Source organism: Ciceribacter ferrooxidans (assembly GCF_004137355.1).
Taxonomy (GTDB): domain Bacteria; phylum Pseudomonadota; class Alphaproteobacteria; order Rhizobiales; family Rhizobiaceae; genus Allorhizobium; species Allorhizobium ferrooxidans.
The window spans coordinates 57100-97605 of sequence record NZ_SDVB01000420.1 but is presented as its reverse complement, the minus strand read 5'-3'; the positions used below and the strand labels follow the sequence as shown (position 1 = coordinate 97605).

The 40506-nt window shown below is 62.7% G+C and carries 25 protein-coding genes and 2 pseudogenes (1 of these 27 only partly in view); 23 read left to right on the top strand and 4 right to left on the bottom strand.

Annotated elements, in window-relative coordinates; all coding sequences use genetic code 11:
* Positions 1-525: 525 nt before the first annotated feature.
* Both EUU22_RS24815 and EUU22_RS24810 read right to left on the bottom strand, forming a co-directional pair.
* The gene (locus tag EUU22_RS24815) at positions 526-2259 is read right to left on the bottom strand and encodes a UvrD-helicase domain-containing protein (protein ID WP_129334632.1); all 1734 of its coding nucleotides are present in this window, start codon (positions 2257-2259) and stop codon (positions 526-528) included.
* Positions 2256-4373: an ATP-dependent nuclease gene (locus EUU22_RS24810; RefSeq protein ID WP_129334631.1), complete on the bottom strand. Its 2118-nt coding sequence runs from the start codon at positions 4371-4373 to the stop codon at positions 2256-2258. The genes EUU22_RS24815 and EUU22_RS24810 overlap by 4 nt, the downstream gene beginning before the upstream one ends.
* 470 nt (positions 4374-4843) lie before the next feature.
* Between EUU22_RS24810 and EUU22_RS24805 the strand changes: the two genes are divergently transcribed.
* The 3 genes and pseudogenes from EUU22_RS24805 to EUU22_RS25935 all read left to right on the top strand — a co-directional run.
* Positions 4844-5677 carry a hypothetical protein gene (locus tag EUU22_RS24805; protein ID WP_129334630.1) on the top strand — a complete coding sequence of 278 codons (834 nt, stop codon included), beginning with the start codon at positions 4844-4846 and terminating at the stop codon, positions 5675-5677.
* Between the two features lie 881 nt (positions 5678-6558).
* Positions 6559-8829 carry an alpha/beta fold hydrolase gene (locus tag EUU22_RS24800; RefSeq protein ID WP_165351301.1) on the top strand — a complete coding sequence of 757 codons (2271 nt, stop codon included), beginning with the start codon at positions 6559-6561 and terminating at the stop codon, positions 8827-8829.
* A 314-nt stretch (positions 8830-9143) separates the two neighbouring features.
* A pseudogene (locus EUU22_RS25935) lies at positions 9144-9278 on the top strand (integrase); the annotation flags it as partial.
* A gap of 284 nt (positions 9279-9562) precedes the next feature.
* Here EUU22_RS25935 and EUU22_RS24790 read toward each other — a convergent pair.
* Positions 9563-11110, bottom strand: a complete 1548-nt coding sequence (locus tag EUU22_RS24790; protein ID WP_129334628.1) for a Fic family protein — start codon at positions 11108-11110, stop codon at positions 9563-9565.
* A gap of 198 nt (positions 11111-11308) precedes the next feature.
* On the opposite strand from EUU22_RS24790, the pseudogene EUU22_RS24785 reads away from it, so the two are divergent.
* From EUU22_RS24785 to EUU22_RS24750, 9 genes and pseudogenes are all read left to right on the top strand, one after another.
* Positions 11309-12097, top strand: a pseudogene (locus EUU22_RS24785) (helix-hairpin-helix domain-containing protein); the annotation flags it as partial.
* A 570-nt stretch (positions 12098-12667) separates the two neighbouring features.
* Complete coding sequence (locus tag EUU22_RS24780) at positions 12668-13042, top strand: hypothetical protein (RefSeq protein WP_129334627.1); 375 nt, start codon at positions 12668-12670, stop codon at positions 13040-13042.
* Positions 13043-13282: 240 nt separating this feature from the next.
* The gene (locus EUU22_RS24775) at positions 13283-14707 is read left to right on the top strand and encodes a phage tail sheath family protein (RefSeq protein WP_245485300.1); all 1425 of its coding nucleotides are present in this window, start codon (positions 13283-13285) and stop codon (positions 14705-14707) included.
* A gap of 16 nt (positions 14708-14723) precedes the next feature.
* Positions 14724-15251 carry a phage tail protein gene (locus EUU22_RS24770; protein WP_129334625.1) on the top strand — a complete coding sequence of 176 codons (528 nt, stop codon included), beginning with the start codon at positions 14724-14726 and terminating at the stop codon, positions 15249-15251.
* Positions 15252-15253: 2 nt separating this feature from the next.
* A complete protein-coding gene (locus EUU22_RS24765) occupies positions 15254-15973 on the top strand; it encodes a hypothetical protein (protein WP_129334624.1) in 720 nt (239 codons plus the stop codon).
* A gap of 862 nt (positions 15974-16835) precedes the next feature.
* On the top strand, positions 16836-18101 hold the full coding sequence (locus EUU22_RS24760; RefSeq protein ID WP_129334623.1) for a Pvc16 family protein: 1266 nt from the start codon (positions 16836-16838) through the stop codon (positions 18099-18101).
* Complete coding sequence (locus tag EUU22_RS24755; protein ID WP_165351300.1) at positions 18098-19978, top strand: ATP-binding protein; 1881 nt, start codon at positions 18098-18100, stop codon at positions 19976-19978. The genes EUU22_RS24760 and EUU22_RS24755 overlap by 4 nt, the downstream gene beginning before the upstream one ends.
* Positions 19975-20244 carry a hypothetical protein gene (locus EUU22_RS25440; RefSeq protein WP_165351299.1) on the top strand — a complete coding sequence of 90 codons (270 nt, stop codon included), beginning with the start codon at positions 19975-19977 and terminating at the stop codon, positions 20242-20244. Before EUU22_RS24755 ends, EUU22_RS25440 begins: the two co-directional genes overlap by 4 nt.
* Complete coding sequence (locus EUU22_RS24750) at positions 20244-21896, top strand: eCIS core domain-containing protein (RefSeq protein ID WP_165351298.1); 1653 nt, start codon at positions 20244-20246, stop codon at positions 21894-21896. Before EUU22_RS25440 ends, EUU22_RS24750 begins: the two co-directional genes overlap by 1 nt.
* Here the strand turns inward: EUU22_RS24750 and EUU22_RS25435 are convergent.
* Complete coding sequence (locus EUU22_RS25435) at positions 21871-22509, bottom strand: hypothetical protein (RefSeq protein ID WP_165351297.1); 639 nt, start codon at positions 22507-22509, stop codon at positions 21871-21873. The two genes, EUU22_RS24750 and EUU22_RS25435, sit on opposite strands and share 26 nt — an antisense overlap.
* Before the next feature lie 45 nt (positions 22510-22554).
* On the opposite strand from EUU22_RS25435, the gene EUU22_RS24745 reads away from it, so the two are divergent.
* The 11 genes from EUU22_RS24745 to EUU22_RS24695 form a co-directional block, all read left to right on the top strand.
* Positions 22555-25836, top strand: a complete 3282-nt coding sequence (locus tag EUU22_RS24745) for an eCIS core domain-containing protein (protein WP_165351296.1) — start codon at positions 22555-22557, stop codon at positions 25834-25836.
* A 61-nt stretch (positions 25837-25897) separates the two neighbouring features.
* Positions 25898-26545 (top strand): hypothetical protein, encoded by a 648-nt coding sequence (locus EUU22_RS24740; protein WP_129334619.1) that lies wholly within the window; start codon positions 25898-25900, stop codon positions 26543-26545.
* A 9-nt stretch (positions 26546-26554) separates the two neighbouring features.
* The gene (locus EUU22_RS24735; RefSeq protein ID WP_129334618.1) at positions 26555-26863 is read left to right on the top strand and encodes a hypothetical protein; all 309 of its coding nucleotides are present in this window, start codon (positions 26555-26557) and stop codon (positions 26861-26863) included.
* The gene (locus EUU22_RS24730; RefSeq protein ID WP_129334617.1) at positions 26860-28032 is read left to right on the top strand and encodes a hypothetical protein; all 1173 of its coding nucleotides are present in this window, start codon (positions 26860-26862) and stop codon (positions 28030-28032) included. The genes EUU22_RS24735 and EUU22_RS24730 overlap by 4 nt, the downstream gene beginning before the upstream one ends.
* On the top strand, positions 28029-28541 hold the full coding sequence (locus EUU22_RS24725) for a phage baseplate assembly protein V (RefSeq protein ID WP_129334616.1): 513 nt from the start codon (positions 28029-28031) through the stop codon (positions 28539-28541). The genes EUU22_RS24730 and EUU22_RS24725 overlap by 4 nt, the downstream gene beginning before the upstream one ends.
* A complete protein-coding gene (locus tag EUU22_RS24720) occupies positions 28538-28870 on the top strand; it encodes a hypothetical protein (RefSeq protein ID WP_129334615.1) in 333 nt (110 codons plus the stop codon). Before EUU22_RS24725 ends, EUU22_RS24720 begins: the two co-directional genes overlap by 4 nt.
* A complete protein-coding gene (locus tag EUU22_RS24715) occupies positions 28867-29226 on the top strand; it encodes a GPW/gp25 family protein (protein ID WP_129334614.1) in 360 nt (119 codons plus the stop codon). The genes EUU22_RS24720 and EUU22_RS24715 overlap by 4 nt, the downstream gene beginning before the upstream one ends.
* Positions 29223-31727 (top strand): baseplate J/gp47 family protein, encoded by a 2505-nt coding sequence (locus EUU22_RS24710; RefSeq protein WP_129334613.1) that lies wholly within the window; start codon positions 29223-29225, stop codon positions 31725-31727. The genes EUU22_RS24715 and EUU22_RS24710 overlap by 4 nt, the downstream gene beginning before the upstream one ends.
* Positions 31728-31729: 2 nt before the next feature.
* Positions 31730-34816, top strand: a complete 3087-nt coding sequence (locus EUU22_RS24705; protein ID WP_129334612.1) for a putative baseplate assembly protein — start codon at positions 31730-31732, stop codon at positions 34814-34816.
* Positions 34809-37022 carry a hypothetical protein gene (locus tag EUU22_RS24700; protein ID WP_129334611.1) on the top strand — a complete coding sequence of 738 codons (2214 nt, stop codon included), beginning with the start codon at positions 34809-34811 and terminating at the stop codon, positions 37020-37022. The genes EUU22_RS24705 and EUU22_RS24700 overlap by 8 nt, the downstream gene beginning before the upstream one ends.
* Positions 37023-37032: 10 nt before the next feature.
* Positions 37033-40506: the 5' portion of a DUF6519 domain-containing protein gene (locus EUU22_RS24695; RefSeq protein WP_129334610.1), read on the top strand. Its footprint extends 261 nt past the window's final position; only the first 3474 of its 3735 coding nucleotides appear in the window; the start codon lies at positions 37033-37035; its stop codon lies off the right edge, out of view.

Sequence of the window (40506 nt, the reverse complement as noted above, 5' to 3'; positions counted from 1 at the left end):
TCGCGCTGTTTGACGGGCGGCAGGTGGTCGATGCTCGTCTTCATCAGCGATCAACACCCTTTCCCTCTCTGATTCGAATGGCTTTTCCGGCATGCGCGGAAAGCCACAGTGCCAAAAGCCTCTGCCGCTTTCAACGAAGGGTTTGCAAAATAACCTTCACATTCGTTTTGCACTGCGCAGGCTCGAGGCAACCAATGCCCGCTCGTCAGAGCGACGGCAGGTTTGCTCCCCCATCTCGGTCTTTCGGAGCATCGAGGTGGCTCCCTGAAAGAAGACATTCTTGTGCGGTCTCAAGGATAAGAATCACGGCCGACTGGCTGAGAAGCCATCCGGTTTGATGCAGCCACATGAATCTCGTCGCAACCCCACTGCCAGCCCCTTTAGGGTAGCAAGTTCAGCAAGTACACCGCCGCGCTACGCCGGTTGCCGCCGTGGACACATCGGCGGGATCACGCACTTCACGACGCGCGCCGCGCATCGGCAAATCAATATCTACTTCACGCTCCTGCACAGCCCAGCAAGCCACTACTCGGGCATCACGAGCGCCTCGACGTTCGCTTCGCCGAACAGCTTCGTTGCCGTCGTCAATGCCGTGGCGGACAAAGTTTGCGTCGCCAGCACCGCGAGCCGCCTCATAGGCCTTGAGATCGACACGTAAAAGAGATTACGGGCGCGGTAGAAACCCTTGGTATTCGCTGCGTTGAGTGCCTTGGTCTCGATCAGTTCCAGCAGCAGCGGCCAGTTATAGTGGTTCCACCCGCCACCGAGCACGACCAGCACGTTCTCGAATTCCGCTCCCTTCACGCTGTGCTGGGTAGCAAAAGGTGTCTGCTTGTCGATGAACCGGACCAGCGCCGCCACTTCGGTGTAGGTAACGTCGCGTAGCTCCCGGTGGCGCTGCAAGCCAGTCGCCTCCACCGGTACCGGCTCGCCATCCAAATGCCTGAATTCCTCCTCGCGGCGGAGCACGCGATCGGGAAGCGCAGGTCGCTTCGTCGCCTGCAGGTGATCGAGGACCTCGCCTATAGTGCCCTCGTTCCTCAGCTTCATTAGTACGTCCATGTCGTTACGCCAGGACTGCTTATCCGCCTGCGTATGGATGGCAGGGTGCGCACCGTACAAACGGAAGAGTTCACCATAGTTGGACGCCTGATAGGCTTCCGCCATCGGCTCGAGGATCTCAGCGAAGAACTTGATCGAGGGATCTTCCTTGCGCGCGAAGGCATCGTTGCGTCCAGAGAAAACCTTCGCGATAGAGGGGTAGCCCTGCTCTGCCGCCAGTACGTTGTGGGTCAGCATCAGGACCTTGGTCTTGCCCAGATCCCAGCCTTCACCCTGTAGACGCTGCATTAGGGACTCTCGCACCGTGCGGGCGAGCTCTGGAAAGAGATCGGCCTTCGAATGCGGCGTGTTCGTCCTCGCGCCAGTGAACAGATTGGTGTGGAAGAACCTTGCCTCGCCGGCTGCTTCCGGGTCGGCTACCGCCTGCGGCAATTCTGGCCGGAGGCGGTTGAGCACGTCGACGATGGCGGGCGCCGAACGGAAGTTCGATCCCTTGTCGATCGCCTCGATAGGATAGGCGGCGAGCTCGTACTCGCTGTTGTAGATCGTCTGCCAATGATCTCCGAACAGCCCGATGAGCGGCCCCTTCTTGGGCGTGAAATAGTGATCGGTGATCGCCGTCATGAAGTCGCGGTCGGTGTCTTGATATTCGTCAATGAAGACAATGGGAAACTGCTGCTGGAACAGGAGCTGGAACTTGGGCTTCGCGAGAAGCTGCGACATGTACAAGGGGATGTCGTCATGGGCGAGGGTGATGCGCTTGTCGTCCACGCCGAAGAAGCCGAGTTCGTATTCCACCAGTTTCGACCCGACGCCGCCCGCCGCCTCAAGCTTGCCCTTCCGGCTCTCCGACGCTGCGACCAGTTCGCGAAGAGCCTTCTGGTATTGGCGTAGAAAGGCCCATGAGAATGCGTGTATGGTCTCGACAAGGATGGAGGGGTGGCGTTCGACCTCACGCGCGATCTCGTCGCGCGCGATCTCCGTGTAGGTGATGCAGGCGATCTTGCGTCCGCTTTGCATCAGTTCGGTGCCCCGCTCGGCGAGCATCCGCTTCAAGGCGGTGACGAGCGAATAGGTCTTGCCGGCCCCGGCACCCGCTTCCAACCGGAAGCTGCGGCTTTCTTCCAGACATATCTCGATCTTCGCCTGTGCCTGTTTGGCAGCGGCGAGAGCCGGGTTGTCCCGCACCCCGTTCATGCGGCGGCCTCCCCGCCAGCGTGAACGGGCGGCACAACCGGAGGATATTCCTCTGCGGGCGGCGGTGGTTCGGAGAGCCATTTCAGGCCGTCAATGATGTAGCGCGGCACGTTCCAGTTCGTTTCCCGGATCGCGAAGCGCAGCGCCGTTTCTGACTTGGGCAGTTCCTGCGCGATCTCCCAGGCGTCCTCGGCTTGATTATCACCGTCAGCGAGCTCGAACTTGTCGGGATTCGCGAGCACCAGCGCGTCCTCGAAGCTGCGCGCACAGACGTTCGATCCAGGCGTTTCCGGCACCTGATAGGCGATGCGACGATTGCCGGAAAGCTTTTCGACGTCCGTTTTGGCCAGCAGTGTTTTCACATCGATGTCAGGAGCAGGTTTGGCCTCGACTTCGCCATCGGCCTTCTCGCCTGCCGGTCTGAACCACTCACGAATCGCTGCGTTTGATGTCCTTTCGCCCATCGCGACCGGGCATTTCTTCCAAACGTTTCGGTCGTTTCCTTTCCTGTCCTTCGTGGTATCCAACCGCACGGCATCGAGGTCGGTGATGACCAGCGTCTTCAGCTCGAGAAAGTTCAACAGCGGATAGAAGATATGGGCATATGCGCCACCCACCTCGACCGTGGTGATGTACTGCCTGACAAGCTTATGTTCCTCATCCACGTCGCGATCGACGAACTCGCAAAGCCTCGGCATCAGCACCCGCTCGGTCGTGCCTTCCACGAGGATCGCCTTATCCGCGAAGTATAGATCGCATTTGGTGAGGGTCATATATTGGTGCAGGAATTGCTGGTCGGGCTCCGGGATCGTCGTCATGCCCTTCTTGAAATCCTTTACCTTGGTCCGGCGCCCCAACGCCGGCACTGGTTGCTGATTCAGGAAATAGCGGATTGCTTCGAACGGCGCGGCATTCGCTACGTGTGAAGAATGCGTCGTGATGACGAACTGTACCTGCCATGTCGGTTCGTCCGGATACTTCGCCGACAGCTTCCCCACTGCGGCGTTCAGCTGCTGGATGAATACCTCCTGCATTTGGGGGTGCAGATGCGCTTCCGGCTCCTCAATGAAAATGAGATGTGTGGCTGCCCGCGTCGGTCTCGCGCGATAGAGTTTATGGTAACTCTCCAGCTGCAGGAGCATATAGATCAGGTTACGTGTGCCAAGCCCGTTATATCCTTCCGGCAGATGTACCCCGTCGGCGCCGGTATAGACCACTTTGGTATGGTCCGACAGCAACGCATCGACATTGAGCGACGTCTCAGGTTGTAACTCCGTGTCGTTCATGCTCGGAAAGCCCAGCACATTTATCGCCGGAAGCAATGCTTTCAGCATCGTATCGAAATCTGACTGCACCTCCCGTTCGATAGCCTCGACCGAGGATTTCAGCTGGGCGGCGAGCTGCTGGTCTGCTACGGCCGCTGTCGGCGTGGATGCGGTCTTGAACAAGGTGCTCAGCAACTTGCCGATGACATCGGTGTCGCCGTGCTTGACGTGATCAAGCGTGCGCTGGGCGCGCACCAGGTTGCATTGGAGCAATGCGTTCAAGTGTGTCGTCCCTTCGAATGGCCGCACATTCGCGGGGTCCGTTGGATCGATCGCACTGACCTGAACGGTGTAGGCCTTGAGTATCGCCTCCTTCAGATGCCTCATGAAATGGACCCTTGCGTCGATGCCGACAGGAGCCTCTGCAACGTCAAGCAGCTGCTGCAGCGAAGGAAGGGTCGGCGCGTACTCTAGTTTCACGATGGCGGTCGTTGAGTTCATATCGAGGTCGATGACGAATGCGGACAGCGGCCCCAGGGAGGGGGCGTCACTCTCATACGCGAACGTCAGGGTGATCGTGATCCTTGGGAGGGCGGAGAGGACCTTTCCCGGGTCTTCTCCTTTTTCCCTGAGCTCCTTCGCTTCGAAGAATTTGCTGCGAATGCCGGCGGAAAAATCCTGGAGCCTGAACTTCGCGCCGCCGTCGCCAGCGAAACGCTCGAACGCGTCGGTGAGCGATGTCTTGCCGCTGTTGTTGCGGCCCACGATTACCGTCGATCCCGGCTCCAGCATGATCTCGACATCCTGGAGCAAGCGGAAGCCCTCTACTCTGACCTTCTGTATGCGCATGTTCTCCCCCAAGGAATTGCCTGTGCATTATTCTTGGATAGTCGGTGCAAGCAGCATAAACAACAACGAAGCGCGATATTACGTCTCGGTCTCGCCAAAAGGTAAGTGACGTTATATTGGTATCTGCACACATCGATTGGGCATTCATCCGGAGCTATGGCAACGTTCAACCCGTAGCTTGGTGAGAATGATCAGGGTTCGTGGGACGCTAGAGCCAGGGATCACCGGTGCTTGTTTATACCATCAGACCTGCGTTTGCGTGCTGCCGAGCGGCTTGGTTATCCGACAGTGAAGGTATTGCTGCTTCGACGCGAACACGGATACTACGACGATTTTTCCCATTAACACGACGCCGACTTCAGTTAGATTCCTGGAGCCAAAGCACGACCCGATCGTGTCGATTCAGTTGATGCAGAAGAACGGCATCGACATCATAGCCGACGGCTTTGAAGGTAGAGGAGGAGCTTGGAATGAACCTCGAGGAAGCATTTTGGTCGCAAATTGATCCGCTCTACCATCTGAAGCAGGCAAGTTGCATTCGTTATACGAGGGACATCGATCAGCACTATCGCTTGGACGAGCAGCCGAGCAAAGATACCGGCTTCGGCGCTGAATTGCTCGACGGGATGGATGAAATGAAAGCATCAGCGCTGATGTTCATCCGTTTTCATGCTATCGAAACTCTGCTCACCGTTCTCTTGGGCAGTCATCCACACGGGCCGATTCCTCGATTTGCTAAGACATTCTTCGGCTCGAAATTCAATGAGGCGGTGCAATCCGTAGCTCGTAGGGAGATACCCGCCACCCTCGGAATTCGCAGTGTTACTGATTATGACAAATGGATCGCCACTAAATTCTGGGGCCGCCTGGGAACGGAGAGTGTCCTAGATGATGAGGTTATTAAGTTCATTTCAGTGCAAGCAGCGCTGTTCGGTCAGAAGACCGTTTACAACGCCTTCAAGCACGGATGCCGCATCGGCCGGTCATGGCCGAAACTCAGCGTCCAGGACGAAAAGACCGGCGAGTGGTTTCCCTTACTAGAGATAAACTCTGGTGTCGGTTGGCTAAATTGGGAGGAAGACAAGAAGTCTAAATCGGCGAGCGTCACCTTCGGCGCGATGGCATGTGACCCTGATGATGATCACGGAGCCGTTGTAATCATGGCTCTATTGGTCCGCGCGATGAAGACCATTCGGCAGGCAACGTCGGGGGACAAAATCAACGTTCAACTGCCGAACGAGATCAGGGCTGGTATGCACGTTCCGGCAAATCTAAATTTCAGAATGTCCTCGTTCGCCACCTAGAGGGTGCTCTGTCGCGTCGGTCGATGTGTGCTGTAGGGACTCGCCGTCATTTCACAGCCATCGATGGCGTCAGGCATCTGAGTCTTCCAGAAGAGCGTAGGAGCGTGGCCAGCAGGATAGGCTGAGCCCCGCTGGTTTACGAGCCGGGGCTGCAGAACCACAGTTTCGTCTCGACGGTCGCTCAGTTGAACGGCAAGTTTGGTCGGTTCAGCAGGCAAGACATGCCATTCCGGATACGGCCCCAAGTCAGCCATCTGTCGCAGCGGAGCCACCGCCTCCTAGCGGACGCACAGAGGTCGTGAGTGGGAGCCTCCGGGCGCATTGAGCAGTTTTCGATCAGGTATTCGCGCGCTCACCAAGGTACACACTTGAGGACGCGGTCACGCGACCTCAAGTGTGCTCTCTGATCAGTGGGCGTAGGGTTGTGATATTCCACAGTTGGAACTTGCTAAAATTCATAGAGTGTATTTTGTTAAGGCGTCAACCATTGATCGAGGGGCTTTCATTCTCAAGATGTTGTTCGCTATGCTTGCGCTGGTCGTCATTTCCTCGGAGATTGTCGCCGAACGCTGCCAGGCTATGGCACGGCGCTTTCCACGCTTTCTGAGATTCGTGACCTCGACACAGAAGAGAGCGAGTTGCTCGCATCCCATAACTACCTTGTTTGCCGAAATCCCATTGGCCTCGATCACAACCTCATTGGTCCTGGCGTAGACGCGATCGTCCCGCCAGACCAGGTGAGCTTCCTTCGTTTGGGCTCCACCCGGCAAAAAAAGCGCCGGGACCGATCAAGAGCTGGTTATCTCGGATCACTGCCCGCTAGTTGCCCTACTGAATCTCTAACGACTTACATGCGTGTGGCGAGAAACAGGAGTTCAAACGTGATCTGGAACATTAAGACGATGCTGGTCGCGTCACTTCTGTCGCTGATTTCAGTCACACACCCATCCATCGCTGCCGATCCTATACGTCTGGGAGCAGTGCAGAGCGGTTCCGGATCATTCGCTCCCGAAGAGACGGGTTTAACGGACATGCTGCGAATGTTGGTCGCAGAGCAGAACGCCAAGGGCGGCGTATTGGGCCGGCAAGTAGACCTCGTTATTGCGGACCCCAACTCGGTGATGTCGGCATATGAAGAAGGCGCCCGGCGACTGGTTTCCGAGTCCACGGTTTCGGCTCTCTTTGGCGGTGGGCACCAGAGCACTTGCGACACTATGGGATCGGTCGCGGAGGACGCGAAGGTTGTATTGTTCTGTCCGGGTGAGAACATCGGGTCGAGCAACCGTCCATGGACTGTACAGCTCGGTCTCCCTGCGCAGCAGCGGGTCATCCCAGCGGTTGTGTTTCTTCGAGAAAATGAAGGGGTTAAAAGTTGGGTGCTGGCATCGACTGACTCGGTCTACGGAAAAGAAGTGAACGGCCTTGTAGAAGCATACCTTAAGGAAAAAGGTGTCTCGTCCAACGATCTCCTGACGAGATACGAAGAATTCGGATCTACCGATTGGACCGGCCTAGCCGTGGAGACTTCTAAGCTTCAGGCGGCGAACAGCTCGACAGCCGTGGTCTCGACTGTGTTGGGCGAGTCCAATGAATCCTTCATGGAAGCGTTTCAACGGCTGGGACCCGACACAGCCACTGCGCCGATGGTAATGCTCGGCTTCGACGACGGAAGTTATCTGGGCAAGAGCAGACCGGTCGCTGGATCCTTGTCTGTCCGCAGCTACTTTGAGACGCTCGACACCGCCTCCAACCGAGATCTGCTGCGTCGTTGGAGAGCTCATGAAGGTTCCGCCGCAAGGCCGATTACCGAAATGATGGCTTCGGAAGCGTTGGCTTTTTCAATCTGGGTGTCCGCGGTTGAGCGGGCGGGCACTCCGAATGCCTCCGAATGGCGGGAACAGATACAAAGCGTGATAGTGCCCGGGTTCGCCGGCGCAGACGTGAGCGTCGACGCGACCAATCGCATCATACAGTCGGTTCTCTTGGGTCGGGCTCAGGCCGACGGTTCTTATATCGTGGAAGCTAAGACACCAATCCTCACCGGCGACAAATGGAAAATTGATGTCGCCAACACAAAAGATCTCGTGTCGGAATGGAGTTCTGGCGTCTCCCCGTGCGTGGTGTTTGATATTGGGGAGGGCTGCAAAGCAACTATCGATCATGACAAACGTACCGTCGACTTGATGGTGGCAACGACGAGAAAGGTCGAAAAAGATTCAGATTCAAGCCTCAATTTCGCTCCCGAGCGGGCTGATCTCACATTTGGCGCTACACGTGTTTCTGTGCCAGCGGGACATTCCTTTGGACAAGTTGACCGGCGCTCGTGGATGCAGTGGCTTTCATTGAAGTCGGTGTCGGATACTGAATTCCAAGTTCAGGACGAGAAACTGCTGACGCGTGACGAGTTCACATTGGCGATCAAGAATGCCGAGGCAACAGACGCCCTTGTTTATGTCCATGGATTTCGAAACACATTCGAGGACAGCGTATTTCGCCTCGCACAGATCGTCTGGGATACAAAGTACCAAGGTGTACCCGTCGTCTTTTCGTGGCCGTCCCGTGGAACGACTGCAGGATATGAGACCGACTACGATAGCGCAGAGTTTTCAGCTCCAGCGTTCCGGGAGCTACTGCGAACACTCAAACAAGACGCTCATGTCAGAACGGTTCATGTGATCGCTCACAGCATGGGATCTCGCGTCGTGCTGCAAGGCTTGCTTCGTTCAACCCCGCCACTTGGGGACCGACCCGTTGGCGAACTTGTGTTTGCAGCACCAGACGTTGACAGGCAGATTTTCGCACAGCAGATCGAATCTGTTAGAAACATGGCCAAGGGTGTCACGCTTTACGCGAACAAGAACGATTGGGCGCTTTTCGCGTCCAAGCAGCTTCGGAGCCAGTTTGTGCGAGCCGGAGACGCGAGCATGCCCGACGGACCACTTGTTACCGCCGGCGTTGACACGATCGACATTTCCTCGGTCGGTAAGGACTTCTTCAGCCTGAATCACAGCACGTTCTCGGAGTCGATGTCAGCGATGGAGGAGATTGCCTCACTTCTGTCAGGTGGCGTCAGGCCACCAGACAGACGAACACACATTCTCGTCGGAATGCCTCAAGCAGCCTCACCAGCCTATTGGAAGTTTCCTGACTAGACTCGCTGTGAAACCTAGTGCTTTGACACCTGTTCCGGCGAAGCATCTGCACGCGTTTCGCCGGAAGCCTCTCCCTGCTAGCTCCGGGCGGCGGCTGGTGGCCTCGTGGCGGAGCGTCTCGATGTCCGCTTTCGTTTTCTGCAGCCCTTAAGCGGACAGTCCTCGCCCGGCCCCGCTTTTCCCTGCGTTCTCACATTATCTCCACGGCCAATGGCGACCGAAGGAGAAAGCAAACAGGTATCGCAAAGTACGATCCTGCCGCACTCGGACGACCGGCGTGGAACGCTGGCCGGATGGTCTGATCAAAGAAACCTCTGAAGCAACGCCAGATTTGGGCAATTCGTTTCTTCCTCGACACGGAGGGGCGAATGCGAGACCGGGCGTTGTTTAATCTCGCGATTGACAGCAAGCTACGAGGCTGCGACTTGGTTAAGATCAAAATCGGAAATGCCGCTGAGCATGAAGCAAGTCCGTGATCATGTCGCGAGGAACCACCGTTTGATCGTCGGTCGAGTTCCGAGAACACCGAACTGCTGTTCACGCCGGCCGAACTCTATGGCGCAATGCTCGATAGGGCGAGAATGGACCAACACGTGCCGAGGGCGGCGAGGGCGAGGACAAACGATCGCTTGTAAGCGTCTCCAATGCAGCTTGTCCGACGTTACTGTCTCCTGAATGATTGGTACTTCGGCTTCAACGGCGGCGGCCTGCAAACGTGGTGGATGACTTGGCATCACCCTGCGTCTCGCCGGATTTCGGCGTAAATTGTCTCAATCCGAGCGGCCTCTGCGTCGCTGAGCGCCGAAAACTCCTTGTCGCGAGCCCGCTTTGACAGTCGCCCTTCGTTCTGGCGTAGGAAGCGGAACAAGAGGTCCAGCAAGCGATCGGGCATGTCGATCATTTGCTGCACTTCGATCTTGAACGCGTCATAGATGCGTAGGAATGCCGTCTCGGCCGGCAGATCCACATCGATCGTCCGAGCTACGCATTCGAACAGGAACTCGGCGTGCGGCGTTGCATCGAAGTAGCGGTAGAAGTCTGCGGTGTCATTCAGCACCGCGACATTGCCACGATCCGTTGATTGCCAACGAACCAGCGGCAAAAGGCGGCGTGAGTAGCTTTCCAATACGGTTCGATAGGCATTGATGCGGTCCAGGATGACGGACGAGACCGGAAAGACGAGACCGGGAGGGTTGAACCCGCGCTCGGCGAGAACATGATGGATCAGATAGCGGTGCAGTCGACCGTTTCCGTCCTCGAAAGGGTGGATGTAGACGAAGCCGAAGGCGAGAGCCGCGGCGGCGAGCACAGGATCGAGGCGCTGTGCCGCGCCGCTGTCGAAAGAGGTCAGGCCGTCGATCAGCGAGGGCAGATCTTCATGTCGGGCGCTGACATGATCGGGGATCGGTGCGCCCGTCACGCGATCATGCTCGCCGATGAAGTCGCCCTCGACGCGCAGGCCGAGATGAACGAAGCGCGCGTCGCCGATGACAATGCGCTGCAGCCGTTCCAGTTCGGCGCGGTCTATCGGCCGACGGCCGGCTTCGCCGATCACCTGGCCCCAGCGCTGGATGCGATCTTGCGGCGGATCTTCTCCCTCGATCTGGAAGCTCGAGCGTGAATCCTTAAGCAGCAGGAATGCAGCGGTGCGTGCGAGCAAGTCCGCCGGCACTTCGGCGATCAACTGCTGCGCTTCGTCGCCAAGTCCGCGCGCAACGAACGCATCGAGTGCGGGCGTGCGGAAGATCATCGGGCAGAAGGCTGGCGTGCCGGGCAAATTGTTCTTCACCCGATGTCTTGTCGAACTCGTTCCACTCACCGCGAATTGCCGCTCGGGATCGACGACAAGGGCATAGGTGCCCTGTGCCGCGTCGGGCAGATCGAGCCGTGTATCGAGCAGCCATTCGTAGAGAAACCACAGTCGCCGCGCATAGGCGCCAGTAGGCGTCGCGCGCACCATGTTTGTGACCGGTACAGGACCTGTTTCCCGAAACAGGGCTTTCAGAACCGCAAGGTCTAGTCCTTCATAGCGCAGCGCGAAGGTCAGGTGTCCGGCAAGGTCATTGTCCGGCTGGTGGCGCGGGGTGTAAATGTTCCATCCTCGGGCCTGATAGACTTTGTGGCGTGGACCGATCGCTGACAGGGTGATTGGCACAGGCGCGGATAATTCAAATGCATCGATCAGGGCCGCATAGCCGACAGGGATGGCGGCTTCCGGCATCCACCGGCCGTGAAAGATGCTGACGGCGCCTGAAAACGGCTTTTTTTGTCCCTGCTCCATGAATCCTGATATCCGCGTCTGAAAATTAGTCTCTCAGCGAAGTTCTCATGAAATTCGATTATAGGCAATGAACTTCGATGACATTGAGGCCATGTCTACGAAGATTGATTCTGAAGAGCGGTGTGAGCCAGAAGCTCTTCACCTAAACGACTGATCGATCTGGCGGACAAATGGTACGACGAGCATCTGAGCGAGTTCGAGAAGAGACATGGAGCAGTCCGGCTCGGCATGCGTCTGGTGCGCGGCCTGGCGACGGCCGACGCGGCGCGGATTGTCGCCGCGCGCGCTGACGAGCCCTTCGCATCGGTCGACGACCTGTGGCGGCGTTCCGGTGTGCCGGTCGCCTCGCTCATCGAACTGGCTGAAGCCGATGCCTTCCTGCCGTCACTGGCCCTCAAGCGGCGGGACGCGCTCTGGGCGATCAAGGCACTTCGCGACGAGCCGCTGCCGCTCTTCACCGCCGCGGCGGAACGGGAGGCGCGGGCGATCGCCGAACAGCAGGAGCCGGAAGTCGAGCTCAGACAGATGACCGAAGGTCACAACGTCGTCGAGGATTACAGCCACACCGGCCTGACGCTCCGCCAGCACCCGCTGAGCTTCCTGCGGCATGACCTCGCCAAGCGGCAGATCGTCACCTGCGCCGAGGCGATGAGAGCACGCGACGGACAATGACTGATGACAGCCGGACTGGTGCTGGTGCGCCAGCGGCCGGGATCGGCGAAGGGCGTGATGTTCATCACCATCGAGGACGAGACCGGCGTGGCGAACCTCGTCGTCTGGCCGAAACTCTTCGAGCGATCACGCCGGGTGGTGCTCGGTGCCAGCATGATGGCGATCAACGGCCGGATCCAGCGGGAAGGGGAGGTGGTGCACCTGGTTGCCCAGCAGCTCTTCGATCTTTCGGCAGATCTTTCGAGCCTTGCCGAGCGCGACGGAGGCTTTCGGCTACCGACCGGCCGCGGCGACGAGTTCGCCCACGGCTCTCCCAGAGGCTCAAGGCATGGCATTGGGTAGTATCGCCATCAGATAATCGCATAATGTATCCTCCGACATTAACCAAATCGCTCGGGAAAGCCGACCGCGGAGCGATGTAGTGCTGCCGTCGATTGGCGCACCCTAATCTCGGAAGAAGCAACAGAAATCACGAACGCCGCGCGATTCATTCGACGACTCATGCAACATGTGTTTCCCTGTCGGACCGGGCAAATCCCAATTATACAATTCAGCCCCTAGAAATTATATGAAATTTAGACACAACTACATTATGTAAAAACACGATTTTGTTTAAATGACTCGATCCAGAAATCAAAAATATATTTGTTGACATTTATATCGTTATGTATTTTTATAATTAATCTCTTGCGACCTGTAAGTAACTCAGGCGCATCATGTTGATGTTCGGCGCGTAAATGACTCGCCACTTCCATAACCACTAGCCCAGAGGCTGGACCTTAAAGCGCAAGCATGTCGAACGTGTCCGCGTTAGCTGACGCAGTTTATGATTGCTCATTTGATTCTTCGACTGATCGCACAACATTCTTCTCCGAGGTGCTTTTCATGTCTGAAACAATCACCTGGTCCCTAACCGCGGGTGGCACGTCAGGTTCTGCCATCCAGACCAAAGGTGCATCAACGGGCGATGGAATCGTTTCCGTCTCCGTCGATCTCGATGTCGGAAGCGCCGCGCGTGATCTCGCCCTACAGGTCGATACGGTCGACAATGTCGACTTTCTCGCAATCTCGTCCGACCTCCTCGACGGCTCGGTAACGGTGAAGGCAGATGGGGCGAATGCCTCCGCGCTGAGCGGCCCGATCCTTCTGTTCGGAGACGCGGTCAAGCTCTTTGCGGGTGATTTGACCACACTGACAGTCCACAACACATCGGCGGCCAAACCCGCCAAGGTCACCGTTCTGATCGGCCTTACGGTCTGATCTGACGTCATCCGGTTTCGGCGGCCCGGACGGGTCGCCCGATGCGTAGTTCGCTTCTTGCATTCACGATCCGTTTGGGAACAGGAGCCGCGCATGCCCATCTCTCCAACCTATCCCGGCGTCTACATTCAAGAGCTCGACTCTGGCGTGCGAACCGTCGCCGGCGTGCCGACCTCGATTACCGCCTTCGTGGGACGAACGAAGAAGGGGGGCGTCGGCGAGCCGACGCCCTGTTTCAACATGGGCGAGTTCAATCGCCGTTTCGGTGGGCTATGGACCGACAGCAATGTCTCCTACGCCGTGGACGATTTCTTCGCCAACGGCGGCGGGCAATGCCTGATCTTACGGCTGTTCGAACAGGACGGTGGCGACGGCTATTCGGGGCTGACGGTAGGCACCCTGATCCTGCGAGCCAAGAGCCCGGGCAGCTGGGGCAACTCCCTGACGGCGAAAATCTCGCACCCCGACGTCGCCGATCCCGAGGGCGCGGCGGCGGCTGCCGCAAAATACGGGCTGACTGTGAACGACATCTTTGATCTGGAAATCGTGGACACGGCTACGGATACGCGGGAAGTATTGCGCACTCTGTCGATGAGAAGCGATGCGGGCCAGCGCCGGTTCGACCGGATCCTCGCTGCCCAGAGCAACCTCGTCGAAGCGCCACCTGCGCCGACCTTTTCCAACAGCCGGCCCGCGGATGCCGCCACCGGCACTGCTTCCGGTGGCGACGACGGAACAACCCTGGCCGACGCGACCTATCAAGGTGACCCGGCGCTGAAGACGGGCATGCAGGGGCTGCGCAAGGCGGACATCTTCAACCTGCTCTGCATTCCTCCGGACACCCGCGAGGCTACCTTGCCCAAGGCCGTCAGGGAAACCGCGGCCGCGCTTTGTGCCGAGAGGCGCGCGCTTTACATTGTCGATCCGCCGAACGAATGGGACGCCAACCCGGACACGGCCGCGACGACGGCAAAGAATGCCCAGCTCGACGCCACGGACCAGGTGCTTCCGCTTACCAATGCCCGCAACGCCGCGCTTTATTTTCCGCGGCTTCTCAAACGCGATCCGCTGCGTGGCGGTCAGATCGATGCTTTCGCGCCCTGCGGCGCAGTGGCGGGCGTGATCTCGCGCACCGATGTCAATCGTGGAGTCTTCAAGGCGCCTGCCGGGCTGGCCGCTACGCTGTCCAACACCCAGGGACTGACCGTGAAGCTGACCGACCAGGAGAATGGCCTTCTCAACCCGATCGGCGTCAATTGCCTGCGGTCGTTCCAAAACATCGGCCGCGTCGTCTGGGGCGCACGCACGCTGGCGGGCTCGGACGTGCTGTCGGATGACTACAAATACGTGTCCGTCCGGCGCCTCGCGCTCTTCATCGAAGAAAGCCTGTTCCGTGGCACGCAATGGGTTGTGTTCGAGGGTAACGACGAGCCGCTCTGGGCGCAGATCCGTCTATCGGTGGGCTCGTTCATGCAGCGGCTTTTCCGGCAGGGTGCGTTCCAGGGGGCGAGCCCCAAGGAGGCCTATTTCGTCAAGTGTGACGCTTCGACGACCACGCAGGACGACATCAATCGCGGCATCGTCAACATCGTCGTCGGCTTCGCACCGCTGCAGCCGGCCGAATTCGTCATCATTTCGATCCAGCAGATCCGCAGCGCGTCCTAAGGGGAGGGGGAGAAAGATGCCACAGTTCACCACGAATGCCGAACGTTTCGACCCCTACAAGACATACAAGTTCCGTTTGCGTTTGCCGGATGGAGACTACGTTGCCGGCGTCAGCAAGTGTTCCGGGCTCAAGCGCTCGACGGAGGTGGTCAAGCATCGCGAAGGCGGCGATCCCTCGACCAGCCGCAAGTCGCCCGGCCAGACCGAATACGAGGCAATCACGCTGGAGCGCGGGGTGACCCATTCCAAGCAGTTCGAGCAGTGGGCCAACAAGGTGTGGAATTATGGGGCAGGTCTCGGGGCGGAGGTGTCGCTCAAGGATTTCCGCAAGGACCTGATACTCGAAATCTACAACGAGGCCGGCCAGATCGTTCTGGCCTACAAGCTCTACCGATGCTGGCCCTCCGAATTTTCCGCCTTCTCCGACATGGATGCCTCGGCGAGCGCCATTGCGATCCAGACGCTGAAGCTGGAGAACGAGGGATGGGAGCGGGACGAAGATGTGACCGAACCCGAAGAGCCCAGCTTTGAACTTCCGGCCTGACCATGACCCTCGGAGCCCCCTCACGGCTGGACGCCTGTGCGGTGATCGACCTCGCCGACCGCGCGAGCGTGCTGTCGCCGGCTCAATGGTCGGTCGCGCTGCTGCAGCGCGCCTATCCGCAGGCCACGCGCGAGACCCTCTTGGCCCTGCCGGTGGGCGCGCGCGACCGGTTGGTCCTGGCGATCCGGGCGGGGCTGAGGTCCGGCCCGCTGAGGGCCGAGCCGCTTTGCGAGGCATGTGGCGAGATCTACGAACTCACGCTCGAGCCCGCCAAGTTCGGGCTGGCGGGGGAGGCGGTGTGGCCCGAGCCGGGTTTTCGCCAGGTGACGATCGGTGTCCATGAGGCAGTCGTGCGCCCGGTCACTCTCGGCGACATTCTTGAGATCGAGAACATAGCCGAGCCTGAAACCGCCGTGCGGATGTTGGCGGCACAGGTTCAGGACGCTGCGGTGGATCTGCCGCTCGATGCGCTTGCCCAGGCACTGGAAGCGATCGATCCCGGTGCGGATGTGTGGTTGGAGACCGTCTGCCCGGAGTGTGGCGCAAGGCAATCCGTCGCTTTCGATTCAGTGCATTTCGTTGCTCACGAACTGCGGCAGATCTCGCGGCAGATCCTGCGCGACGTCGTGGACATCGCGCGGGTCTTTCATTGGTCGGAGGCCGAAATCCTCGCCCTCCCGGAGCATCGACGGGCCTTCTATGTGGCAGAGGCACTGGCATGAGCACGTTCCTGACCAACCTTGCCGCGCGCGCCCGCGGCACGCTACCCCGGCTGGCGCCGCGCCGGCCGGCCCCCTTTGAAACGCTGGGTGACAGGTTCGATCCCGTCGACAGCGACAGGCCGGTGTCTTCGATGTCCACCGAGGTCGCGGCCAGCACCTCGCGCACCGATGGGGCGGTCGCTCCTGCGCGGGTGTCCGCTCCGGTTCCGGGCCCGACCATGTCTGCCGCAGAATCGGTTCCCAGTTCGGCGCGTTCCGCAGCGCCGCCCATCACCCCGGCCACGCCGGCACCAGCAGCACCGGCGCGCCGGATGGTGACAGCGTCTCACACCTCACCGGTTGCCCCGGCCGCCCTTGCCAGGACACGGGCGATCACGCCACCGGTGGCGATATCACCGCAAACCGTCTTGACCGCAGGAACATCCCCGGTCTCACACGCTCCCGTCTCGCCGCCCATTGCGCCATCCGCTCCGGCCGCGGTGATCCCTCCCGCCACCGTTCGCGGTGCCCTTCCGGTCTCGTTCGGCGAGGGGGCTCGGGCAGGCCCCGAACGGGGTGTGTCCCCTGTGGCTTCCGATGCTCACCCGGCATCGCGATCGTCAACGGTTGCGGTGGTTGCTGTGCCTGGAGTCCCCGCGCCGCTGCTTCCGCGCGAGGATAGCCCGTCGAGGAAGGCAGGGCAGGTGCCGCGAGGCGAGAACCCCTCCCGCGGTGCGCAGTCACGACAATCGCCGCAAGTTGAGGTCCGCATCGGCACGATCGAAGTGGTGATGGATCCGCCGCGGGCCACGCAGCCGGCCCCGGTGCCGGCCCACGGCCGGGGGATCAGCCTGGATGACTTTCTCGACGGGAAAGGTGGGCGATGAGCAATCCGCTGGCCATATCCGCCGTCAGTGCAGCCTTTCTCCGGCGTATCCTGTCGGCGGCCAATGCCGCGGTGCCAAATGCCAAGGTGCGATTGGGCGCGCCTACGGCCAAGCTTGCCGAAGACGCCGCGCCGCTGGTCAATCTTCATCTCTACCGGGTCGAGCCCAACGCCGCACATGCCAACGACCACCTGCCGACGCGCGGCGCAGCCGGCCAGATGCGCGGCCCCAGCAAGCTGGCGCTGAACCTGCACTATGTCATGAGCTTCTACGGCAATCACGACGCGTTCGAGCCCGATCTGATGCTGGGTGAGGTGATGCTGGCGCTGGAGCACGAGCCTCTGCTCAGCAAGACCACGATCCGCGACGCCATCGACGACAACGAGGAGTTGGAAGATAGCGATCTGGAAGCGGCGTTAGCCCGGTTGCGAGTGACGCGCCAGCTGATGACGATCGATGATTTCTCGAAGATCTGGTCGATCTTCTATCAGGTCCCCTATGCGCTGTCGCTCTCCTACGAGGTCAGCCATTTGGTGATCGAGACCTCCGACACGCCACCGGTTCCGACGCCGGTCGTGCATCCAGGGCTCTGGGTCTCGCCGATTTCGACGCTCCGGCTCGACACGGCGGGCAGTGCGCCCGGCAGTATCATCCCGCCGGTCTGGGGCGGTGCCCTCCATGTCTCGGGCAGAGGCCTGGCCGAGCCGGGGCTCGGGCTGGAAGTGGACGGTGACGGCCTTGTCATGGGCGGGGTGAAGCAATCGGAGACGGCGCTGACGGTACCGCTGAATGCGGCCACGTTCGCAGGGGCGGAGCTCGCCGTCGGCGTCCACAGACTTCAGGCGCTCGCGCCAAAGTTCAGCCCCGATCAGCCGGATCATCTGCGCGCTCGTTCCAACGCCCTGGCTTTCGCCATCAGCCCGGCCATTGTCGTCGGCGCGATCACCGCGCCGCCCGGTGGATCCACGGCGACCGGTACGGTCGATATCGGGTTCACGCCGTCGATTCGGTCGTATCAGGCGGTCCGGTTGCTTCTCGATGCCCGCAACCCGGCAGCGCCGGCACAGGTCATTCTGCCCGGACGCGACCCGGCGGAGGGCGGGCCAGACGCTGCCTCGCTCACGTTCTCCTTCACCAACCTGCGGCGTGCCAACTATCTGGTTCGGGCGGATGTCGACGGGCTTTTAAGCCCGGTCGCGCTCGACAGCACCGCGGGCAGCCCGACCTATGGCCAGATCATCGGCCCGGAGCTTTCGCTGTGAGCCGCGCCGAACATATAGCGTCCGTGGCCGACGCCTTCCCGGTCGTCCGGGCCTGGCTCGAACACGGCCCGGTCGCCGAGACGAAGCCGCCGCGCACTGCCGCCTGTGAGCTGGCCGAGACCTTCCGGCTGGATGAGTTCGGGCGCAATATTTTGCTCTTGTGCGCGTACGTCACCTTGGAGCCGGACGGGCGTGAAGTCGTCGCGCGACTGCTTGACGATCCTATGATCTCTGCTCCAACGCTGTCGCTGGCGTTGACGCGTCTGCCGGGCGCGCATTGGCAGGGGCTGTCGGCCGAAGCGCCACTGCGCCGGTCGGGACTGGTCCGGATCGAGGGCAGTGGTTCGCTTGTCGATGCGCGCTTGCGCCTTCCGGACACCGTGTTGCTGCGCCTTCTCGGTGCACCGTCGCTGGAGGCGGCGGCGTCCGCTGTGCTGCGCCGGATCCCCCGGCCCCTATCGTTGGCACCTAACCGCGCCACGCTGGCCCGGGAGATCGGCTCCCGTCTGTCCCTGCCGGACACACCGGTGCTGCACCTGACTGGAGGTGACCCCGAGGGCAAGCTTTGCGCCTTTGCCGAGGCCGCGGCCGGGATCAACGCCACAACCTATGCGTTGAACTCCCAGCTTCTGCCACAGATGCCCGCCGAACTGGTGGACTTCACTGCCGGACTGACGCGGGATATGACGCTTTGTGCCGCGCGGCTGGTGCTGGTGCACGACGACATGGGCGAGACACGGACCGCCCAGCTTTTTGCCGAAACCTATGGCGGGCCGCTGGCCATCGCATCGGTAGAACCGATGCGGGTCGGTCACCGGTTGGCGCTCCGCCTGGAGATGCCGCGCCTGAAGGCGTCCGAGCAGCTTGACGTGTGGCACAGCGTTTTGGGAGATGACGACGCCGATCTCATCCCGGCGCTGCCGCGCCTTGCCGGCACTTTTTGCGTGGCTCCGGAAGCTGCGCGCGCCGTCGCCGCCGAAATGTCGCTGGAGAGCAATCGCGATCCGGAACATCTTGCGGCCCGTGCGTGGGAGGCCTGCCGCCGCGCCGCGCGGCCGCGAATGGACGACCTCGCCCATCGTGTGGCCTCGTCCGCTGAGTGGGACGATCTGATCCTGCCGCCGCGACAGAAGGATGTGCTCGAAAGCATCATCGCCCAGGTGCGCAACCGCACACAGGTCTATGAGGACTGGGGCTTCGGCGTGCGCCTCCAGAACAAGGGGCTCGGGGTTTCGGCGCTGTTTTCGGGCCCGTCGGGCGCGGGCAAGTCGATGGCGGGCGAGGTCATCGGCAATGCGCTCAACCTCGATGTCTACCGCGTCGACCTTTCGGCGATGGTGTCGAAATGGGTCGGTGAGACCGAGAAGAACCTGCGCCGGGTCTTCGATGCGGCCGAGGACGGCGGGGTGATCCTGCAATTCGACGAGGCCGATGCGCTCTTCGGTCGACGGTCCGAGGTCAAGGACAGCCACGACCGTCACGCCAATATCGAGGTGAGCTATCTGCTGCAGAGGCTCGAGGCCTATCGTGGGCTCTGCATCCTGACCACCAACATGCGCGACAACATCGACGAGGCCTTCCTGCGCCGCTTGCGCTTCATCGTCGATTTCCGCTTTCCCAACCTGGCCGAGCGCCGTGCGATCTGGACGCGGGTTTTTCCCGACGCTCAACCTCGGGAGCGACTCGATTACGACAAGCTGGCGCAGCTCAACGTCGCCGGCGGATCGATCCGCAACATCGCGCTCGGCGCGGCCTTCCTGGCGGCGGACCGAGGGTGTGCGGTGTCGATGGTCGAGATCCTCCAGGCGGCACAGCTTGAATACGACAAGGTCGGCCGGTCGATGACCGATGCCGAGCGCGCGGGGTGGCTGCAATGACTGCCGGGCCGCGGATCATTCTCAACATCGACCGGCTTCGCGTTCAGGGCGTGTGCGCAGGCGACGCGGCCGCATTGGCCGAAGGACTGAGAACGGCCCTTGTCGCGCAGCTTGGCGCCGATGCCGGCGCGTTGACCGGGCAGGGCGGTACTGATCACCTGCGTTTGACCGTGCCACAATGCGCGGGGCACGGGCCTGCCGCGCTCGGCCGACTGGCCGGCCACAAGATCGCCGCAGCGCTCACCGTTCCGAAAGGAGCTGGCTGATGTCCCTGCACGCTGCTCTTCGTGCCCGACGCTCGATGTCCCGCGCCGCACGCAACCGCGGTGGCTCGACTGGGTCCGAACCCAAGATGCGGCTGCCCGGATCGCTCGGCGCGGTGCCCGGGGTGCTTCAGCGCAAGCCTGTGGTCGGTCCGGCAGATGACGCCTATGAGCGCGAGGCCGATCGGGTCGCAGGCACGGTTGCAATGGGTGGCTCTGCAGGGGCCGTCACACCAATGACCGCCGCCTCGGTCCAGCGGGAAGGCGGTGGGACTGGGCGCAGGACTGGGGGTGGCGCATCCCGCGCTGCCACGGCGGTCTCTTCGGGTGGGCGCGCGCTGAGCGCCGCCGAAGCCAGCTTCTTCGCACCGCGTTTCCGGCAGGACCTGTCCCATGTGCGCGTCCATGAGGGACCGCAGGTCGATCAGGCCGCGGCCGCCATCGGCGCGCGCGCGTATACCCTCGGAAACGACATTGCGCTCGCCAAGGGCGAGTACATCCCCGGAACCGCCGAGGGCCGCCGCCTGATGGCGCACGAGTTGACGCACACGCTGCAGCAGACCGCCGGCGAACAAACCATCCGCTGCGCACCGGAGCGCAAGGCGACCGACTTCAAGAAAGTCACAATGGTCTTCAACGGCGAGGAACTGATCGTTTACGGCGATGGCGAGGAAATCATGCGCTACGACGGCGACTCCGGTCGGCCGATCAAGATCACCGAGGAGGATGCAAAAGCCTGCGGCGCAGATGCCGATGTCGACACCTATCTGAACGACAAGCGTTTCACCGGCATCAAGGACAAGGGGCCGATCCCCGAGGGCGTCTATAGCTTGTCGCCGCCGGGCATCACCGAGTTCTCAACCGGGGAACAATTGGATCTTCTGTTTAGTGGCATCGTCGGCGCCATGAACGTCACGGTCCAGGGGCAGAGCATTCATTCCGGCGACTGGGGAGCAGGGCGGGTGCACCTCAATCCCGTCGCGGTCAGGCAGGGACCATGCGGCAACGCCAAAGGACGAAGCGCGTTCTTCTTGCATGGCGGGCTGTTACGCGGCAGCTCGGGGTGCATCGACATACAGACGAGCTTCGATGACCTGGCTGCCTTCCTCAGCGGTTACAGAAGGCCGGTCACGCTCAAGGTTGAATATACCGATCCGGCGACCAGGGTCGGGTTCTGGACCGGGCTCGGCGGCGCGCTCGCCTATCAGGGATTCCATTTCACCAGTCAGGGCACGGGTTTGGTCGGTGCCGAGGTGGCGGGCGACAGGCCGAGTTTCGTCGCCTCGCTACAATACAATGCACTGCTGGACTGGGCTGGCGGTGCCCTGACGGCCGGCATTCATGTGGATGTTCCGGTTGACGATCGCGATGCCTTTATCCGCGCCGGGCTGCGTGGCGGCGCAGAATTCCGCGTCTACCGGTCCCTTTACGGACGGATCTTCGGCGGCGGTTACTACGAATCCTCGCGCGGCGATCTTCCGGCCGGGTTCGGCCTCCAGACCGGCGGCGGGCTCGGTTATGACTTCGGACCTGTACAGATGGAGGCCCTCTACAATTTCCTGGCGCCTTTGGGCGAGGAGGATGCGGCCACGGCCGGCCGACCGGAACGCCAAAGGGCGCATCAAATCCTCACCGGGATCGGTTTCGAATGGTAGGCCGGGGCGACATGGGGCGATCCGCGCCCGTGATCACCCGCGGCATCAGGTTCGCTGCCGGAGTGCTGCCATGTCCGTGAGCGTCGCCCAGGCCGCCAAGCCGCCCGCCTTTGCCGTCGCGACACCGACGCAACGCAAGGTCGAGCCGTCGCCGGACAAGGAGGAAGCGCCCCGTCGACTTCTCTCCTCGCTGTCTTCCGTTCCGGTGATTCGGCGCGTCTGCGCCGAATGCAGCAAGGAGGACGATGAGCGCAAGATGCCGGTCATGCCGAAGCTTGAGGTCGGACCGGTGGATGACCCGTTCGAGCGCGAGGCGGACGACATCGCCGGACGCGTGATGGCGATGCGCGGGCCGCAAGCCGTTCAACGGGCCGAGATCGCCGCAGAGACGCCGGACGTCATGACCCGCCGCATCCGGCGGAAATGCTCGACCTGCGGAGGCGACGAGACGCCGGTAATGCCGAAGCTCGAGGTGGGAGCCGTCGATCATCTGCACGAGGTCGAAGCCGCTGCCACCGCCGCGACGGTCATGGCCCACGACGCCGGAGCCGGTCTTCGGCGCCGCGGCGAAGATGGCGAGCCGGAGGCGATGGCGCGCAGATCGGCAGTTCAACGCAAATGCGCCGCCTGCAGCGCTGCCGAAGAGGAGATGCCGGTCATGCCGCGCCGGTCGGGCGCGACGGTCCAGCGCGCGCCCGCGCCCCTGCTTGAGCGTGAAACCTTACACGACTTGGCCCAGATGCCGCGGATGCGGCCCGGAGGCGATGCGGGTACCGAGCACATTGCGGCCTCGGCCAGTCAGCTTGAGTCCGGTGGCAGCGCCCTCTCGCCTCAAACCCGCGAATTCTTTGAAAGCCGCATGGGTCGTGACCTCTCGGCCGTGCGCGTCCATCAGGGCGGCGCTTCGGATGTGCTGAACGACAGCATCTCTTCCCGCGCGTTTACCTTCCGCAATCACGTCTGGCTGGGGCGTGACGAAACGGAGACGCCGTCCTTCACCATGGCGCACGAGTTGGCGCACGTGCTGCAACAGACCCAACCGGGTGAGGTGAAGCCCAAGGTGCGTCGGGCACCCTCCGAAATCATCAGCGAAACGCTCTATTTCGGAGAAGATCCCAACAAGGCCACCAGCACCCACGACCTTGTCGTTGCCGACGCGGTCAAGAAGAATGCCAAACTCATGGGCGAGGTCGCGGTGCCAAACGCGCAGCGCGACAAGGGCGCTGTGGAAGACGGCTTCGGCTATGCGGACCTCGTTCTCTCGGATCCCAACAAGCTATGGGGTCTTCGGTTCGCGCCTTACACCGGTACAGGCACCGTTTCAGGTGCTGGAGCCGGCGCCCAGACCGCGCTGCCGTGGTATGTCGTGTCGGACGGCGGCAAGAACATCGTACCAAAGAGCCTCGGTTATCACGCAAAAAAACAACTCCACATCGGCGGAACCGCCCTGAGGCCAGGCGCAGGCTATGAAAAATACAGCAGCGAATCGAGTCCGCGCTGGGCCACCACCGACTTCATCCGGTCCGCCGTCGACGCGCCGACCAGCTACGAGATTGGCGACGTGAAATTCGCCGGTGACAGGGATCGCACGAGCGGCGCGGATAAGCAGGTCGGCGATTACGCTGCCGGGTTCAATGCGGCTGCCCGACACTACAACAAGGTGGTGGAACAGAGCGAGGCCGTCAAGAACGGCACCGCCGCCGGTTCCTGGACCGGGTCGTCGCGGAGCAACTCGCTGGCCAAGACCAAATTCACCGCAGCAAAGATGACCAGCTCGGCCAGCACCGGCGATTTCATCCCTCTGGAAACCGCGTTGAAGCTGCGCCTCAGCAAGTACAGCAAGACGATTCTCGGAAACGACAAGTACGAAAACGTCACCGGTTTTACCTATACCGGGAAGTCCTATTACCGGCAGAAGAGCGGGTCCAAGTTCCTGTGGGAGTACGTGTTCTGGCCGGATGAGATCAAGGAGCAGGACGACAGCACATCGCGGTCCAACCGACGCGACAAGCTGACCAATGCGAGCCAGACGCTGTATGACCAGATGATTTCTTCGCCGACGGGCAAGAAGGTGATGCCACTGCGCCATGCAGATGCCCACGTTCAGCCCAAGAAGCCGAAAAAGCCGCTACCGCCAAAGGAGGACCCGTTCCAGGCACAATACAACACCTGGAAGGAGAAGCAGAAGACCTTCACCAGGACCTTCGCCGACTACACCAACATCAAGACCGGGAGCGGGAAGGCCGATATCGCCAAGCTGGCCTTCGATACGGCGATCCAGAATACCGTCAAGCTGCTTGGGGGCACGGGGCCGGACGGATCGCGGCCCGTGCAGAACACGGCCGAACTGACCAAGGCGCAAACCGAGTTCAACCGTGCCGAGCTGCTGGAAGGACGCTCGGGACGGATGCTCGGGGCCATGCGCAAGACCTTCGGCGCGACGTTCATCAAGGCGATCAACATCTACGAGCGGCTGAAAACCAAGTTCGAAGCGTTTTTGAAGGGTGCGAAAAAGCGAACCAGCGGTGGGAGGATCGGCAAGGCGATCATGAAGGTCGGAGGGGTGATCTTCGGGGCCATTATCAAGGTCATGCTGCCACAGGTCGGCGCCTATCTCGTCGATTGCGTCGAGGAGGGGTTCAAGTCGCTGCTGAAGTCGATGATCGGCACGGACTTCAGCAAGTACACTGATCCGGTTGAAAGCGACATCATCAAGAAATACGAGGAAATCGCAGGCAAAATCGAAGCCAAGGTCGAAGAGGCAGCCGAGGCGATCAAGACCCGCTTCGGCAGCATTTACGAAGCAGTGATGGACACCTGGGAAACGGCCAAGACGCTGCTCAGCATTGCGCGGCATGTGTTCAATGTCGCCCGCATCGCCTCCTGCGCCGCCGGCGGGCTCGAGACAGTGGGGATCTCCTGCGTTGTTGCCGGTGTCGACTACATCCTTTCGCTCTTCGACGTCTCGCCGAGTGAGTATCTTCTGTCACATCTGCTCGGCTCCTGTGTCGCGCAGGACCTGATCAAGGAATTCATCCTCGGTCGGGCGATCATCCAGAACCTGCCGAAGGAAATTGCCGAGACCATCCGTAAGCACGTCAAGGAGGTCCTGCCGCCAGAGGTCCAACCTCTGCTTTGCGATCATATCGGCGATGCGCCAGATCTGCCTGATGCGACCGAGGTTCCATGCGAAGACATCGAGAATCCGGGCAGCGGACGCGGCGGCAGCGATCTGTCCAAGCCGCCGCCGGACTTCCCGCCCGGCATGAACGAGCGCCGCGCGACCGAGAAGGAAATCCGCGATCACGGCCGTCTGGGTGGCGGGGTTGTCGACAGCTCCGGCAAGGTCGACCGCAGCAAGCTGCCGGAAGAGTTCCGCAAGCTGCTCAAACCCGAAGCGCCTCCGCCTCCGGGCACCCCCGAAGTCTGGGATCCGCCTGCCAACACCAGTCCGCCGACGGCCAAAACCAGCCCACCGGCTGGCAAGCAAGCTACTCCCCCCGGCCAGGAGAAGGACAAACCGGCGGACAAGGCGCCAGGGCAGGCGCCGGGGAGCGGATCGACCGGCGGAAGCGGTGCTCAGGGCGGGTCCGGCGGGCAGTCGGACCAGTCCATCCGCCGTGGGAAGATCGACGGTCCGACCGAAACGGTAACGGCCTATCACACCATCCTGCCTGGACCTAGCGGTGGATTCTCGCCAGGGCCGGGCAATGCCAAGACCCTGTTTAGCGTCTACCTCTACGTCCAGCTGTCGGACATGCGGACCTTCGGGCCACTGCCGATCCGGATCAAGGTCATCGAGGTGGGGCGTCTCAAATCGGGCGACTGGATCAAATACCTGCCGGACGGCCCCTATGTCCTGACGAAGAACGGTCAGGAAATCGAGATCGACCCGGCGGGCCACGATTGGATCATTGCAAAGCTGAGTGCTGACCGATGAGACGGATCCCGAAAATGCACTTCTGTGATTTCACGGCCGGCGTGCCGGATCGGAGCCAGCGATGACCGGTCTCACCATCTCCCCGCAGGTCCAGAAGGGCGCGCTCGTCGGGCTCGACCTCTTCAATCCGCTCTCGTCGGTGGCGATCTTCCAGTACAACCCCGACCAGATCACCCGGTCGATCGCGCCGAACTATAGCCAGGCTGGTGGCGGCAAGGCCGAGCCGTTGCGCCTGGCCGGACCTCCCGCCGAGACGATCAGCGCTAATCTCAAGATGGACCTGATCGACCAAATGGAAGAGGGCGAAAACGGACCGTTGGGCGGCGGCATTTCGGGTTACCTCGCCGCGCTCGAGATGATGGTCTACCCCAAGACCATCGCCGTCGCGATCAACCAGGCGCTGATGCTGGCGGGAACCATGGAGGTGGTACCGCCCGCCGCGCCGCTGACGCTCTTCATATACGGCTGGAAGCGGGTGGTGCCGGTCAAGATCGAAAGCCTGTCGATCACCGAGACCGCACACGACCCGGCGCTGAACCCGATCCGCGCCGATGTCGCGATCTCGATGAAGGTGCTGACCTACAACGATCTGTCGATGACCAACCCCGGCTATTGGGCCTTCCTGACCCATCAGGTCGTCAAGGAGACGCTCGCCACGGTCGCGAGCGTCAACAACATCGCCGATGTGGCGGGAAATCTGGATTTCTGAGAGGACGCGATGATCACAGCAACGAGCCGATATGCCACTGCCACCGAAACCGAGTTCACCCGGCCCGACGGCAGCAAGGTGCGTCACATCGTGCCGCCGATCCTGCCCCACCCCGACGAGCACACCGTGGCGCGCCAGCATCGCGTCACCGACAGCGATCGCGCCGACATCGTCGCCGCGCAGACCTATGGCCAGGCGACCGCCTGGTGGATGATCGCCAATGCCAATTCCGCCGCGCATCCCGACCAGCTGACCGAGGTGCCCGGCTCCCCCCTGGCGATTCCTATGCCCGATGCGAGGGGAGGCAGGATCGCGTGAGCGCCTTCGGCAACATCCTCGGCATTCGCGCCACGCTGCTTCTGGGCAGGGAGGCCGTCGTGCTGCCTGCGCCGCTCGAGGCGATGGAGGCGATCGAAGAGATCGAGGTGCGCCAGGCGATGAAGAAGGACTCGGGCTTCAAGATCACGCTGCTGGCCGGGCGAGAGGGTCCGCTTGGCGCATTTGGTCCGCCGTTCGTCAATGATCCACGATTCCAGCGCGGTGCGCGGGTGGTGGTCGTCGTCTGGAACGGGGTAATGCCGACGCCGATCTTCGATGGTGTGGTGACCAAGACCCAGTACATACCCGGCGAAGGCTCGAACGAAGGCAAATACCTGATGTTGGGCCGCGACCTGACCTTCGTCATGGACCGCGAGCAGAAGCGCGCCCAGCACCCGGCTCAGGACGAAACCGTCATTATGAATGCCATGGCGCTGAAATACGCCACCTATGGCGTGATCCCGGTGATCATGCCGCCTCCGGTGATCGATCCGCCAATTCCGGTCGATCGCACGCCGCAGCAGACCTGTACGGACCTTGCCTATGCCAAGAAGATGGCCAAGCGCCACGGCTACCAGGTGTTCATCGATCCCGGTCCGGCGCCGGGGATCAGCCAGCTCTATTTCGGCCCGGTGCCGCGCCCGGGCCTGCCGCAGAAGCCGATCTCGGTCAACCTGGGGCCGATGTCGGATGCCTACGACGTCACGATCAACCACGACGGTGAGACCCTGACGGCCGCGCGCGCCAAGGTGCATGACCGTTCCACCGGGCAGGTGGTTCCGCTGGAAATCCCCACCTCGACCAATACGCCGATGTCGGCTCTGTCGGATGCATTGACGCAGATCGGCAATACCAAGACGAAGGAAATCGAAACCTCAGGCCTGAACACCGCGCAGGTGCTTGCGCGCCTGATGGCCGAGGTGAACGAACCGGCCGAGAGGGTGCTGGAGGTAAGCGGCACCATCGACAATACGCGCTACAACGCGGTGCTCAAACCATACTACGCGGTCCCTATCCGCGGACTGGGGATGATCTACAACGGAACCTATACGGTGGCCGAAGTCAGACACGTCCTCAAGCCCGGCTCCTACACCCAAACGTTCGCGCTTCAGCGCGACGGGCTCTACCCGATCCTGCCCGCGGTTGCACCGGAGGTATCGCCGTTATGAGCTGCGAGGACGAAAAATTCTTCGGCAAGTACCGCGGCAAGGTTGAACTCAACATCGACCCGCTGGGCCTCGGTCGGGTGCAGGTCAGCGTGGCGGACGTTATGGGCGATGGCACGCTTGCCTGGGCCATGCCCTGTCTGCCAGGAGCCGGGCCGGGCATAGGTTTCTTTGCCATCCCACCGTCGGGCGCCAATGTCTGGGTCGAGTTCGAGCGCGGCGATCCGGACTATCCGATCTGGTCGGGCGGGTTCTGGGACGCCGGAGACACGCCGGCCGCGATGGGGCCGACGCAGGCGCTGACGCGGATCTGGGCGGGTGACAACTTCAAGCTCAAGGTGCTCGACGCGCCGGGCATGGGGGAACTCACGCTCAGCATGACCACGGCCATGGGCGAGGCCGTGCTGAAGGCTGGGGCAGACGCCATGGAGCTGAGCTTTTCCGGATCGACGATCAAACTTGGCCCCGATGGGGTCACGATCAACAACGGAAATCTGAAGGTGCTGCCATGACCACGCCGATCGTCACGCAGGGAACCGTCGCCACCTGCCCGCATTCCATTCCGATCACGATCGCGGCGACAGGCGCGAAACTCCTCATCGACGGCACGGCCACAGCTCTTCTCGGCGACAAGGGCACGATCGCAGGCTGCCCGTTCACCACGCCCGAACCCAAGCCGCAGCCCTGTCTGATTGCAGAGTTCACCAAGGCTGCCACCAAGGTGCAGTCGGCCGGCAAGCCGGTCCTGTTGCTCAACCCCGGCGACCTGTGCAAGTCCGGTCAGATCCCAAACGGTCCGGTGGTCTGGTCCTCGCCGCAAACCAAGGTTCTGGCGATATGACCTGGTTTTCGTTCCCCTACCGGACCTCCGCAGCCGGAACCACGGCCGAGGCCGACCGCGACCAGCAGATCCGCGACATGATCGAGCAGGTGCTCTTTACGCGCCGTGGCGAGCGCCTCAATCGGCCTGAATTCGGCGCCGGGCTGCACGAAATGGTGTTTTCAGAAAACACGCCCGAGATCGCTGCGGCAGTCCAGCACATGGTCCAGGGTGCGCTTCAGCAATGGCTGGTCGAGGTAATCGAGCTGCGCGGCGTGCGGGTTGAGGCGGTGGACAGCCAGTTGCGGGTCACGGTGGTCTACAGCCGGCTCGGCGACGACGAGCTCCGCCGCGCCGTGGTGGAGGGCGCGATATGACGAAGTGCAGGTGTCATTGCGGCACGTCGCTGCGCCGGCAAAGGGTTCTGGACAGCAACGCCGACATGGGGGGCGGGCTTGAGATCAACGGCATCGACTTCGTCGAGGTATTGGACAGCGACGCACCGGCGGGCATGGCGCAAAAGCTGCTCGATGTCGCCTTCCTCAAGCCCGACGGGGTCGCGGCCCTGAACGAGGACAACTTCGCCATCACCGGCGGAACGCGGATCAAGGGCATCAAGGTCGTGTCGCTGGCCCTGCAACCGGACGGGCTGACCCAGCGGTTGGTGTTGGACCAGGCCGGGGATTTCTCGCCCTATGTACTGTCGCTGCGACAAGGGCCGCTAAACGCCGCACCGCCCGCCAATATGGATCGGCAGCTGGCGAGCGTCAGTTTCTCCTTCAAGGTCGAATGCCCCTCGGATTTCGATTGCGTCGACCCCGAAATGCCCGCTCCCGTGCGTCCTCAGGGTCCGCCGACGGACTACCTGACCCGCGATTTCTCTGGCTTCCGCACGATGATGCTGGATCGCATGTCCGCCACCATGGCCGACTGGACCGAGCGCAACCCGGCGGACCTGGGCGTGACTCTGGTCGAGGTGCTGGCCGATGCTGCCGACAAGGCGAGCTGGTTTCAGGACGCCATAGGCACTGAGGCGTTCTTCGAGCGCACGCGCTTTCGACAGTCGCTTGTGCGCCACGCGCGGCTGCTTGGCTATCGCCCGGGCGAGGGGTGCAATGCCAGGACGGCCGTCGCGGTGACGGCGGATGTCGACCGGGATGGCGCGCCGGACGTAATTGCGCGCCGCACGCGGTTCTTGACCCGCCCAGAATCCCGAGGGCAGGAGTGGTCGACCGTGCTGACACCGGACGCCGAGCTGTTCGAAGACATGGTCCGCCGGGGGTCGGTGGTCTTCGAGGCTTTGGAGCCGCTGAAGTCCTTGCGCGTTGCGCGCAACGGGGCGGGGTTCCACGATTGGGGCGACGAGGGTTGCTGTCTCACCAAGGGTGCAACCTCGGCCTTCCTGACGAGGGCCCCCGGTGACCTCGACCTGGCGGCTGGTGATCTTCTGATACTGGAGGAGCGCATTCCCTTTGGCGGCAGCGCCGAGGATCCGCCTGATCCGACCCACCGTCAGGTCGTGCGCCTGTCGCAAGACCCCACGCCGGCAAGCGACCCGATCTTCGGCATCGCCCTGACGGAAGTGCGCTGGTTTGCCGAGGATGCGTTGAGGTTCGCTCTGCCCATCGGCACACTCAATGGCGCACCGATGTCGGTGGCGCGTGGCAATGTTCTGCTCGTCGACGAAGGCCGTACCGTCGATCACGGTGACCCCGCGCCCGAGGACGAGATCCTCCTGGAGACTCTCTCCGAGGGCGGCCTCTTGCCGGATGACGGGCCGGGCCAGGTGTTACGCTACCGGCTGGCTGCCGAAGAGGTGGTGCGGGCGCCGCCTTTTGATCCGGAGGGCGCGCGAAGCGCCTCGGCTGTTGCGTCGCTGTCACCGGTGGCCGAACCGGTTGCTCAGGTCGCCCTCGTTGGAGATGGCGAGATCTGGACGACAGTGCCTGACCTGCTGGCGTCGGAGCGCTTTGCACCGCATGTGACGGTCGAGTCGGGCACCGCGCGAGGGTCCGCCTATGTGCGCTTCGGCGACGGGGTACTGGGCCGCCACCCCACCGACGGTGCCACGTTCGTCGCGCGCATCCGTCACGGCGGCGGCTTGCGCGGCAACATCGGTGCCGGCGCGATTGCCCATGTGGTGACGGGCGACGGCAGCGGCATCTTGGCGCTGGACAACCCTGTCCCCGCGACTGGCGGCGCGGTGCCGGAACTGCGCACCGCCGTGCATGTGGCCGCGCCACAGGCCTTTCGCATATCGCGCCGCGCGGTCACCGCCGCCGATTACGCCGAGGTTGCCGCCCGCCATCCGAGCGTCGCGCGGGCCTTCGGCCGTCGTCGTTGGACCGGCAGCTGGCATACGGTCACGCTCGCGCTCGACCTCGTCGGCGGTGGCGAGGTGGATGCCGCAGTCGAGGCCGAGTTGCGCGCCTTCATTGAAGATCATCGGCTGGCGGGCCACGATCTGGAGTTCGTCTCGCCGGTCTTCGTGCCGCTCGACATCATCCTCTTTGTCTGCGCCGCGCCCGATGCCTATGCGTCCGACATCAACCGCGACCTTCTGGCGCTTTTTTCTGACCGCGATCTGCCGGATGGGACGCGCGGGCTCTTTCATCCGGATGTTCTGGAGTTTGGAGCGGATGTGGCGCTGTCGCCGATGATCGCCCGCGCGATGCGGGTTGACGGGGTATCCTGGATCGGCACCAGAGACGAAAACAACGTGCCGGTGGGTCGGTTTGCCCGGATGGATCAGCCCGGCGTGGACTACGCTGACGAGGCGATCCTGCCAATCGCCAGCGCCGAGATCGCCCGGCTCGACAACGATCCCAGCCGTCCCGAGAACGGCCGGGTCCGCTTCATCGTGGAAGGGGGACGCTGATCATGGCGACGCGCGACAAGAACTCGCCGTGCGGAGGCACCGATCTCAATCCGCGTCGCCCTGCCAACCGCGCCGGGCTTTCACAGGTGGATTACCGGATCACGACCCAGCCCGAGGCGCTGGCGCGGATGCTGCACCTTCTGCCGCGACACGGGGTGACCGACCCCGAGACGAATAGCAAGGTCCAGCCGATGGAGGCATTGCGCACGCGCGACCTTCGCGATCCGACGATCAGCCTGCTGGATGCCTGGGCCATGGCCTGCGACGTGGTGTCCTTCTATTCGGAGCGCATCGCCAACGAAGGGTTCATCGGCACCGCCACCCAGCGCCGCTCGGTGCTCGAACTGGCGCGGATGATCGGCTACGAACTGGCACCCGGCGTGGCCTCCAGCGCGCATCTGGCGTTCTCGGTCGAGGATTCGGACAATCCGTACCGCGTGGTTCAGATCGGTGTTGGTGTGCAGGCGATGTCGATCCCGCACGAGAAGGGCAAACTGCCGCAGATCTTTGAAACGGTCGAGGAAATCACCGCGCGGGCCGAATGGAACGACATTCACGCCAGAACCGAGCGCCCTCAGAACCTGGTGCTCTACAATAACCTCGAAAGCGACGGCGACGCCGCCAACGGCACGCTCTACCTCTTCGATCTGGACAATTCCTTCGACGACGCCACCCTGGCCGACCCCGACCTCGTCACAATTGCCGCCGAGGCGGATCTGGAACACTACCACCCGATGACCCGACGGCTCGATCTGCCTCAGGCGCTGGCAAAGCGCATCGAGGATAACGAGACCAACCAAGAGATCGATCCTGTGCTCTATGCCCTGCCGGTGAACGAGGTCTGCCTCGTGGGGCTCGGGCTCAATCTGCGCAAGGGTACCAGATTGCTGGCGGTGGCGCAGGCGGCGAGCGATGGCGCGCCGGTTACGGCCATGCCCATGCGGGTCGTTTCCGTCACAGAGGACCGCGCTTTCGGTCTGACGAAGGTCGTGCTGACGCGCAGCGGCAGCGCGCCCGAGAAGGTGCGTCGCGCGCCGCCCTTCCGTCTCGCGAAACTGCTGATCGGCATTATGCCCTCCACGCGCATCGCGCTGGGCACCCAGGCAGTCGAAAGTCATATCCGCGGCAGGACCTGGTCGGGCGATGGGCTCTCGGCGCTGGTGCAATCACAATCCTGGCAGCGCGCCAAGATCATGACGCTGGTGCGCCTGCTTGTCTTGCCGCCGCCGGAGAAAGACGATGGTGAGGTGCCGGCGCTCGGACTTCATGTCATGCGCGAGAGCTCCGGGTTTTTCGGCAACACCGCGCCGCTCTACGCCACGGTGAACTACGGCACCAAGGCCAACGGAACCTATGACAAGGGCCCCTACACCCACAACTGGGATGGGACCGCAGGCGGATCACCCAACACGATCTGGCTGGACGGGATGGGCGCGAAGTACATCGACCAAGGCGCTTCCCACGTCTACCTCGATCGCGAGTTGAAGGAATTGCAGCCCAACGGCTGGGCAATCATCGAAAACGCCGCGGGTGGTTCTCTCGGTTTGCGGGTCGTGCATGCGGCGGCAGAATCGCGAGCGGACTACGCGATCACCGGGAAGGCGACCGGCGTGGGTTTCCGTACCGCCAACGGCGATCCGTTGGATCTCGGTGGCGCCGACTCGACCACCATCTACAATTCCTTCCTGTTCCGGGGCTCGCAGATCCATGCCGTCAGCACGCACCTTCCTCTTGCCGGTGTGCCGCTGTCGCCGGAGCTGCCACAGAAATCGACCTCAGTCGAGCTGGACCGGCTCTACCTCGATCTCGAACGCGGTCGGCCTGTGTCGCTTTCGGGCGCACGCAACGATGCCGAGGGGATCACCGGCCGCGAGACCCACATCATCGACGAGGTCCAGCATATCGACGGGATCACCCGGCTGTTGCTGACTGGGGAGACCGCCTGGCCCTATGACCGCACTACCGTGCGCATCAACGCAAATGTCGCGCTGGCCACCCATGGCGAAGCGGTAACCGAAGACCTCGGGAATGGCGATGCGCGGCTGACGTTCCAGACCTTCATGCTGAAGAAGCCACCGCTCACCTACGTCTCTGCAGCCAACGAGGCCGGTCGCACCTCGACTCTGAAGATCCGCGTCGACAATGCGCTCTGGCAGGAGGTGAGCGCGCTGGGCCAGGCCGGGCCGGAGGATCCCGTCTACGAGGTTCGGCTGTCCGACGACGGCAAGGCGCATGTACGGTTCGGCGACGGCCGGACCGGGCGTCGCCTGCCGACGGGATCGCTGAACGTAAAGGCGGAGTACCGCAGCGGCATCGGTCGTGCCGGTGAAGTGCCGGAGGAGGCGATCAGTCAGCTCCGGACCCGACCGCTCGGCGTGCGCGCGGTGGTGAACCCGTCGCCCGCGACAGGCTCGGCCAATCCCGAGACACTGGAAAGCGCGCGCGAAACCGCACCGGGTACGGTCAAGACCCTCGGGCGCATCGTCTCGCTGACCGACTACGCCGATTTCGCGCGCAACTTTGCAGGCGTCGGCAAGGCACAGGCGCGCGAGCTGTGGTCGGGACAGAACAAGGTGATCCATGTCACGGTGGCGCCGGAGGCGGATGCCGAGCTGACGGCAAGCGATCCCCTGCTGACCAACCTCGCGGATGCCATGGCGAAAGCGCGAGACCCCGCGCGCCCAATGATCCTCCAGCCCTATGCGCGCCGCTTCTTTGCACTGACGGCGAAGATCTATCCCGATCCGGCCTACCGCGCCGAGGATATCAAGCTCTGGGCACGCCAGCAGGTCGAGACGCTTTTCGGCTATGACGCGCGCAAGCTTGCGCAATCCGTGAGTGCTGCCGAGGTCATCGCGGCGCTGCATCGGGCGACCGGTGTCGTGTCGGTCGATCTCGACGCGCTCGAGGTGCTGCTCGACGGCTCCGCCGCCGGTTCTGTCGCTGTGGAGCTCTCCTCGGTGCTGCCGTCGCTTCCAGCCGTCGGGCCGGGTCAGCGCGGGCAGCAGCACGATTTTGCCCCGGCCCAATTGCTGACCGTGCTGCCGTCGGCGGTCAATCTGACGATCATGGAGGCCGCAGATGTATAACCGCGCGCCCGCCAAGCTGTTCGAACGGCTGCCCAGCCATTTCCGCACCCGCGATGCCGAAGAGGGCCGTCCGCTTCAGGCGCTGATGGAGATCATGGCGCAGGAGCTGTGCGTCCTGGAGCGGGACATCGACCAACTCTACGACGACTGGTTCGTCGAAACCTGCGAGCCCTGGGCGCTGCCCTATATCGCCGCTCTAATCGGGGCGCGTCCGATGCGCGAGATCGGCTCCGACCAGGCGGGGCTGCTGCGCGGATACGTCGCCAATGTGTTGCGCAACCGGCAGGCCAAGGGCACCGCGGCGGCAATCGAGCAGGTGGCGCGCGAGGTGTCCGGATGGTCAGTCGTGGCGGTCGAGCTCTTCCAGCGGCTTGCCACCTCGCAGCACATGAACCATGTTCGGCCAGATACACCGGCCTTTGCCGACCTGCGCGATACCGCGCGGAGCCGCGCCAGCCGGTCGCCTTTCTCGACGATGGCGCATTCGCCGGCTGCCGGGCAACCGGCCGCCTATGCCGGGCGCTACAACATCCCGCATCTGGGGCTGTTCATCTGGCGGCACGCCGCGGCGCCAATCTGGCCGGTGGAAAACCCGGCCGCCGGATACCTGGGCGGGGCGGTGCCGCGCCCCGATGCGCCGGACCCGGGGCTTTTGACCTTTGATCCGCTGGGCCGTGACATACCGTTGGTCAATCGCCCGGCGGCCGACCTGAGCGTAGGCGCGCGGATGACCCGGCGCATGGTGCCCGCGGTGTTGACCCGCGACGAGGTCTTTGCCGCGCTGAACACTGCCCGCGCAGAGGGCGCCACTCCCGGCCGCTGGTTCGAGGAAAGCCCCCCGTTCCGGATCCGTCTGGACGGTGCAGAGGTGCCGCCTGAGAAGATCTTCTGCTGCAATCTGGAAAAGGCCGAAGACGGGACCTGGCGGCACCCGGCCGTGGCCGGCACGGTAATGATCGACCCCGAGTGCGGCCGGATCTCGCTGCACGCCGCGGACGAGGGCAAGGCGGTCGAGACCGGCTTTGCCGCGGGGCAGCCCTTTGATATCGGTGGCGGCGCCTATGACCGGCGGTCCAGCCTCGAGAAATGGCTGCCCGATCTCGTCACACCCGGTGAAGCGCCGCCGTGGCAGATCGGCGTGACGAAGGTGGCGGGTCATGTGACTGACGATCCGCTCCAGGGTGGGCCGGTGGTTGCGAGCCTGCGCGAAGCGGTCGACCGCTGGAATGCCCAGTCCGTCGAGGGATCGCGCGGGATCATAGCGGTGATGGACAATGCCACTTACACCGAGGCATTGAATGCCACCCATGCCATCAAGCTGCCGAAGGGCGCGACGCTCGCGATCGTTGCCGCCGCCTGGCCCGTGGTGGAGGGGCCGGGCGGGGTGCGACGCCGCGTCCCGGGCCAGTTGTCGCCGATGCACCGCCGTCCGCTGGTGCTGGCGTCGGCGATGATCGACGCGGCAGATGCGGGTGACGACCGGGCCGGCTCGCTGGTGATGGACGGACTGGTGATCGGCGGCAATCTCACCGCCCGTCCCGGGGGAGATCTGGGCGCGCTCAGGCTTTACAACTGCACCATCGGCGCCACGGGCGCGGCGCTTGACCATTCGGTGCGCGCCACTACCGAGAATGCTCGGATGAGCTTGGTCTTGGACCGCTGCATCGTCGGCAAGGTGGACCTGCCGCAGGCGACGGGTGGAATAGAGATCACCAGGTCGATCATCGGTGAGGATCAGACCGCGGGTGGCGGTGGGGCAGGGGCCGGCCCCGTGGTCCTGCGCGTGCCGCTGATGGACATGAGCTGCAATGGCAGCACTGTCTTTGGCCGCACCAGCTGCCGCAGCCTGGAGGCCGAGAACAGCATCCTGATGGGAAGGATCACTGTCGAACACCGGCAGACTGGCTGTGTCCGGTTCTGCTATGCCGCCGAGACCTCTGTTTTGCCGCGCCGCTACCGCTGCGTGCCGCGTGCCGACGATGATCCCAAGCCGCGTCCGATCTTCGTGTCGACCCGTTTCCAGGATCCCGAATTCGGACTTCTCAGCCTGCGTACGCCCGAGGCCATCCTCGAAGGGGCCGAGGATGGCATGGAGATGGGGGTGGGCTACGCCAACCGCGACCCCGCCCGCCGCGCCAACATCCGCGATGCCCTCGAGGAATTCGCGCCATTCGGCCTCGTCTCGGGCTTCATCTATATGACATAGGAGGCCTGCCATGACCGGCGATATCTCGAGAAAGACCTTCGATCCTGCCAAGGATTTCAGCCTTGTTGGGATGCAGCAGGGCCGCCTTTTTACTGATGCCGACTGGAACGAACAGGGCGACATCCTGCGTGCCTCGGACCGGGAGACCACGGCTGATATCATCGGGCCCGCGGGCTTTCCGGAGGAGGATGCGGGATTCGGACTAATCCCGGATGCCGGGACCGGAACGCTGGTGATCACCCCGGGGACCGGATACGTGGCGGGTGTGGGCCATGTACTGCGCTGGCCTGCCGCCTACAAGTTGACACGCCAGTCGGGCACCGGCGGCAACGCGGTCTGGCGGATCGACGATGGTAAGGGGCTGTCGGATGGCGATGTGCTGAGCACAGACCCAGCGGGCCTGACCGGTTTCGTCAAGGTGCGCGATTTTGCCGAGGATTCCAACGGCGTGCGGACCTTCCGTACCACGCCCGCCCTTGGTGACGCTGTGACCGGCGCGTTCCGTCCGGCAATCTTCTCGCGCCAGCCTTACGGTGCCGGTACGCCGCTTCCCGAGGTGGCAGGCGACTACCTTGCCGTGCTCAAATCCACCGATCAGGTCGTGACCGCACTCGATGATCCGCTGCTGCGTGAAGTGGCTTTCGACGGCCCGGATACGGCCTATCGTGACCGGACTGTCTGGCAGGTTTCGCTGGTCTCACGCGCGGCCCTCCTGGCGCTCGGATACCAGGCTGCCGACCTGACCTGCCCGGCGCTGTCCAAGGGGTTCGACCCAGTCCTCGCTGATCGCGCGCGCGGCGAGCTCCGTGCGCGGGCCGAGCTCTCCGACCTCAGTGCCGGCCCCTGCAACCTCCCGCCTGCCGCGGGCTACCGCAGTCTCGACAACCTGCTCTTCCGCGTCGAGATCCATCTGGGCGGCGACGAGGCGACGGCGTTCTACAAATGGTCACGCGAGAACGCCATTCACCGCACGCGATACCGCGAGATCGACGCCGGCATATTGGTGGTGGAAAGCATCGGCCGGGACGAGCTGACGGCGCTGAAGACGGGCGACTGGATTGAAATTCGCGATCAGGCGGCGATTTACGGTGAAGCGCCGGGTTTTTTCGCCCGGATTGACGAGGTAGTCGGGCAGCGCGTTTCACTTGCCGAACTGCGTGATCCGTTCACGCTTGCGCCGCTGCTCAGCAACGGTCTTCCGGACACCGACAAGCTTCCGGCCGAGGCATTCGTCACCCGCTGGGAAGGCGGGCTGCCGGTGCAAGTGGACGATGCTGCGGCCGATTGGGCCGATCTGGAGAACGGCGTCCAGATCCGCTTCGAGGTCGGCCAATACCAATCCGGCGATCATTGGGCCATTCCGGCGCGTGCCGTGTCGGGCGATGTGGAATGGCCGCGCAATCCGGCCACGGGCGAGCCGATGTCGAAACCTGCCGACGGGCCGCGGCGCAACTATGCCGCACTGGCTTGGTTGGCGCTTGACGGGGCCGGCGTCTGGACTGTGACCGAAGATTGCCGCCCGATTTTTCCATCGATCACCCGGTCCAAGCAGGTGCTCTATGCCGGCGGTGACGGGCAGGAGACGCTGGACGATCCACTGAATGCCGCTGCCTTGGCGCCTCTGCCAAAAGAGCTTTCAGTGGCCGTGGTGCGTGGTCACAGCCCGGTCGAGGGCGAGACTATCCGCTTCACTGTGGTCGAAGGTGCCGGGCAGTTTGGCAACGGCCTGCCGACCCAGCAGGTCACCACAGATGCCGCTGGCGTGGCGTCGGTGACCTGGAGCCTCGATGGCACGAACCGGGTCCAGCGCGTCGTTGCCCAGCGGCTGGATGCCGCCGGAACCGCGACCCATGCGCCAATCGCCTTCAACGCGACCCTTGCGCGCGCGTCCCATGTCAGCTTCGATCCGGCCAACACGCCTGAACTTGGTCCGGCCAATACGGTGCAGAAGGCCATCGAGGCGCTGGCGGGTCTCCAACAGCTGGGGTGCACAACCATTGTCATCCAGCCAGGTGAGGACTGGGTAGCGCGCCTTGAAGGGCTGCAACCGGGCGAGAACGCCTCGATCTGCTTCGCCCGCGGTACGTACACCACCGGGCGCACCGTACGGATGAGCGGCCTTGGCCATATCCGGATCAGCGGTGCTGGACCGGGGACCGTCCGGATCGTGGCTAACCGCACCGAGGCGGCGCTTGCCTTCGAGGGGTGTGTAAGCGTCGCGGTAAGCGGGCTGGAACTTGCAACTCCCGACGCGAATTCCGCCGTCGACGCCGGCCTGAAGAGGCACCGCCAGGGTACGCTGGACTTCGGTCATTGCGACGAGGTCGAGGTTCATGGCTGCACCCTCAGCTGCGGCGGCGGCACTTCGACCGAACGCACCTGCGTGACGGTTCGGGGCTACAGTGAGACGCTGAAGACCTTGAAGGTCACGCGTTCAGTGCGGATCACCGGCAACAGCCTGACGGTCGGCAACCTTCAGGAGGGGATCGTCGTGACCGATGCCGTCGACGTCGACGTCTCTGGCAATCTACTGATCGCCAAGCCGGGCAAGGGCTCGCTTAAGCTCGACGCGTTCCTCGCCGACAAGGTCTGGGTAGCGACCACCGCAAAAAGCCTCATTTCTCGACCCGTGAAGGGCAATGTCGGCCGAGGCATCGGCTTCAAGGAGATTGCCGCAAAGGAATGGCGAATGACCTTCGACAGCCCGGTGCCGCAGAAGGATTGGGACGATCTGGTCGCGAAGAACCCGCCCGTGGCGTCGGACCTGAGCAACCAGGACACGTTCAGCCGTTGGGCACAGGGGCTCATCGCCTCAGTGGCTGAGGACCCCGACAGGATGCCGGCCTTCCGCAAACAGCTGAAGCGGGTCGGGGAGTCGTTTGGCACTGACAGTCGGGGCCTAGACAATCCGAAGGTGCGCACCACGCTGCTCGTCTCGAGCGATCCGGTCGTGCAGCGGTTCGATGCGAGATCGGGTGCGCAGCGCCAGGTCGTGGTCGAGGCGAACGGACAGGTCGTCGCCTTCGACAGCGCCTTCAGCCAGAAGGACTGGACGACGCTGATCTCGCGCAGCGGCTCGGCCACCAAGATCGCAAACGCGGACGAGCTACTGAAACTTAGCTATGGCCTGGCGAAGAAGGTGTTGGTGGACAAGGAACTCCGCGCCGGATTGGGCTCGGTTCAGAACTGGCTTAAGGCACTTGAAGAAAATTCTGTCAGTTTGGGGGCGCAGGGCATCGTCTGCGGCGGACGGCATATGGACAATGTCGCCATCCGGGGCAATGCGATCCGCGCTTTCCAAGTGGGGGTGCGGGTGGCGGTGAGCCACATGCGCACCTTAAACGTCCGGTCAAGATCGGTGTCGATCGACGACAACCGGATGGAGCTGATGGCGCCCAGCGTCGAAGCCTATGCCGGCTACGGCGTGATGGTCGGCAACGTCGATACCCTGCGCATCCGCGGCAACGAGATGGCGCTATCGAGC

Excerpts from the sequence above, each read along its gene's own strand:
- EUU22_RS24770 (WP_129334625.1), top strand. The coding sequence starts at position 14,724 with ATGCCACAGTTCACCACGAATGCCGAACGTTTCGACCCCTACAAGACA.
- EUU22_RS24760 (WP_129334623.1), top strand. The coding sequence starts at position 16,836 with ATGAGCAATCCGCTGGCCATATCCGCCGTCAGTGCAGCCTTTCTCCGG.
- EUU22_RS24780 (WP_129334627.1), top strand. The coding sequence starts at position 12,668 with ATGTCTGAAACAATCACCTGGTCCCTAACCGCGGGTGGCACGTCAGGT.
- EUU22_RS24745 (WP_165351296.1), top strand. The coding sequence starts at position 22,555 with ATGCCGCGCCGGTCGGGCGCGACGGTCCAGCGCGCGCCCGCGCCCCTG.
- EUU22_RS24710 (WP_129334613.1), top strand. The coding sequence starts at position 29,223 with ATGACGAAGTGCAGGTGTCATTGCGGCACGTCGCTGCGCCGGCAAAGG.
- EUU22_RS24700 (WP_129334611.1), top strand. The coding sequence starts at position 34,809 with ATGTATAACCGCGCGCCCGCCAAGCTGTTCGAACGGCTGCCCAGCCAT.
- EUU22_RS24765 (WP_129334624.1), top strand. The coding sequence starts at position 15,254 with ATGACCCTCGGAGCCCCCTCACGGCTGGACGCCTGTGCGGTGATCGAC.
- EUU22_RS24810 (WP_129334631.1), bottom strand. The coding sequence starts at position 4,373 with ATGCGCATACAGAAGGTCAGAGTAGAGGGCTTCCGCTTGCTCCAGGAT.
- EUU22_RS24775 (WP_245485300.1), top strand. The coding sequence starts at position 13,283 with ATGGGCGAGTTCAATCGCCGTTTCGGTGGGCTATGGACCGACAGCAAT.
- EUU22_RS24740 (WP_129334619.1), top strand. The coding sequence starts at position 25,898 with ATGACCGGTCTCACCATCTCCCCGCAGGTCCAGAAGGGCGCGCTCGTC.
- EUU22_RS24805 (WP_129334630.1), top strand. The coding sequence starts at position 4,844 with ATGAACCTCGAGGAAGCATTTTGGTCGCAAATTGATCCGCTCTACCAT.
- EUU22_RS24750 (WP_165351298.1), top strand. The coding sequence starts at position 20,244 with ATGTCCCTGCACGCTGCTCTTCGTGCCCGACGCTCGATGTCCCGCGCC.
- EUU22_RS24715 (WP_129334614.1), top strand. The coding sequence starts at position 28,867 with ATGACCTGGTTTTCGTTCCCCTACCGGACCTCCGCAGCCGGAACCACG.
- EUU22_RS24735 (WP_129334618.1), top strand. The coding sequence starts at position 26,555 with ATGATCACAGCAACGAGCCGATATGCCACTGCCACCGAAACCGAGTTC.
- EUU22_RS24725 (WP_129334616.1), top strand. The coding sequence starts at position 28,029 with ATGAGCTGCGAGGACGAAAAATTCTTCGGCAAGTACCGCGGCAAGGTT.
- EUU22_RS24720 (WP_129334615.1), top strand. The coding sequence starts at position 28,538 with ATGACCACGCCGATCGTCACGCAGGGAACCGTCGCCACCTGCCCGCAT.
- EUU22_RS24705 (WP_129334612.1), top strand. The coding sequence starts at position 31,730 with ATGGCGACGCGCGACAAGAACTCGCCGTGCGGAGGCACCGATCTCAAT.
- EUU22_RS24790 (WP_129334628.1), bottom strand. The coding sequence starts at position 11,110 with ATGGAGCAGGGACAAAAAAAGCCGTTTTCAGGCGCCGTCAGCATCTTT.
- EUU22_RS24815 (WP_129334632.1), bottom strand. The coding sequence starts at position 2,259 with ATGAACGGGGTGCGGGACAACCCGGCTCTCGCCGCTGCCAAACAGGCA.
- EUU22_RS25440 (WP_165351299.1), top strand. The coding sequence starts at position 19,975 with ATGACTGCCGGGCCGCGGATCATTCTCAACATCGACCGGCTTCGCGTT.